We start from the raw sequence: 57,671 nt of genomic DNA, 5'->3' as shown, positions 1-57,671 counted from the left end.
CGCGCCGACCGGCCGGCGGACATCCCAGGAGGTGCCGAGCCGATGACGATCGATGTGCACGGCCACATCACGTCGCCCGAACTCTTCCGCCGCTTCCCCATGCCGCCGAGCCTCGCCGACGTCGACGGCATGGTGGAACTCAAGGCGGCGGCCGGGATCACCATGTCCCTGGTCGGCAGTCCCGTCGGCGCGGGCACCATGGTGCGCACGCCCGGGCTGGACAACTACCGCCAGCCGCTGGACACCCTCGAACGCTTCCACGACTGGCTGGGCGAGCAGGTCCGGGCCCGGCCCGCGGCGCTGCGCGGCTACGTCTACACCAACCCGCTCGGCTCCGACGCCGAACTCGCCGCCGCCGCCAAGCGATTGGAGCAGGACGAGTTCGTCGGGCTGATGGTCAACTCCAGCATCGAGGGGCGGTTCCTGGACACTCCGCAGGCCGACGCCTTCTTCGCGATGGCCGCGCAGTACCGCATCCCGGTGATGTTGCACCCGCCGGCCGAACCGGCCGGGGCCGGGGAGCTCGACGACCTGCGGCTGGTCGAGCAGATCGCCCGGCCGTGCGACGTCACGCTGGGGACGGCCGCGGTGCTGTTCGCCGGGTGGCTGGAGAAGTACCCGGAGCTGCGGATCGTCGCCCCGGTCTGCGGCGGCGGGCTGCCGCTGCTGCTGGAGCGGCTGGAGCTGGCCCGGCGGATGCCGGTCACCTTCGGCCGGCCGGGCGGGATCCCGGGCGGGCCTCCCGGCGGCGCTCCCGGCGGGCCTCCGCCGGGGGTCGGCGGTCCCGGTGCCGGCGGTCCCGGCGGACCGGGGACCAGGCCGGGCGGACCGGGGACCGGAGGGCCGGGTGGACCGGGCGGACCCGGCGGACCCGGCGCCGCGCCGACCGGACCTGCCGTCCCGCCGCTGGCCGAGGCCCTGCGCCGGGTCTACGTCGACACCGCCACGCCCAGCCTGCGGGCCGTGGCCGCCGCCGTCGACGCCTTCGGGGCCGGCAACGTCATGTTCGGCACCGACTCCCCGCCGATGAGCGCACCGCTGGACGCCTCGCTGACCCGGTTGGACGGGCTCGGCCTGGCCCCGGCCGATGTCGCGCGGATCCGGCACGGCAACGCCGCCGGGCTGTTCGGCCTGCCCGGCGCACCCGACGCGACCTGAACCGGTCCCGCCCGCACCGGGCGGGACCGGACCCGACGCCGGCCGAGCGGACCCGGACAGCACCGGGCCCGGACTCATCACCACCCCCGGCGTCCCCCGATCCGACACCCCGTCGGATTCCCCGCACCACCGACACGCGACAGGGAGGTGCTGTCATGACGGCAGCCGCACCGACCCCACCGTCCGGGCCGCCCGGCGGACGCCCGGGCGGCGGACCGCCCCCCGGCGCCGGCGGACCGCCCCCTGGCTTCGGCGGACCACCGCCGGGAGCCGGCGGGCCACCGCCGGGCTTCGGCGGACCGCCCGCCGGTTTCGGGGGACCGCCGCCGGGAGCCGGCGGACCGCCCCCCGGCTTCGCCGCCCCGCCCCGGCCCGCGCCGGAACGCGTCCCCGCCGACCGGGAGTTCCTCGGCAGCCGGGTCCTGCTGGTCGGCGGCTACGGCAGCATCGGCGCCGCCGTCGCCGAGGACCTCGCCGCCCAGGGCGCCCGGGTCGCGGTGGCCGGCCGTTCGCTGAAGAAGGCCGAGGAGACCGCCGAGCGGCTCGCCCCGCTGGCCGCCCGCGGCGGCACCGTGGTGCCGCACGCCGTGGACGTCGCCGACCGCGCCGACGTGGAACGGCTGGTGGCGGCCGTGACCGCCGACTGGGGCGGCATCGACGTCCTGGTGAACTGCGCCAGCGCGCTGGTCACCGTCGGCGCCGAGACCATCTCCGAGGAGGACTGGCGCACCATCGTCGACACCAACCTGCTGGGCGCCTTCTGGCTCTCCCAGTCGGTCGGCCGGACGATGATCGCGGCCGGCGGTGGCCGGATCGTCCACCTCTCCTCGGTACGCGGCAAGTTCGGCGCCCGGCGCGGCTTCAGCGCGTACGGCGCCAGCAAGGCCGGCCTGGACCTGCTGGTCAAGCAGCTGGCCGCGGAATGGGGCCGGCACGGGATCGCGGTCAACGCGGTCGCCCCCGGCTTCGTCCGCACCGACTTCGTCCAGGAGAACGCGAGCAACCCGGAGTTCATGCGGATGGTGCTCGGCCGGATCCCGCTGGGCCGCACCGCCGAACTGCACGAGGTGGCCGACGCGGTCACCTTCCTCGCCTCGCCGCGGGCCGGCTTCATCAGCGGCCAGGTGCTGTACGTGGACGGCGGCGTCACCACCAGCCAGTGAGGCCCCGCCCGCCCCGCCCCACACCCACCGACGGGCCGAGCCCGGCCCGGAGAACCCAGGAGACGACCATGAGCACGTGGCACGCGCTGTACTACCCGCTGCTGCCGGGCAGCGAGGACATCGTCAAGGACCTGTTCCGCAAGAGCGGCCGCCCCGACTTCGACGTCAAGAGCCCCGACGGCACCGTGGTCGGCAAGCTCCTCGGCACCCAGGCCTTCGTCGGCAAGGAACTGGCCGTCCGGGTGATCGAGATCGAGGGCCCGCTGCCGCTGGTAGCCGCGCACATGAGCCAGCAGCCCGCCGTCCGCGAGTTCGAGCGGGAGCTGGAGAAGCACCTCGCCGTCCCGCGCGACATGACCAGCCGCGAGGGCGCGCAGGCGTTCTTCCGGCTGGCCTCGATGGAGAACGTGCTCTCCCGCCGCCACGACCAGCCGCTCGAAGGCGAGTGAACGCGATGAAGATCGGAATCGGACTCCCCACCTCGCTGCCCGGTGCGGCCGGCGCCGACGTGGTCGCCTGGGCCCGGCTCGCCGAGCAGGCCGGCTACTCCACCCTCGGCACCATCGACCGTCTGGTGCACAGCAGTTGGGAACCGCTCACCACGCTGGCCGCGGCCGCCGCGGTGACCGAGCGGATCGGCCTGGCGACGAGCATCCTGATCTCGCCGCTGCGCGCCAACACCGCGCTGCTGGCCAAGCAGGCGGCCACCGTGGACCGGCTCTCCGGCGGCCGGCTCACCCTCGGCATGGCGGTCGGCTCGCGGCCGGACGACTTCGAGGTCGGCCAGGTCGAGAAGGCCGGCCGCGGCGCCCGGACCGGCACCCAGGTGGCCGAGCTGCGGCGGCACTGGGCCGACGCGCAGTCCGGCCGGGAGCCCTCGGTCGGACCGGCCCCGATCCGGCCGAACGGTCCGGAGCTGATCCTCGGCGGGCACTCCCCGGCCGCACTGGCCCGGGCGGCCCGGCTGGGCGACGGGTGGATCGGCGGCGGCACCGGCCCGATCATGTTCGCCCAGGGCGCCCAGGCGCTGCGCGAGCAGTGGGCGGCCGAGGGCCGGGAGGGGGCGCCCCGACTGGTGGCGCTCGCCTACTTCGCGCTCGGCGCGGACGGCACCAAGCACACCGAGGACTACCTGCGGTCGTACTACCGCGACGCCGGGCCGTTCGTCGAGCACATCCTGCGCGGCGCGGCCGACAACCCCGGCAAGCTGCGCGGGCTGGTCGGCAAGTACGCCGAGGCGGGCTGCGACGAGCTGCTGCTGATGCCCTGCGCCGGGGACCTCGGCCAGGTCGAGGCGGCGGCCCAGGTGCTGGGCCTCCAGGGCTGACCACGGCGGGAGCGCGGGGAGGGGCGGGCGGCCACTGGCCACCCGCCCCTCCCCGTTGCCGCCCCTCCGCCCGTCCGCTCGGCACCCGCGTCGTCCGCGCCCCCGCGAGCGCCGCCCGGCAGGAGCGCACCGGCGCCGCCGCGGTCCGGCCGGGTCCGGTCCGGTCCCGTCCGGTCTCGTCCCGTCGCATCCCGTCCCGTCCCGGGCATGCGAAAGCCCGCCGCCCGGCGGTTCTCGCCGGGCGACGGGCAGCTCGCGGTTCAGTGGTCCAGCGGGCCGGCCGTTCAGCGGGCCTTGGCGCGGCCCCGCGCCGGCGCCGCCGCCGACTGCGCCGGGGCCAGGGTCCGCCAGAGCTCCCGGACGAAGGCCTCCGCCTCCCGCAGCGGCTCCGACCCGGTGCCCGGGGCGGCGAACACGCCCCCGTAGGCGGCCAGGTAGCAGGCGCCGAGCAGGAGCTGGGACGCCGCCACCGGATCCGCGTCCCGGCTGACCAGATCGGTCCGCTGGGCCCGGCGCAGGTAGTCGGCCAGCAGTTCGACGGCCCGGTGCGGCCCGGCGTTGTTGGCCTGCATCCACTCCCGGTGGCGGTCGAGCAGCTTGGGCTCGGCGAAGACGGACAGCAGCATCGGCATCGACGCGCGGTAGAAGGCGAGCGCCTCCTCCGCCACCTCCTGGAGGGAGGCCCGTACCTCGCCCTCGCTGCCGATCTCCTCCGGCAGCGCCCGCAGCACCGGCAGCAGTCCGGGCAGCCGCTCGGCGAGGACGGCCAGGAAGACGTCCTCCTTGCTGCGGAAGTGCCGGTAGATGGTGCCCTCCGAGCAGCCCGCCACTTCGGCGATCTCCTTGGTGGTGCAGCGGGCCAGACCGAGGTCACGGATCACCCGCTCGGCGGCGTCGACGATCTGCTCGCGCATACTCATGAAGGCTCCGAAGGAACGGGGCGGCCGGCTTCCGAGCGGGCCGCGGCTGCGGAGGGGCACCCGAAGGATAGCGTGCAGGTGAGTACCCGCTCACCCGTTTCGCCGGGCACCCCGAACGGCGCGCCGGCCCCGCCGCCCACGAGGGGCGCCGGGGCCGGCGAGGCAGGCTTCAGCGGTGGCACCGCTCAGCGCGGCGGCCCGGCGGGACCGCCGACGCCGGGCGGCGGCCCGACCAGCTGCACTCCGAGCGGCGCCAGCTCGCCGAGCAGCCGGGCGAAGTCCGGCGGGCCCTGGAGCGGCGGCGGCAGCTCCAGGCTGGTGGCCGGCTCGCCGGTCCTGAAGAACCACTCCTCGAAGCCGGCCGGGGTGCCGAGCACCAGGAAGCGGGTGCCCTCGGTCTCCACCCGGTACTGGTGCGCGATGCCGCGCGGCGCGAAGACCGTGGCGCCCGGGCCGACCTTGTGCTCGTCGTCGCCGATCCGCAGCACCATCTCACCCTCCTGGACGATGAAGAACTCGTCCTCGCGGGTGTGCAGGTGGACCGGCGAGGCGTAGCCCGCCGGGGAGAGCTGCTCGGCGAGCCAGAACTGCCCGTTGGTCTCGGCGCCGGTCGCCTTGAACTGGAGCAGCGCGCCCACGTGCCAGATGGCGCGGCCCTCGTCGGGCTGCTTCACGAACGGTTGGGACGTCACTCGGTTCCTCCTCGGTCGGCGGGCCCTCGTTCGGGGCCCGGCAGCACAGCGGTACGGAAACGGAAACTGATCGGCCGTCAGAGTGTGCGGACGGCCGCGTCCTTCACCAGGCCGGTGGCGCGCACGGCGGCGGCCACCTGGTCCGGGCCCGGGGCGAAGGCGTCCTCCAGCTCGGGGCTGAACGGCACCGGCGCGTGCGGCCCGGTGACCATCCTGACCGGCCCGCGCAGAGCGGCGAAACGGTCCTGCGCGACCTGCGCGGCGATGTCGGTGGCCAGACTGCAGCGCGGGTGGGCCTCGTCCACCACGACCAGCCGCCCGGTCCGCTCGACGCTGCCGTAGATGGTCGAGGTGTCCAGCGGCGACAGGGTCCGGGGGTCGATCACCTCGATCTGCACGCCCTCGGCGGCCAGCTGCTCGGCGGCGGCGAGCGCGACCGACACCATCCGGCCGATCGCGACCACCGTGCAGTCGGTGCCGGGCCGGACCACCTTGGCCGAGCCGAACGGGATCGCGTACGGCTCCTCGGGCACGCCGCCGGGCACGAAGTAGAGCATCTTGTGCTCCAGGAACAGCACCGGGTCGTCGTCCACCAGCGCCTGCGCCATCAGCCCCTTGGCGTCGTACGGACTGGACGGCGCGACCACCTTGAGGCCGGGCAGGTGGACGAAGAGCGGGTGCAGCGCCTGCGAGTGCTGGGCGCCGCGGCGCAAGCCGGTGCCCCACATCGCGCGCAGCACCAGCGGCGCCGAGACCCGGCCGCCGGACATGTACCGCAGCTTGGCGGCCTGGTTGGCGATCTGGTCGAAGGCGACGGTGGCGAAGTCGACGAACAGCAGGTCGACCACCGGCCGCAGTCCGGTCGCGGCGGCGCCGACCGCGGCGCCGACGAAGGCCGCCTCGGTGATCGGCATGTCGAGCACCCGGTCCGGGAACTCCAGGTGGAGGCCCTTGGTCGGGCCCCAGGCATTGGTGCTGTCCTCGCCCATCAGGACCACCGAGCGATCGAAGCGCATCTGCTGCGCCAGCGCCTCGCCGATGGCCTGCTGGTAGGTGATCGTGCGCATGGGACTCCCTCCTCGGAGCGGGTCAGCGGGTGTAGACGTGGTCGAGCAGGGTGCGCGGGTCGACCGTGAAGGGCTCCGAGGCGGCCGTGACGGCGGCCTCGACCAGGGCGGTCGCGTCCCGGTCGATCCGGTCCAGCTCGAAGGCGGCGGGTCCGCCCACGGTGCCGTCGGCGATCCGGGAGCGGAGCAGCAGCAGCGGGTCGGACTCGGAGCGCAGCCGCTCCGGGTCGGCGTCCGGCCGGTAGGACTGGTCGTCCCAGAGCTCCATGTGGCCGTGGAAGCGCTCGGCCCGGAACTCCAGCACGGTCGGGCCCTCGCCCGCCCGGGCACGCCGGACGGCCTCGGTGGTGGCGGCGTGCACGGCGAGCACGTCGTAGCCGTCCACCACCTCGCCCGGGATCCCGAAGCCGGCCGCGCGCTGGGCCATGTCGGTACCGGAGAAGTGGGCGGCGGCCGGGGTCGCCTGGGCGTAGCCGTTGTTCTCGATCGCGAAGATCACCGGCAGGTCGAGCATCCGGGCCAGCACCAGGCTCTCCAGCACGGCGCCCTGGTTGGCGCCGCCGTCGCCGGTGAAGGCCACCGACACCTGGCCGGTGCCCTGCTGACGTGCCGTCAGGGCGGCCCCGCAGGCGAGCGGGACGCCGCCGCCGGCCAGGCCGTTGGCGCCGAGCATGCCGCGGTCGAAGTCCGCGATGTGCATCGAGCCGCCCTTGCCGCCGCAGATCCCGTCCGGCCGGCCGTACAACTCCTTCATCATCGCCTCGACGTCGCAGCCCTTGGCGATCGCGTGACCGTGGCCGCGGTGGGTGCTGGCGAGGTAGTCGTCCGGGGCGAGGGCCGCGCAGACACCTGCTGCGACGGCCTCCTGCCCGCTGTAGAGGTGGACCGCGCCGGGGAGGCTCTTCGCCAGTCCGTGCAGACGGTCCTCGAAGGCCCGGATCACACTCATCGTTCGGTAGATCTCTGCGATCTGGTCCAGCGTCAGATCGGTGGTGCGGGATGTGCCCATGGGGTCGCCTCCTCGGCTCTCCGGGGGACGGCCGGCGGGGCGCCGCGCGCCTCGTTCGCCGGTCTCGCTCGTGGCCCGACTCCATGAGGGTAAGTGCTCACTCACATGGGTGCAACCAAGTGTCCGAATCCGTCACCGCCCCCTCCCCCACCCGGCCCTCCCACCCTTGCGCCCTGCGCAACCACGCCCCTAAGGTCTTGTCCCGGGTGGATTGGGATCACGGGATGGAAACGAACGACGGACCGATACTTCGAGGTCCGCCGTGCCTGTTTTCGGACATCCCGGTGAATTCCATTTCCCCGCGCCAGGAACGCCCGTGCACAGTGGGTAAGACGCGAGCGACGGGGGGATCTCAGGAACCATGCTGGACCAGATACTCAAATCCTCCGGCAGGGCCGACCGAAGACCGACCAACCTGGCCGTAAGCGGCGTGGGAGCGCTCGCTACGCGCGGTGAACGGAACACCTCCGACCGGATCGGTCGGCTGGTGAACACCCTGCTCGGGCTGGTCACCGGCCTCGGCGCAGCCGGCCTGCCACCGGCGCAGCCACGGCCCCGGCCGGCCGGAGTGCCGGTCGACGAAGCGGAGTCCGGCTGTCCGGCTGCCGCTGCCCGACTCGACGAACGCCGCCGTGTCCGCAGGGAGTTGCACGACTCGCTGGCTCCCAGGCTGGCCGCCCTGCACATGCGCATGGAACTCGCCGGTCTCGACCTGACCGACGACGCCGACCAGGCCCCGGCCCTGCTGGCCCAGGCCCGGGAGGATGTCAGCACCGCGATCGCGGACGTCCGGCAGGTGATCCGGGACCTCGACACCTCCGAGCCCCGGACCGTCGCCGGCACTGGCACGCTGCGCCAGTTCCTGCACCGGCAGGCCCGCGCCTTCGAGGAGGCCGGGGCCGGCCGGCTACGGGTCGTCACCGAGCTCCCGGCCGTCCTGGACGATTTTCCGACACGTGTCCAGAAAGAATTGAAGAACATCTCCGGCGAGGCTGTCGCCAATGTCGTCCGGCATGCCCGGGCATCCTTCTGCCGGATCTCCGCGTCGATCGGCCCCGAGGGCCTCGTCCTTTCCATCGAGGACGATGGGATCGGCATTTCCGGCGACGCGGTCGGCGGAATCGGACTTCCTTCGATGTGCCTGCGCACCAGAGAACTCGGCGGCTTTTTCTCGATCGGCACCAGGGCCCCGCACGGCACCGTGGTCCGGGTCCGCCTGCCGCACTCGGCGCTCGTCGACGGCACCCACCGGCTCGACTGAGCCGGGCCCCCGCCCTCTCTCCCCCGCCCCCGGCGGCCACGGACTCCGTGCCCGACCGACCCGTGCCGTTTCCCTGCGACCCCGTGCGCCCACCGAGTTGACCGTGCTCCCTCACCCTCCCCTTAGGAGCCCCCATGGATCCGGCCGTACCTCGAAACCTCCGCATCCTGGTCGTCGACGACCACGAGCTGTTCCGGGCGGGATTGCGCCAACTCCTCGACCGGATCGATTCTCTGACGGTGGTGGGAGAGGCCTCCAGCGGGGCCGACGTGCTCTCCGCCGTGGAGCGGCTCGCGCCGGACGTGGTGCTGATGGACATCAGCATGCCCGGCACCGACGGCATCGAGGCGACCCGGACCCTGCTCGCCCGCCATCCCCGGGTGGCGGTGGTGATACTGACGGCCGATGACAACGACGACTCCATCGTCTCGGCGGTCCGCGCGGGCGCGCGGGGCTACCTGGTCAAGGGCGCGGGTCTGGACGACGTCCGCCGGGCGATCACCGCGGTCAGCCAGGGCGGCGCGCTGTTCGGGCCGGAGGCCGCCGCCCACCTGCTGGCCCAGGTGCGCCGGCCGGCTCCGGAACGGGAGCCGTTCCCCGACCTGACCCCCCGGGAGATGGCGGTGCTGACCATGCTGGCCGACGGCCGCAACAACGCGCACATCGCGAACGAGTTCGGGCTCTCCACGAAGACGGTGCGCAACTACCTCTCCCGGATCTTCAGCAAGCTCCAGGTGACCGACCGCGCCGAGGCGGCCGTCCGGGCCCGGCGGGCCGGGCTCGGCAATTAGGGTCCGCCCTCGGACCAGCGCACTCGGACCAGCGCCCTCGGACCAGCGCCCGCGGTGCGGCGCCGGGCGGCCGGCCCGGCGATCGCTCCCGGGTCCGGGCCGGTCGACAGGACGGGCCCGTGGCCGGGCCGGGCCGCGGGGGCCCGGTCAGCGCTCCAGCAACTGCGCCCAGAGCTCCTCCTCGCGCCGGCTCAGCGGCTCGGCCGGCGCCGAGGTCCGCTCCGGGTGCCACTCCGGCACCCCCACCGGAGGCAGCACGTCCTCCGGCTTCCGCGCCCCCGGCAGGGCGGAGGGCGAGGTCATCGCCCCCATCGCCAGACCGAGCCAGATCAGCCCGTCCGCCAGGTAGCGGCCGCCGCGCCGCATCCAGCGGCGCAGCAGCAGACGGCGGTGGGCACGGCGCAGGGCGGTTCGCATCGGGGGCCTCCGACGGGACGGCAACGGGGGGAAGCGGTGCTACCGCCATCCTGCGGACCGGCCGTCCCACCGTCATGGGTCGGGAATCCCCAACACGCTGGGAACCTTTCCTGCCCCGTCCCCGGCCGCCGCCCTCCTGATCGGGGACAGGAGTACGGCGGCCCGGGCGCGCCCCGTGCCCGGGGGGCGCGCCCCTTCGGTCAGGCCGCGGCCGGGACGAGCACGATCTTCCCGGTGACCGCGGCGGTCTCCATCGCCCGGTGCGCGTCCGCCGCCTCCTCCAGCGGCATGGTGCGGCCCACCCGCGGCTTGACCAGGCCCTTCTGCAGCAGCTCCAGCACGGTCGCGAGGTCCTGCTGGTACGCGGCCGGGTGGGACTTCTCCAGACTCCAGGCGTTGTAGAACAGGGTCCGCTTGCCGTCCGGGATCAGCTTCGGCAGCACGATGCCGCCCAGGAAGCCCTGGGCGCCGGTCAGCAGGTCCCGCTGGTTGCCGCGCAGCGCGGCGTTCTGGCCGAAGCCGACCATCACGCCGCCGCGCCGCACCGCCTGGTACGAGCGGAGGAAGTGCGGGCCGCCGATCGGGTCGAACACCGCGTCCACCGCGCCGCCCGGCAGGCCGCGCACCACCCGGCGGAAGTCCTCGGTGTCCCGGTCGATCGGGCGGCCGCCGAGCGCCCGCACCTGGTCGGCCCGGGCGGCGGAGCAGGTGCCGTAGACGGTGACCCCGGCGAGCGCGGCCAGTTCCAGGAAGGCGGTGCCGACGCCGCCGGACGCGCCGTGCACCAGCACGGTGCCGCCCTGCCTGACCTCGGCCACCCGGTGCAGCATCTGCTGGGCGATGAAGTAGTTCAGCGCGAGCGCCGAGGCCTCCACCGGGTCGACGCCCTCGGGCAGCGGGACCAGCCGGTTGGCGGCCACCAGTGCGTACTCCGCGTAGCCGCCGCTGCGCACCAACGCGACCACCCGGGTGCCCGGTTCGGGGGCCCTGGTGCCCGGTCCGACCTGGTCCACCACCCCCACCAGGTCGTATCCGGGGGTGAAGGGCCGCTTGGGGCCGCCGGGGATCACGCCGGCACGGAGCAGAATGTCACCGTAGGAGACGCCGGCGGCGAGCACCCGGACCCGGACCTGGCCGCCGGCCGGTGCCGGGAGTTCATCGCTGGACAGCCTCAGGACCTCGGCTCCGCCGAGCCTCGGCACACTCACGTGGCGGTACCTCATCGTGGCCTCCGCAATATGGGGGATGTCGTGACGGGAGTGGCGCCGGTCCTCTGCGGGGGGCGGGCACGGGAGGCGGACGCCGCCGCCCCCGTTCCCTGCCCCCGTATTTTTATATAGACTGAGTGTACAATGAATGTGATAGCACCCGCCTCAGGAGACGTCAACAGCCCATGAGCCCACGCCAGTACCGAGCCGGCCAACGCCAGGTAGCCGCCGAACAGACCCGCACCCGCATTCTGGAGGCGGCCTGCGAGCTGCTCACCGGGGAGAAGGGCCCGGCCTCGTTCAGCATGGACGCCGTCGCCAAGACCGCCGGAGTGGCGCGGATGACCGTCTACTACCAGTTCGACTCGAAGACCGGCCTGCTGGAGGCACTCTTCGACGATCTGGCCCAGCGCGGCGGGATGGCCAGGATGCCCGCGGCGTTCATGGCCCCCAGCGGCCGCGAGGCGCTCACCGCGCTGCTCGACGTGCTGAACGGCTTCTATGCCTCCGGCCGGGTCGCACTGCGCCGGCTGCGCGGCCTGGGAATCCTCGACCCGGAGCTCGACACCGCGCTGCAGAGCCGCAGCGAGCGGCGGCGCGGCGGCCTCCAGGTGGTACTGAACCGCCTGCTCGCCGACCGGGGCGCCGAGGTCGACGAGGCCGGGCTCGACGAACTGGTGGAGATGCTGTTCATGCTGACCAGCTTCGAAACCTTCGACCTGCTGGCCGGCCCGGGCGGCCAGAGCGATCCGGTCGCCCGCCGCGTCGAGGAGCTGATTCTCGCCGTTCTCGACCGCCGTCTCGCGGCGGCCTGACAGCCGGGCGGCTCCCCCGCCCATGACTCACGGGCCCGTCGAGCGGACCCCTTTCACTCGCGTCACTTCCGCACCACGCGCGTCCGCCCCCGGACCGCACCGAGCCGCCGGCCGGCGACCCCCCTCCGGTCGCCGTACGACGGTAGGCGGCGCGGCGGCCTTCCTCCCCAGGACACCGCCGCGCCGCCCTCCCTTTTCCTCACGAGCCCTGCGGCCCGCTCGGTAGCGACCGGTCCGCCGCGCCTCCCGGCGCCGCGCCCCCGCCGCCCGCCCCCAACCGGGACGGCCCCACCCCCGGAGCACCACCAACGGGGGTCCGGGCCGTCACCGCGCCGGAGCAGTCAGAACGCCGGGCGACCCTAGGCCGGGTCGGCCTCGGCACCCGGCGTGCGGCGCGGACGCTGCTTGGGCAGGATCACGCTGGCCGCGATGAGCCAGATCAGGCCGCCGAAGCGGGCGATCGGCAGGAAGAAGCCGAGGCTGGTGGAGAGCAGGGCCAGGGTGCCCAGCACCCCGATCCCGGCGAGCACCAGGCCGGCCCAGGCGAAGCCCTTCGGCCCGAAGCCGAGCAGCAGCATCGGCACGGCCACCCCGGCCAGCATCACGGCGAACGGCACCACGTGCCCGGGGCCGCCGGTGGCGAAGGTGAGGTCGGCCAGCGAGCGGGCCAGCGAGGCGTCGCCGAGGTCCCCGGACCGGGAGGCGGCCCAGACGGTGAGGCCGCACATCGCCATCGCGGCGGAGGCGAGCACTCCGGACACCAGCGCGATGCCGGGGCCGGGGGCGGTGACGCCCAGGCGGCGCAGCCGCTGGTAGACGATCGCAGCCCAGACCGCGAGCGGCAGCGAGGCGCCGAACTGCAGCGTCCCGGACACCTTGGCGGCGGTCGCGTGGTCCTTGTAGTAGGCGAGGGTGTCGGCCGCCGAATCGGTGGGCAGCGGGGTCTGCCGGGCGAGCACGACGGACACCACCATCAGCGCCGCGAACGCCACGGCGGGCAGCAGCAAAGGGGGGCCCGACTGCTGTCGCCGGGCGGAAGCGGCCGGCACCGCGGATGTCGTGGTCATGAGGGGCACTCCAGTCGAGAACGGGTCGATGGGTGGTCCGGAGGCCGACGTCGGACGGATCGGCACCGACGCCAGTAGTTCCTTGTCCAGAATAGTTCACCCGGGGACATCATTGTCCACTGGTATCGTGTTTCCATGACCGAACCTCCCGACCGCGCCCCGTCGCCCCATCCGGGACCGCAGGGAGCCCAAGTCGCATTTCTGCTGTCCCAGTTGGGTGAGCACGCGTCGCAGGCCTTCGCCCGGCGGGTCGCCGAGCTCGATCTCACCCCGGCCCAGGCGGGTCTGCTCCGGGCGGTCAGCCTGGCCCCCGGCCAGCACCAGCAGGAACTCGCCCGGCGGCTCGGCATGTCGCCGAGCCGGTTCGTGGCCTTCATCGACGCCATCGAGGAACGCGGACTCGTCGAGCGCCGCCGCAACCCCAAGGACCGCCGGTTCCAGGACCTCTACCTCGCGCCCAAGGGCGAGGAGGTGATGCGCGGGCTCGCCGAGGCGGCGCTCGCCCACGAGGAGACCCTCTGCACCGGCCTCGACCCGCAGGAACGTATCGCCCTGGCCGGACTGCTGCGCCGGATCGCCGAGGCGCAGCAGCTCACCGCCGGGGTGCACCCCGGCTACCGGCGGCTGAACCCCCGGCGCGACGGCGTCTGAACGAGCCGGTCCGGGCACGCGCAAGCCCCCGGCCGACGACCGGGGGCTTCGTACGACGGGTACCGGAGCGCTCTCAGCCCTTGACGCAGACCACCTGCTTGAGGTGCGCCACGATCTCGACGAGGTCCCGCTGCTGCTCGATCACCTTCTCGATCGGCTTGTAGGCGCCCGGGATCTCGTCCACCACCCCGGCGTCCTTGCGGCACTCCACGCCCGCGGTCTGCTCGGCCAGGTCGCTCGTGGTGAACCGCTTCTTCGCGGCGGAGCGGCTCATCTTCCGGCCGGCGCCGTGCGAGGCCGAGTTGAACGACGCCTCGTTGCCCAGCCCGCGCACGATGTACGACCCGGTGCCCATCGAGCCCGGGATGATCCCGTAGTCACCGGCCCCGGCCCGGATCGCGCCCTTGCGGGTGACCAGCAGGTCGACGCCGTCGTAGCGCTCCTCCGCGACGTAGTTGTGGTGGCAGCTGATCACCTCGTCGAAGGCGACCTTCGCCCGCGGGAACTCGCGCCGGACCACGTCCTGGAACAGCGCCATCATCAGCGCCCGGTTGCGCTTGGCGTACTCCTGCGCCCAGAAGAGGTCCTGCCGGTACGCGGCCATCTGCGGGGTGTCCGCGATGAACACCGCGAGGTCGCGGTCGATCAGGCCCTGGTTGTGCGGCAGCGACCGGGCCACGCCCATGTGGTGCTCCGCCAGCTCCTTGCCGATGTTGCGCGAGCCCGAGTGCAGCATCAGCCAGACCGCGCCGGTGTCGTCGACGCACACCTCGATGAAGTGGTTGCCGCCGCCGAGCGTCGCCATCTGCTGGGCGGCCCGGTCCCGGCGCCACTTCACCTCGGACGCGACCCCGTCGAACCGCTGCCAGAAGTCGTCCCAGCCCCCGGTCGGGGCGCCGCGCAGCTTGCCCGGGTCGACCGGGTCGGTGTGCAGACCCCGCCCGACCGGGATGGTCCGCTCGATCTGCGAGCGCAGCCGCGACAGGTCGTCCGGCAGGTCCTTCGCGGTGAGCGAGGTCTTCACCGCGCTCATCCCGCAGCCGATGTCCACGCCGACCGCGGCCGGGCAGACGGCGCCGCGCATGGCGATCACCGAACCCACGGTCGCCCCCTTGCCCAGGTGGACGTCGGGCATCACGGCGAGCCCGTGCAGCCAGGGCAGCGAGCTGATGTTGCGCAGCTGCTGCATGGCCTGGCCCTCGACGGTGGCCGGGTCGGTCCACATCCGGATCGGAGTCCGGACGCCGGGTACCTCGGTGTACGACATGGTTCAACGACCTCCTGGGGTCGGACGGTTCAAGCGTAGGCGGGTGCCGCGCGAAAGACCCGGCGCGGCCCGGGAACGTCAGTGGTGCGGCGGCGCTCGGCCGACGCGGGAGCGGTGCTCAGACCGCCAGGGGGCATCGGGAGGACAGTCTCGGGGAGCGCCGCCGGGGTTGCTCGACCCGCATCGTGACCGCCTCCTCTCCGTGTGTGCACCGGTTGCCGGGGATATCTAGCCACGCACCGCGCCACCGCGGCAAGGGAATTAACGCCGGCACCGGAACCGGACGCCGGGCGCTGGAACCGGCGCCGGTACGCGAAAGGGCCCGGCGGAGCGTCGTGACGCTCCGCCGGGCCCTCGGGTCCGCTGCCGGACCGGGTGCCGGATCAGGCCCCGATCACGGTCACCTCGCCGATGCCCAGCTCACGCACCTGGTCCGCGAACGCCGAGGCGTCACCGACCAGGACCGTCACCAGCCGGTCCGGCGGGAAGGCGCTCACCACGGCCTCGGTGGCGGCGGCGGTCGACAGCTCGGCCAGCTGCCGGTAGACCTCGGCCTGGAAGTCGTCCGCCAGGTGCTGCTCGACCTGGTCGGCCAGGGTGCCGGCGACCGAGCCCGCCGTCTCGTACTTCAGCGGCGCCACCCCGACCAGGAACTGCACCGCCTCGTCGCGCTCCGCGTCGGTGAGCCCCTCCGCGGCCAGCGTGCGCAGGATGGTCCAGGTGTCGGCCAGCGCCGGGGCGGTGGAAGCGGTGTCCACCGAGCCGCTGATCGCCAGCATGGCGCGCCCGCTGCCGTCGGGGCCCGAGCGCAGCGGCTGCGCGAACGCCCGCACGCCGTAGGTGTAGCCCTTCTCCTCCCGCAGCACCCGGTCCAGCCGGGAGGTGAGGGTGCCGCCCAGGCAGTAGGTGCCGAGGATCTGCGCGGCCCAGGCCGGGTCGTGCCGGTCCGGGCCGATCCGCCCGATCAGCAGCTGGGTCTGCACCGAACCGGGCCGGTCCACGATGATCACCCGGCCGGTGTCGTCAGCGGTGACCGGGGCGTGCGCGGCCGCCGCGGCCGGAGTGCCCTTCCAGCCGCCGAGGGTGGACTCCAGCAGGGCCGGCAGATCGGTGCCGGTGAGGTCGCCGACCACCACCACGGTGGTGGTGGCGGGCCGCACATGCCCCTCGTAGAAGGCCCGGACGGCGGCCCGGTCGATGGTCTTGACCGTCTCGGCGGTGCCGCCGCGCGGGCGGGAGAGCCGGTCGGCGGCGTCGAACAGCGAGGCGTACAGCGCCTTGGCGGCCCGCCGGGCCGGGTTGGCCTGCTCGTGCACGATCTCGTCCAGCCGGTTGGCGACCAGCCGCTCGATCTCGTCCTGCGGCAGCGCCGGGCTGCCCAGCGCGGCGGCCAGCAGGTCCAGGCCGCGGGCCAGCCGGGAGGCCGGGACCTCCAGCGAGACCCGGATGCACGGGTGGTCGGCGTGCGCGTCCAGGGTGGCGCCGGCCCGCTCCAGCTCGGCCGCGAACTCCTCGGCGGTCAGCGTGTCGGTGCCCTCGCTGAGCGCCCGGGCCAGGATCGAGGCGACGCCGTCCAGGCCCTCCGGCTCGGCGGCGAGCGGGGCGTCGAGCAGCACGTCGACGGCCACCAGCTGCTGGCCGGGGCGGTGGCAGTGCAGCACCGTGATGCCGTTGCCGAGGGCGGCGCGCTCCGGCGCCGGGAACGCCCACGGAGTGGGGGTGCCGGGCTGGGGCTGCTCGTGGAAAGTCATGGCGGGGACGTACTCGGTGCTCATACGGCGGCGCCCTCCTCGTCGGTCTCGGCGGTGGCAGCGGTCTCGGCGGCGGTGTCCTCGGCCGTGGTCGGCTCGTACACCAGGACCGCCCGGTTCTGCGGGTGCAGCCGGGCCGCGGCGACGGCCCGCACCTCCTCGGCGGTGACGTCGAGGACCTTCGGCAGGGCGTCGTTCAGCAGCTTCGGGTCGCCGAACAGCACCGCGTAGCGGCAGAGTTCGTCGGCGCGGCCGGCCACCGTGGTGAGCCGGTCCAGCCACTCGCGCTCGATCTGCGCCTGGGCGCGCTCCAGTTCGGCCGGGGTCGGGCCCTCGGCCGCGAACCGGGCCAGCTCCTCGTCGACGGCCGTCTCGATCTGCTCGACGGTGGCGTCGCCGGAGGTCTTGACGTCCAGCCAGCCCAGGCTCGGCGCGCCGGACAGCCGCAGCAGGCCGAAGCCCGCGGCGACGGCGGTGCGGTCCCGGCGGACCAGCCGGTTGTACAGCCGGCTCGACTCGCCGCTGCCGAGGACGGTCAGCGCCAGGTCGGCGGCGTCCGCCTCGCGGGTGCCGTCGTGCGGCAGCCGGTAGGCGGCCATCAGCGCGCGGGAGGGCACGTCCTCGCGGATCAGCTCGCGGATCTCCCGGCCGATGCTCTCCGGCAGGGCGCCGTCGCGCGGCGGCTGCTTGCCGTCGTGCGCGGGGATGCTGCCGAAGTACTTCTCCACCCAGGCGATCGCCTGCTCGGGGTCGATGTCGCCGACCACCGAGAGCACCGCGTTGTTGGGCGCGTAGTACGTGCGGAAGAACGCCCGGGCGTCCTCCAGGGTGGCCGCGTCCAGGTCGGCCATCGAGCCGATCGGGGTGTGGTGGTAGGGGTGGCCGTCCGGGAACGACAGCGCGGTGAGCCGCTCGAACGCGGTGCCGTAGGGCACGTTGTCGTACCGCTGGCGGCGCTCGTTCTTCACCACGTCGCGCTGGTTCTCCATCGACGCGTCGTCGAGGGCGGCCAGCAGCGAGCCCATCCGGTCCGCCTCCAGCCAGAGCGCGAGCTCCAACTGGTGGGCCGGCATGGTCTCGAAGTAGTTGGTGCGCTCGAAGCTCGTGGTGCCGTTGAGCGAGCCGCCGGCGCCCTGGACGAGCTCGAAGTGCCCGTTGTTGGACACGTTGGCGGACCCCTGGAACATGAGGTGCTCGAACAGGTGGGCCAGCCCGGTGCGGCCCTTCACCTCGTGCCGGGAGCCCACGTCGTACCAGAGGCAGACCGCGGCCACCGGGGTCAGGTGGTCCTCGGAGAGGACGACGCGCAGGCCATTGGCCAGGCGGTGCTCGGTGATGGCGATGCCTCGCTGCTGGGAGGCGGGGGCCGGGTTGGCCATGCGCTCGGGTCCTTCCCGTCGTCGACGTCGGGGGGTTTTCGTGTGGCGTCCCCCATTGTGGTGCAACGCGCGAGCGCTGTGGATGTGTCCGCGCGGGCAGGGCGTTCGCCAGGGGCGGAAGAGGGGCGCTGGCCGGGACTGTCGGCGGGAGGGTCCACAATGGGGGCGCCGAGCCCTGTTGACAACACCGCCGACAGCCCGGCGAGACCGCGCCGACGAGACGTGGACGAGAAGCAAGCGAGACGTAAGGGAGCCCCGCCGCGATGGCCCGCCGCAGTTCGCAGACCCCGCCCCCCGGAGACTTCGAGGAGCGCATCCTCGACGTCGACGTCGTGGACGAGATGCAGGGCTCGTTCCTCGAGTACGCCTACTCCGTCATCTACTCCCGGGCCCTTCCGGACGCGCGGGACGGCCTCAAGCCGGTGCACCGCCGCATCCTGTACCAGGCCAACGAGATGGGCCTGCGCCCGGAGCGCGGGCACGTCAAGTGCGCCCGCCTGGTCGGCGAGGTGATGGGCCGGCTGCACCCGCACGGCGACGCCTCCATCTACGACTCGGTCGTCCGCATGGCCCAGCCGTTCTCGATGCGGCTGCCGCTGATCGACGGCCACGGCAACTTCGGCTCGCTCGGCAACGACGACCCGCCGGCCGCGATGCGCTACACCGAGTCGCGGCTCACCGCCGCCTCGATGGCCCTGGTCGAGTCGATCCACGAGGAGACCGTCGACTTCGGCCCCAACTACGACGGCAGCGAGCAGGAACCGCTGGCCCTCCCCGCGGCCTTCCCCAACCTGCTGGTCAACGGCGCCACCGGCATCGCCGTCGGCATGGCCACCAACATGCCGCCGCACAACCTCTCCGAGGTCGTCGCCGCCGCCCGGCACCTGATCAAGCATCCGACCGCCGACCTCGACACCCTGATGCGGTTCGTCCCCGGCCCCGACCTGCCCACCGGCGGACGGATCGTCGGCCTCTCCGGCATCAGGGACGCCTACGAGTCCGGCCGAGGCACCTTCAAGATCCGCGCCACCACGACCGTCGAGGCCGTCAGCGCCCGCCGCAAGGGCATCGTGGTCACCGAGCTGCCGTACAACGTCGGCCCGGAGAAGGTCATCTCCAAGATCAAGGACCTCGTCAACGCGAAGAAGCTCCAGGGCATCGCGGACGTCAAGGACCTCACCGACCGCGCACACGGGCTGCGCCTCGTCATCGAGGTCAAGAACGGCTTCGTGCCCGAGGCCCTGCTGGAGCAGCTCTACAAGCTGACGCCGATGGAGGAGACCTTCGGCATCAACAACGTGGCACTGGTCGACGGCCAGCCGCTCACCCTCGGCCTCAAGGAGCTGCTGGAGGTCTACGTCGACCACCGCTTCGAGGTGGTCCGCCGGCGCAGCGACTTCCGCCGCCGCAAGCGGCAGGAGCGGCTGCACCTGGTCGAGGGCCTGCTGATCGCCCTGATCGACATCGACGAGGTCATCGCCCTCATCCGGTCGAGCGACAACGCGGCCCAGGCCAAGGAGCGCCTGATCGAGCGCTTCTCGCTGAGCGAGACGCAGACCGCGTACATCCTCGACACCCCGCTGCGCCGGCTCACCCGCTTCGACCGGGTCGAGCTGGAGCAGGAGCAGGCCAAGCTCAACTCGGAGATCGCCGAGCTGACCGAGATCCTGGAGTCCGACACCAGGCTGCGCAGCGTGGTCTCCACCGAACTCGGCGCCGTCGCCAAGCAGTTCGGCACCGAGCGGCGGACCGTCCTGCTGGAGGCCGGCGCCGCTCCGGCCACCTCGCTGACCGTTCCGCTGGAGGTCGCGGACGATCCGTGCCGGGTGCTGCTCTCCTCCACCGGCCTGCTCGCCCGCACCGGCGACGGCGAGCCGTTCGAGGTGTCGGAGAAGCGCGCCAAGAACGATGTGATCGTCTCGGCGGTGCCGACCACCGCCCGCGCCGACATCGGTGTGGTCACCTCGGCCGGCCGGGTCCTGCGGCTGCCGGTCATCGACCTGCCGGCACTGCCGCCCACCCCGTCGCCGACACTGGCCGGCGGCGCGCTCGTCACCGAGTTCCTCCGACTGGAGGACGGCGAACGGGTACTCGCGCTGACCACGCTGGACGAGTCCTCCCCCGGCCTGGCGCTGGGCACCGTCCAGGGCGTCGTCAAGCGGGTGGTCCCCGAATGGCCCGCCAACAAGGACGAGTTCGAGGTGATCGGGCTCAAGGAGGGCGACGAGGTGGTCGGCGCCGTCGAACTCCGCACCGGCGAGGAGGACCTCGTCTTCATCACCTCCGACGCCCAGTTGCTGCGCTACCCCGCCGGGCAGGTCCGCCCGCAGGGCCGGCCGGCCGGCGGCATGGCCGGCGTCAAGCTGTCCGACGGCGCCCGGGTGCTCTCCTTCAACGCCGTCGACCCGGCCGTCGACGCGGTGGTCGTCTCGGTGGCCGGCACCGCCGGCACCCTCACCGGCGAGGCCCAGTCCAGTTGGAAGGTCACCCCCTTCGAGCAGTACCCGCGCAAGGGCCGGGCCACCGGCGGGGTGCGCTGCCAGCGCTTCCTGCGCGGCGAGGACGCGCTCGCCTTCGCCTGGGCCGGACCGGCTCCCGCCCGCGCCGCCGGGCCCAAGGGCGCGCCGGTCGACCTGCCGGAGCGCGACCCGCGCCGGGACGGCTCCGGCACCCCGGTGACCAGCCCGATCAGCACCGTGGCCGGCCCCGTCTAGACCGGGCCCGCCACCCCCGGAGGGGCGCCGACCGGCCGGCGGTTTCCAGCGGTCGGCGCCCCTCCGGCGTTCCCTGCACAGGTCTTCCGTCCGTCCTGGGCACCCGATCCACCCGGCCACCGGCCCGGACCGGACCGCCACGCACCGACGCAGCCGGCCGTCCCCCGACCGCCCCGGCCCGACCCGGACCGGCGCACACCCAGGCGGCCGGCCGGGCCGCGGTCGCCCACGCCCCGGCGGCCGGGCCACCGGCGGACGGCAAGGGTAGCCTTACCGACGTGAGCACCTGTGCGACGTTGTCGCGTGAACTGTCGGAGCCGCTGGCTGCCACCGCCGCGACCGCCACCACCTGGCTGCTGGTCGAACAGCCCGGCCCGTGGGGCGCGAAGGCGCTCGGCCAAAGCCACCTGGACCCGGAGGTCGGCCGCGCGCTGGACGCCGCGACCGCGGGCACCGGCGTCCGGGTCGCGCTGATCCGCCGCCCCGGCCGGCACGCGGACTGCCTGCCGACCCCCAAGCACGAAGTGGTCGTGGCACACACCGTGCCGACCCCCGGCCGGAGCTGGGTGCGCCGGAGCGAGGTCGCGGACCCGGCGGAGCTGCTCGCCCTGGACTTCGCCGCGCTGGGCGCCGGCGACCACGGCGGCTTCGGGACTCCCCACATCGGCGGCCCGATCGCCCTGGTGTGCACCAACGGCCGCCGCGACCGCTGCTGCGCCCTGCTGGGCCGCCCCCTCGCGGCCGATCTGGCCGCCGCCGGGCACAGCGAGGTGTGGGAGGTGACGCATCTGGGCGGACACCGCTTCTCCCCCACGATGCTGGTCCTGCCGTACGGCTACACCTACGGACGGCTGACCGCCGAATCGGCCAAGGAGGTACTGGCGGCGACGGCGGCCGGCCACATGGCGCCCGAGTGGTCGCGCGGCTGTTCCGGCTGGGACCGGCCGGGCCAGGCCGCCGACCAGGCCGTACGGCTGGTCACCGGCGAGACCCGGGCGGAGGCGCTGACCGTGGCCCAGCGGGCGGACGGCGCGGGCCGCTGGCGGGTCGGCGTCCGGCACGAGGACGGCCGGTCCTGGGAGGTCGAGGTGGCCGAGGGCGTCAGCGAGCCCGCCCGGCCCGAGAGCTGCGGCAAGGCGGCGGGCACGCCGTCCCGGATGGAGGTCACCTCCCTGCGCGAGCTCTGAGCGCCCCGGGGCGGAGGAACGGCACGACCCCCGGCGGAAGTCCGCCGGGGGTCGTGGAAGTCGGCCGCCCCACCGTCAGGCGGCCCCGGCCCCGGTCAGGGACCGGACCTCCAGCTCGGCGTACCGGTCCGGATCGGCCGGCTCGGGCGAGGTGAGGGTGCCGATCCACCCGGCCAGGAAGCCGAGCGGGATGGAGACGATGCCCGGGTTCTCCAGCGGGAACCAGTGGAAGTCCACGCCGGGGAAGAGCGCCACCTTGGTACCGGACACCACCGGCGAGAAGGCCACCAGCACCACCGCCGGAATCAGCCCGCCGTACACCGAGCAGACCGCGCCGCGCGGGGTGAACCGCCGCCAGAACAGGCTGTAGAGCAGCACCGGAAGGTTCGCGGAGGCGGCCACGGCGAAGGCCAGGCCGACCAGGAAGGCGACGTTCAGCTGCTGCGCGAAGAGGCTCAGCACGATGGCCACCGCGCCGATCCCGACCGCCGCGATCCGGGCGACCAGCACCTCCTGGCGCTCCGTGGTCGCCGGCGCGCCCTCCGCCGTCACCTCCGCCGCCGCTCCGGTCGCGGCGTCCGCGCCGCCGCGCGCCCGCCGGGAGGCCGGGACGAGCGCCCGTCGTCCGCGCGCCCCCCGCACCCCGCGGCCGCCCCGCGACCGGCGGGGGCGCCCCCGCCAGGCGCCCGCCCAGATGTCGTGGGCGAAGGCCGCCGAGGAGGCCAGGGTGAGCCCGGCGACCACGGCGAGGATGGTGGCGAAGGCGATCGCCGAGATCGCCGCGAACAGCACCACCCCGCCGGTGGAGCCGTTGCCGCCGCCGAGCACCAGGGCGAGCAGCGGGACGGCGGTGTTGCCCGCCGCGTTGGCGTGCCGGACCTCCGCCGAGCCGACCAGCGCGGTGGCGCCGAGGCCCAGCGCGATGGCCATCAGGTAGAAGCCGCCGACCAGCCCGATCGCCCACATCGTCGAGCGCCGGGCGGCCCGGGCGGTGGGCACGGTGTAGAAGCGGGACAGGATGTGCGGCAGGCCCGCGGTGCCGAGCACCAGCGCGAGGCCGAGGCTGAAGAAGTCCAGCCGGCTGGTGAAGCTCTTGCCGTACTTCAGCCCGGGCTCCAGGTACCGCTGGCCGGCGCCGCTGTGCTGGGCCGCCTGCCGCATCAGCTCGGCGACGTCGCCGTGGAAGCGCACCATCAGCAGCACGGTCAGCAGCACCGAGCCGGCGACCAGCAGGAACGCCTTGACGATCTGGATCCAGGTGGTGGCCCGCATCCCGCCGACCGTGACGTAGACGACCATCAGACCGCCCACCGCCACGATGGTCCAGGTCCTGGCCTCGGCGCTGTTGGTGCCCAGCAGCAGGGCGACCAGGCTGCCCGCGCCGACCATCTGGGCGACCAGGTAGAACAGCGTGACCACGACGCTGGCGCCGCCGGCCGCGGCCCGGACCTTGCGCCGGCGCAGCCGTAGGGCCAGCACATCGGCCAGGGTGTACCGGCCGGCGTTCCTGACCAGCTCCGCGACCAGCATCAGGACCACCAGCCAGGCCACCAGGAAGCCGATGCTGTAGAGCACGCCGTCGTACCCGAACAGCGCGATCAGCCCGGCGACACCGAGGAAGGAGGCGGCGGAGAGGTAGTCGCCGGAGAGCGCGAAGCCGTTCTGCAGCGGCGTGAAGTCGCGGCCGCCGGCGTAGAAGTCGTCGGCGCCTCCGCCTCGGCGGCGGCCCACCCAGAAGGTGATCCCGAGGGTGACCAGGACGATGACGGCGAACAGCACCACGGCCAGGTCGTGGTGGTCGCCGGCGGGGGCGACGGGGGGCGGGGTGGCGGTCCTCATCGCAACTGGTCCTGGGTGTCCCAGCGCAGCGACAGGGCGGCCCGGTCGCGCTGGGTGCGGGCGTTGCGGGCGTAGAGCCAGGTCAGCAGGAAGGTCGTGGCGAACTGCAGCAGGCCGAGCAGCCAGGCCACGTTGACCGGGCCGGCCACCGGGGTGCGCATCAGCCCGGGGGCGGCGGCCTGGGCCGCCACGTACAGCAGGTACCAGGCGAGGAACACACCGCTGACCGGGAAGACGAAGGACCGGTAGCTGTGGCGGATCCGCTGGAAGGCCAGGCTGTTCTGGACGGAGCGGTAGACCTCGGTGCTGGCCTCGTCCGAGGGGCCGGCCCCGGGCTCGGCCCCGGCCGGCGGCGCGGGCGGTACCGGGGGCGTCGGGGCCGGCACCGAAACCGGCACCGCTACCGGTGGTGATGCCGGTGCCGAGGCCCACCAGTCCAGTTGTCCGCCCGGCTCTGGACTTCTCGTCTGCGGTTGTGGCACGGCTGCTCCTGGACCGGGGGGGTTGTGACCCGAACCATCATGGCGTCGCCCCAACTCCCCAAACTCCCAACGCAGATACGTTCACTCGATGAGGTGATCGATGATCCGACAGACGCTCATCCGACTACTGCGGCGACCCGGTGATTCCGTGTCGGAAGGCGTACGCGACCGCTTGCGCCCGGTCCCGCACGCCGGTCTTGGCGGACAGGTTGTCGACGTGGGTCTTCACGGTCGCCGGACCGACGTACGGCCGACGGGCGATCTCGGTGTCGGAGAGGCCCTCCGCGATCAGCCCCAGCACCTCCGCCTCCCGCGCGGTCAGCCCGGCCGCGGCGCCGCGGCCGGCGCCGCGGCTTCGTCCCTCACCTACGGCGCCACCTCCTCGGGCAGGTGGCGCAGTTCGACCGTGCAGCGCGCGCCGGGGGCGTGTTCGCGCACATCGGTCGGTGCCTCCTGTGCCGTGCGCCGGAGTGCGAGCCCCGCCCCGGCGGCCCGCGCGGCCCGCTCCTGGACGAGCAGCCGCCGCACCGTCCCGCGCGCCTCGACGTCCAGCCGCAGCAGGTGGCCGAGCAGCAGCCGACGGCGGGTGGAACCGACGCGAAGGGGCCCTCCACCCACGGGTGGAGGGCCCCGGTCGACGGGGTCGCTCAGGCGTCGATGCGCGAACGGTCCAGGGTGGCCGCCGAGTCCACGATGAACTCCTTGCGCGGCGCCACGTCGTTGCCCATCAGCAGGTCGAAGACCTTCTCCGCCTGGTCCAGGTCGCCCAGGTTGATCCGGCGCAGCGTGCGGTGGCGCGGGTCCATGGTGGTCTCGGCCAGCTGGTCGGCGTCCATCTCGCCGAGGCCCTTGTACCGCTGGACCGGGTCCTTCCAGCGCAGGTTCTTGCGCTGGAACTCCAGCAGGGTGGAGCGCAGCTCGGAGTCCGAGTAGGTGTAGTGGTACTTCTCCTGGCCGCGCTTGGGGTTGGTGAGCTCGATCCGGTGCAGCGGCGGCACGGCCGCGAAGACCCGGCCCTGCTCGACCATGGGCCGCATGTACCGCTGGAACAGGGTCAGCAGCAGGCAGCGGATGTGCGAGCCGTCGACATCGGCGTCGGCCATGAAGATGACCCGGCCGTAGCGGGCCTGGTCGATGTCGAAGGTACGGCCCGAACCGGCCCCTATCACCTGGATGATCGCCGCGCACTCGGTGTTCTTGAGCATGTCGCTCACGGACGCCTTCTGCACGTTGAGGATCTTGCCGCGGATCGGCAGCAGGGCCTGGAACTCGGAGTTGCGGGCCAGCTTGGCGGTGCCGAGCGCGGAGTCGCCCTCGACGATGAAGAGTTCGCTGCGCTCGACGTCGTCGCTGCGGCAGTCGGCCAGCTTCGCCGGCAGCGAGCTGGTCTCCAGCGCGGTCTTCCGGCGCTGGGCCTCCTTGTGCTGGCGGGCGGCGACCCGGGTGCGGGCGGCGGCCACGACCTTCTCCAGCACCGCCCGGGCCTGGACCTTCTCGTCCCGCTTGCCGGAGGTGAGGAAGGTCTTGAGCTCCTTGGCGACGACGGCCGCGACGATCCGGTTGGCCGCCGAGGTGCCGAGCACCTCCTTGGTCTGGCCCTCGAACTGCGGCTCGGCCAGCCGGACGGTGACCACGGCGGTGAGTCCCTCGGTGGTGTCGTCCTTGGTGACGTCGTCCTCGGCGACCCGCAGCAGCTTGGTGGCCCGCAGTACCTCGTTGACGGTCTTCGCCAGCGAGCGTTCGAAGCCCGTGACGTGGGTACCGCCCTTGGGAGTGGCGATGATGTTGACGAAGGAGCGCAGCGTGGTGTCGTAGCCGGTGCCCCAGCGGAGCGCGATGTCCACCCCGAGCTGCCGGGTGACCTCGGTCGGCGTCATGTGCCCGAGCTCGTCCAGGACGGGCACGGTCTCCTTGAACGTGCCCTCGCCGTGCAGCCGCAGCACGTCGCTGATCGGCTTGTCCGGCGCCAGGAACTCGCAGAACTCGGCGATGCCGCCGTCGAAGTGGAAGGTGCTCTCGTCGACGCTGTCGCTCTCGGTGAGCCGCTCGTCACGCACGAGGATGGTCAGGCCGGGGACCAGGAAGGCGGTCTGGCGGGCCCGGTTGTGCAGGTGCTCCAGCGAGAGCTTGGCGTCCTTGAGGAAGATCTGCCGGTCCGCCCAGTAGCGGATGCGGGTGCCGGTGCGGGCCTTGGGCACCTTGCGGGCCCGGCTGAGGCCGTTGGCCGCCTCGAACGGGGCGTCCGGGCCGGCCTCGGTGAAGATGCCGGGGGTGCCGCGCCGGAAGCTGATCGCGTGGGTGTGGCCGCTGCGGTCGACCTCGACGTCCAGCCGGGCCGAGAGCGCGTTGACCACGGAGGCGCCGACGCCGTGCAGACCGCCGGAGGCCGCGTAGGAGCCGCCGCCGAACTTGCCGCCGGCGTGCAGCTTGGTCATCACGACCTCGACGCCGGACAGCCCGGTCTTGGGCTCGATGTCCACCGGGATGCCGCGCCCGTTGTCGCGGACCTCGACCGAGGAGTCCTCGTGCAGGACGACCTCGATCCGGTCGCAGTGGCCGCCCAGCGCCTCGTCCACCGAGTTGTCGATGATCTCCCAGAGGCAGTGCATCAGACCGCGGCTGTCGGTCGAGCCGATGTACATGCCGGGACGCTTGCGGACCGCCTCCAGGCCCTCCAGGACGAGCAGGTGCCGAGCGGTGTAGTTGGAACCGTCGTCGCCGGCCAGCAGAGCGGACGGCACGGTCGTTTCGGCACTCACGCGGCACTCTCCTCGGTGAAGTTCTGTCTCATCGGTCACATTCGGGCGCATCCGGACAGGTCCGGAGCGTCCGCCAGTGCAGCACACCACACCGACAGCCGTTCCCCTCCGTGTGCACCCCTCTCCGCTGGGTGCGCAGCACGGCAGGCCGGTCCCGCGCAGCTTGTACGCGCTCCGCGAACAAGAGCCGTGCCGGATTCGGGACGCCGGGGCGCCATCTCCTCCCGGTACCACTGCTCCTGGCGGACCGTGGGACCGGGCACAGGCTCCGGAACTGCCGTTATGCAGGCTACCGGGGCCTGGGACGGGGCTTATGCTCCAACCCAGCAGAGGATTATGCTACGCGGACTCCCGCACCCGGTTCCGATCGGGCGTTCGAGCCGCGGGCGGATCCTGGGATCCGGTACGCATGAACCACCGGCCCCCGGGGCACGTCCTCATCAACACAGCAGAATCCTCAGAGAAGAAAAGCCACGAGCGGGAACGTTTTCGGCCTGGTTGGATGTTGACCCTGGTACGACAGCTCGTCGAGCTAGAGAAGAGGCGACGTGACTACTGTTCTGACCCCTGCGAGCCCGCTGACCGCGGCTGACCGCTGCGACCGCTGCGGCGCCCAGGCTTATCTGCGCGTCGTACTCGCCAGCGGTGGAGAGCTGCTCTTCTGTGCCCACCACGGCCGGAAGTTCGAGCCGGAGCTCAAGAAGATCGCCGTGGAGATACAGGACGAGAGCAACCGCCTCGGCACCCCTGCCGCCACGGCTGACAACGACGAACGCTGATCCCGGGCGTCGACAGCAGCAGACCCACGTCGAGCTGTGTCCGGTCACACACCGCGCGTGACCGGTTGAGCCGGGCGACCGCCCCTTCCGAGGGCCGGCCGCCCGGCTTCGTCGTTCCCGGACCCTCTCGTTCCCGGACCTCTCGGTCCCGGACCGCTCATTGCCGGAGCCCTTGTTCCAGGAGCCCTCGTTCCAGGAGCCCTGGCGCCGGAAGCGGCCCGATCGGGCGGCGGCCCGTGCCCGTTCGGTTACAGAAGGGAGCGGACCACGTCGGAGACCGAGGCGATCCTGGTGTAGACACCCGGGTGGGCGGCCTCGGCGCAGCCCGTCCCCCAGGACACCAGCCCCGCGAGCCGGCCCGCGACCACCAGCGGCCCGCCGCTGTCGCCCTGGCAGGCGTCCTTCCCGCCCCGCTCCTCGCCCGCGCACACCATGCCCCGGGCGTCGAAACGCCCGTCCTGGCCGCCGGGGTAGGCCTGTGCGCAGGTCTGGTCCGCGATGATCGGCACATCCACGCCCCGCAGCTGGGGCGAGTAGTCGCCGTGGCCGGTGGTGTCCCCCCAGCCGTAGACCCGGGCCGGGGTCCCCGCGCGGTACGGCTCGGTCTCGCCCTGGCCGACCAGGCCGATCACCGGCCTGCTCCCCTGGGACTCGGCGAGGGTGACCACCGCCACATCGTTCATGTTGGTGGTGAAGGAGTAGTCGGGGTGGATCCGGACCTCCCGCACCTCCACCTCCCGGCCGACCGTGCCGCGCAGGTCGTCCCGGCCGACCACGACCCGCAGCCCGGGCCGGTCCACCTGGTGCCCGCCGGACTCGTTGTAGAAGCAGTGCGCCGCCGTCACCACCTTGGTCGGGGTGACCAGCGCTCCCCCGCAGAACTGGCCCGAGCGGCCGGAGCCGAACTGCTGCCGGCTGGCCAGGGCCACCACCCACGGATGGTCACCCGTGGTCTCGGTCGTTCCGCCGACGATCCGCCCCTGGGGCCGGGCCTGCGCGGCGGCGGTGGCCGGACCGAGGACCAGCAGCGGCGCGGGCAGCGCGGCCAGCAGCGTCAGCACGGCGGCCCGGCGGTACCGGGGCGCCCGGGCGGGAACGGGCCGGGCCGCGCGCGCGGCGGGGCGTGCGGCGCGGGGCGCTTCGGTCGGGGGGTCGGCGCGGTCCGGACGGTCCGGGGTGGGCGGCACCGTGTCTCCAGGTGGCTCGGCAACGGGCAGGCAACCGCCACAGCGTAGGTGACCGGACACGGTCCGCGACCGCTCGGCGCCGCACCGCCACCCGGACGAGCGACAACGGCCACCCGGACGGTGACGCCCACCCCTCCGGAACAGCCGGAAGGCCCGGAGCGCGGAGCTCCGGGCCTTCCGGTCGGACCGTTCGTGCCGAACCGTCGATCAGTCCAGGTAGTCGCGCAGCACCTGGGAACGCGACGGGTGACGCAGCTTGGACATGGTCTTCGACTCGATCTGGCGGATGCGCTCACGGGTGACCCCGTACACCTTGCCGATCTCGTCGAGCGTCTTCGGCTGACCGTCCGTCAGGCCGAAGCGCATCGAGACCACGCCCGCCTCGCGCTCGGACAGGGTGTCCAGGACCGAGTGCAGCTGCTCCTGGAGCAGGGTGAAGGAGACCGCGTCGGCCGGGACGACGGCCTCGGAGTCCTCGATGAGGTCACCGAACTCGCTGTCGCCGTCCTCGCCGAGCGGGGTGTGCAGCGAGATGGGCTCGCGACCGTACTTCTGGACCTCGATGACCTTCTCGGGGGTCATGTCGAGTTCCTTGGCCAGCTCCTCCGGGGTGGGCTCGCGGCCCAGGTCCTGGAGCATCTGGCGCTGGACGCGGGCCAGCTTGTTGATGACCTCGACCATGTGCACCGGGATACGGATGGTGCGGGCCTGGTCGGCCATCGCGCGGGTGATCGCCTGGCGGATCCACCAGGTCGCGTAGGTGGAGAACTTGTAGCCCTTGGTGTAGTCGAACTTCTCGACCGCACGGATCAGACCGAGGTTGCCCTCCTGGATGAGGTCCAGGAAGAGCATGCCGCGACCGGTGTAGCGCTTGGCCAGCGAGACCACCAGGCGGAGGTTGGCCTCCAGCAGGTGGTTCTTGGCCCGACGGCCGTCCTCGGCGATGATCTCCAGCTCGCGCTTGAGCTTGGGGGCGAGCTTGTCGGCGGCCGAGAGCTTGTCCTCGGCGAACAGGCCGGCCTCGATCCGCTTGGCGAGCTCGACCTCCTGCTCGGCGTTGAGCAGCGGGACCTTGCCGATCTGCTTCAGGTAGTCCTTGACCGGGTCGGCGGTGGCACCGGCGACGGCCACCTGCTGGGCCGGGGCGTCGTCCTCGTCGTCGTCGGAGAGGACGAAGCCCTCCGACTCCTCCTCCGGGGCGTCGCCCTCGGCGGCGGGCTTGTCGCCGGGCAGGGCCACGTCCTCGAGGGTCTCCTCCTCGCCGTGGGCCTCCTCCTCGCCGCCCTTGCCCGCGGTCTTGGCGGTGGTCTTCTTGGCGGCGGCCTTCTTGGCCGGCGCGGCGGCCTTCTTGGCGACGGCCTTCTTGGCCACGGCCTTCTTGGCGACGCCCGCCTTCGCCTCGGTGCCGACGGTCGCCCCCTCGGCGGTGATCTCGGCGGACACGGTGCTGACCGGCGCGGCGGCGGCCGCGACCGTCGGAGTGGAGACGGGCGCACCGGGCGCGATGCGCACGGGCGGCTTGGTCGGGGCCGACGGAGCGGCCGGGTTCCGAGTGGTGACCGCCTTGGTCGCGGTGCGCTTGGCGGGGCTCTTGGCAGCAACGCTCTTGCGCTTGGCGCCGGCCGGTTCGGCCGCGCTGACCATGAGGTCCACCCCCTCCTCAATCAGAACCTGGTTGAGGCTGCGCATGACGTTCTTCCACTTGGTGACCGGGATCTGGTCCGCCTCGAACGCCTGGCGTACGTCGTCACCGGCGATCTGCCCCTGGGCCTTGCCCCGCTCGATGAGCGCCAGCAGAGCCGCGGACTCGGCGATCTCGGGGGGAAGTGAACGGGATGTGCTGGCCGACACGAACAACCTCTCGGACGATGAGTGGACTCGAACCCGTACCGGCCGCCCGAGCGGGCGGGGAAGGAGATCGCGCATCGGGCACGCGGTGTCGATTCCGACCGACTCGGGTTTGAGGTCTGGGTTTGCAGGACGGCAGCAGCGCCGCGGACCAACACAGCATTCTGACACGTTGGGTTATTCCGGAGCCGCTCCCGCTCAGGAGACATCGCTGCTGCTCGTCAAGTGTTACGCATGGCCTTCGTGTCGCGGGTCACACCGGTCGGCGGCCGCGGCCCGGGGCCGACCTCCATCATCCCCCACCCGCGAGCGAACCATTCACCATGGACACGCCATTCCACTGTCCGGCGGGTACGGGCGGTTCCGAACGGCCGTCGAACCGCTACCGGGACACCCCTTCCGCCCCCTCCGCCCCTCTGTTTCCGGTTTCGGTTTCTGTTTCGCACGGCCCCGGACATACGAAGACCCCCCGGGCCGCACCGTGGCGGCAGCCGGGGGGCCGGGGTCGCGAGGGGGACTGCGGGAGGGCCGCGGAAGAATCGCGGACGTCGGATCACGACGGGGCGGGTCGGGTAGCAGGTCGCGGGGCGGGACGGCGGTGTCCGGTCGCCGAACGTCCGCTCAGTGCTCCCGGGGCGCCGGGACGGACGGCTCGATCTCGGCGTGGACGGTGAGCAGCGCCCGCATGGTGTTCTCGGCGGCACTGCCGTCGCCGGAGCCGAGCGCCTCCACCAGTCGGGCATGCAGCCCGACCGAGGACTCCGAGGGCCGCTCGCAGACGGTGGCCGGCCCGCCGGACACCTGGAGCGCGCAGGCGACGATCCCGGAGAGGTGCTCCAGCATCCGGTTCCCGGCCAGCTGCAGGATGAGCACGTGCAGCTCGGCGTCGGCCCGGGAGTAGGTGGCGAGGTCCGCCTGGGCGCAGGCGTGGCCCATGATCTCGATCAGCTCGGCCAGCCGCTGCTGGATGTCCTCCCGGCCGTGGCCGGAGGCCAGCCGGGAGGCCATCGGCTCGATCGTCCAGCGCAGCTCGAACAGCTCCCGGCGCTGCTCGTCGCGCTGCGGGCCGAAGGCGCGCCACTCGATGATGTCCGGGTCCAGGAGGTTCCAGTCGCTGACCGGGCGGACCCGGGTGCCGACGTTGGGGCGGGCGCTGACCAGGCCCTTGGCCTCCAGCACGCGCAGCGACTCGCGGACGACGGTGCGGGAGACCTCGAACCGCTGGCCGATCTCCTCCGGGACGAGCGGCCGGTCGGCGCCGAGGTCGCCGGAGACGATCATCTGGCCCAACTGCTGGACGAGCTGGCCGTGCAGGCCTCGGCCCCGGCTGCTGGTGGTCTTGCGGCCGACCCGGCCGAGGTCCGACTCGGCGCCCTCCCAGCGGGGCGCCGGCGGGACGGGCCGGTCGGCGTAGGAGTAGCGGTCCAGGTCGGCGGAGCCGGAGACGGCCCCATCGGCGGAACGGGCGGGGGTCATGGTGGGGTGCGCAAGGGTACTCACAGCTCCTTTGTCGGCGATCGGCGGGCACAGCTTGAGAATTCTCGTGAAAAGCACACGAAAGGGTGATCGCCCGTGACTGGATAATTGACTTCTTATCAGGGTGAACAGCTCATTACGGTCACCCTTGGTCGATCTTGGCGAACCGCCCCGGCCCGCCGCGGACTCAGAGCGCCCGGCGCCGGGCCTGCACCACCAGGGTGACCAGCAGCAACACCAGCACCGGCGTCACCACGGCGACCAGCAGCGCCGGATCGGTCAGGGCCGGAGCCGCCGACACCACGCCGCCTCCCGCAACCCGGCCGTCCCCGCCGTACACCCATCCGTACGCCCACTCGATCCCCGACGGGAACGGCAGCAGTTCCGCCGCCCGGGCCGGCCACGGCGTCCCGCTCTGCCGCAGCACCAGCGCCACCACGGACTCCAGCAGCGGCGGCAGCGCGCAGAGCAGCAGGACCCCGGCGGTGGCGCTCCGGGTCAGGGCGGCGGTCAGCACCCCGGTCCAGCCCGCCAGAACCACCAGCAGCACGAAGGCCAGCAGCGCGGCCGGCGCCCCCTGGCCGGCCACCAGGGCCAGCGGCGCCGCCACCGGCGGCAGCACGTCGAGTCCGCCAGGACCGGACGGGGCCAGCGCCCCCGCGACCCGGGCGGACAGCGCGGCCGGGTCCGACCAGGCCGCCACCGCCACCCCGGCGGGCAGGGCGAAGTGCACGGTCACCGCGTCGACCAGCACCGTGACCAGGGCGAGCAGCGCCGCCAGGGCACCGGTCACCGCCAGCTTCGCCGTCAACAGCCGGACCCGGCGCGGGTAGGACACCTGGGAGGCGACCAGGCCCCGGTGGCGCACCTCGTGGCCGTACGCCAGCGCGCCCAGCACGCCGGCGCCCAGTGCCGCGAACGGCAGCGGCACCAGCGGCACCGCCGCCGTCAGCAGCCGCACCGCGGCCGCGCCTCCGAGGGTCCGGTCCGTCACCTGGTCCGCCAGCATGCCGGCGACCACCGCGTCGCAGACCACCACGAGCCCGAGCAGCAGCCAGGTCGAACGCAGGCCGCGCACCCGGCGCAGCTCATAAGCCAGAACACGCACGGTTCACTCGCTCCGAAGGTCAGAGGTGACGGGAACAACGGGCCCGGCCGGAAGCGCCCCGGCCGGATGCGCCCCGGCCGGAAGCGCTCCCGGTGAGGCCGACCGGTCCGGCGCGGGCCGGTGGGGCCGCTCGGGCTGCGGGCGGGTGACGCGGCCCAGGCGGACGGTGTCGTCGCCCAGCAGTCCGTCGGCCGCCTCCCCCGGGCGCTCGTCGGCGCCGGCCTTCGGCGGGGCCGCGGGGGCCTGCGCCGAGGGCGCCAGGCCGGTCAGTCCGTCCCGGAAGAGCCGGTCCACCGCGACGACCGGAGAAGTCTCGTCCTCCCGCCGCCCGCCGCTGCGGCGCCCGGTCCACGCGGTCCGGGCGCCGCGGCGGGGCCCCGGAGCGGCCGGAGCGGCCGGAGCGGCCACGGCCGACGAGCCACCGGCCGGGGACGGCGCGACCGGCAGGGCAAGGGTGGGGGCGGGCTCCGGATCCCGGGCGGCGGCGGCCATCACCCGGGGCCGCGCCACCGGCATCGCCATCGTCCGGTCGGCCTGTCCGGGCTGTCCGGGCTGTCCGGGCTGTCCGGGCTGTTCTGTCCGGTGAGCCTGACCGGCCCTTTCTGTCGGCCCGGCCGTCACCGCCACCGCGTCCTCCGGCAGCGCCGCGGCCGTCGCCGTCGGAGCCACCGGCGCAGCTGCGGCTTCGGGCGTCCGGGGGCGCCCCGGGCCGCTCGCGACCACCCGCAGGTCCGCCCTGGGCGCCGGCCGCTCGACGACCCGGTCGGCGAGTTCGTGCAGCAGGATGCCGTGGCGGTAGGCGAGCTCGCCGATCTCGGTCCGACCGACCCCGGACACCGCGAGTTCGGTCCCGCCGTCCCGCCGGACCTGCGCGCCCTGACCGGCCAGCAGATCGGCGAGCCGGGCCATCTGGGGGCCCCGCACCGCGACCTCCGGGCTGAGCCGGGTCCGCCGGAACTCCGTCACCGACTGGTCCGCCGCCATCCGCCCCCGGTCCAGGGTCACCACCCGGTCGGCGAGCTGAGAGGCCTCCTGCGGGGTGCGGGTGGTGACCAGGACCGTCCCCCCGTCCGCGGCGAAGGACCGCAGGAAGGCGTGGAACCACTCCACGTTGCGCGGCGAGAGGCCTTCGGTGGGCGTGTCCAGGAGCAGCGTGCCGGGCTCGCCGAGCAGGGCGGCCGCGAGGGCCAGCCGCCGGTGCATGCCCGGCGAGTAGGTGCGCAGACGCTGCTCGGCGACGGCCGCGAGCCTGGTCCGCTCCAGGAGTTCGTCCGCCCGCCGGGCGGGCACGCCGACCGCGGCCGCCAGCATCCTGAGGTGCCCCCGGGCCTTCCGGCCGGGGTGTCCGGCGAGGTCGGCCGCCCCGGGGATGTCGCCGGATCCGGACAGGACCACGCCGACCTCGCGCTCCGGCCGGCGCAGCCGGCGGTAGGTGCGGCCGGCGAAGAGGGTGACGCCCCGGCCCCGTTCGAGTTCCAGCATCAGCCGCAGCGCGGTCGACTTGCCCGCCCCCTCGGGACCGAGCAGGGCCGTCACCGCGCCCGGTCGGGCCTCGAAGGTCAGGTCCGACAGCACCGGGGGGCCTCCCCCACGGTGCACCTTGGTCAGTCCGGTGATCTGGATCATCGCTGGCTGCTCCCATGCCCTCGGCCGACCTGGTCCGCGGCGCGCCGGGTCGCACCCGCACGGTTCCGCGCCAGCACATTAGGGGCCCGCGGCGGAGATTCCGGGCATTACGGGAACGCCACGGGCCGACCGCCCGCACACCTCACCCGATCAGGGGAAAATCCGATCCTGCGACCGAGACGCGTGGGCCGGGGCGTGTGGACCGCGACGGGTCGGGGTACCGGCCCGCCGGGGGCCCAGGCCGGACCCGTGAGAACGGACGGCTCAGGACTCCGGACGCAGCATCGGCGGGTTGAGCACGTTGGCCCCGCCCGAGGTGAACAGCTGCGCGGGACGCCCGCCCTGACGGGTCGTCGTACCGCCCGAGGGCAGCAGGAAGCCCGGGGTGCCGGTGACTTTGCGGTGGAAGTTCCGCGGGTCGAGGACCACGCCCCACACCGCCTCGTAGACGCGGCGCAGCTCGCCGACGGTGAACTCGGTGGCGCAGAACGCCGTCGCCAGCGAGGAGTACTCGATCTTGGAACGGGCGCGCTCCACACCGTCCGCCAGGATCAGCCCGTGGTCGAAGGCGAGCGGGACACCGTCGGCCCGCTCCGGGCCGAGGAGCTCGGTGACCGGGGCCCACCGGGCGCCGCTCGCGTCGCCGCCCGCGCGGGGGGTCGGCAGGTCGGGTGCGAGCACCAGATGGGCGACGCTGACCACCCGCATCCGCGGGTCGCGCTGGGGGTGGCCGTAGGTGGCGAGCTGTTCCAGGTGGGCGCCGGCGGCGCCGGGCCCGGCCGCGTCGTGCCCGGGGGCGGAGGGGGCCCGCAGGCCGGTCTCCTCGGCCAGCTCCCGCGAGGCCGCCTCGGCGAGGCCCTCGTCGGGGCGGACGAAGCCGCCGGGAAGTGCCCAGTAGCCCTGGTAGGGCGGCTCGCCCCGGCGGACCAGCAGGGCACAGAGCGCGTGCTCGCGCACCGTCAGCACGACCAGGTCGACCGTGACTGCGAACGGGGGGAAGGCCGACGGGTCATAACGCGACATGGCGACGATCATAGTCGTCTCTCTGACGATAAGCACAGGCCCGCGTACGGACCGTGCTGGGACGGCCCTCCCGGGCGTACTGGCCCTCCCGGCCGTGCCGACGGTCCGCCGCGCCCGGGCCGGGCGCGGGCGGCGGTGGACGGCCGTGTCAGCGGGCCACCAGCTGGAGTTCCGCGGACGCCTCCTCGACCATCGCCACGCCGATCCGGCTGACCCGCACCGAGAAGGGCTCGCCGGCGACCCGCAGCCCGGTCAGCTCCAGCTCCCCGAGCGGCGCGGTGCTGGCCGGGCGGACCAGCACCCGACCACCGGGGACGTCCGGTCGGACCCCGGCGAGCGCGAACACCGCGTGCGCGGCCCCGGCGGACGAGACCGCGGCCGGCCGGCAGGCACCCGGGTGCGGGACCGGCGGGGAACCGGGCGTCCACTGCTCCCCCGCGTACATCTCGGGCAGCCGGCCCTCGAAGTGGGCCGCCGCCGCGAGCAGCCCCTCCAGCAGGGCCCCCGCCTCGTTCTCGTGGCCGGCCTCGGCGAGCCCGGCGATGGCGAGCGCGGTCTCGTGGACCCGCACCGCCCCGCTGCGGTGGCCGAGCGGGTTGAACCGGGGGGACTTGGCGCTGAGCGTGCGCAGCCCCCAGCCGCTGTCCAGCTCGGGCGCCGCCAGCCGTTGGGCGAGCAGCCTGGTCTGCTCCCGGTCCAGCAGGGTCTCGTGGCGGCCGCCGTCGGCGGCGAGGCCGGGGTCGAGCAGGTGGACCAGGGCGGCTGCCACGGCGGGCAGCGGCTGCCCGCCCGGGGCGAGCGCGGCGGCCGGGCGCCCGCCGGAGAGGTCGTCCACCCAGAACCGCTCGCGGAACCGGCCGCGCAGGGCGGCCGCCCAGCCCCGCCACTCCTCGGCGCCGGGCCGGCCGAAGGCCGCCAGCAGGTCGGCTCCGTGCAGGGCGGCCCGGTGCGCCTGGGCCTGGACCTCGGCCCTGGCCGGCACCGGGTGGGCGGCGCGCTCCTCGATCGGGCGGCTCAGGTCCGTGACGAACCCCTCCACCAGGCCCTCGCGCAGCGCGCCGAGCGCCCGCTCGGCGGCCGGGAGGAGTTCGGCGACCTCCGCCCGGGGCAGGCCCCACCGCCAGGCCTCGGCCAGCACGGTGACGAACAGCAGGGTGGCCTCGGTGGCGGTGCAGGTCGGCGGCAGCTCGGGGCCGCCGTGCCGCAGCGCGCCCGGCAGCAGCCCCTCCTGGCGGCGGCCGCCCTGACCGGGCCCGCCCGCCCCGGCGGCGGCCTGCTGCTGACGCCGGGCCAGAGCGCGCAGGGTGCCGGCGGCGAGCCGGGTGCCGAGCGGCAGGGTCAGCCGGGCCGCCCAGAGCGCGTCGGCCGGGGCGAGGCCGAACCGCCAAGGCGCGCCGGACGCCAGGTACAGGTCGGTCGGCCGGTCCGGGTCGGCGAAGAGCAGACCCCCGAGGGAGTCCAGCGAGCGCGACACCACCAGGGCCACCCGCGGGTCGTCGCAGCGCACCTCGGGCTCGGCCCAGGGCAGCGGGACACCGGGGCCGCGGCCGCCGGGCGGGCGCGGGGCGGGCACCGTGCTCTCCAGCTCGACCCGGAGCTCCACCGACCAGCGCGCGCCCGGCTGGACGTCGAGGTCCCAGCGCAGCACACCGGCACCGGCCAGCACGGCGTGCGGCGAGGGCTGGGCGCTGACCGTGGCACTGTGCGTGGGCCCGGCCCAGCGCAGCCCCGCGGACTGGACCTGGCCGGGCAGGTCCGGGGAACGGTGGCCGGCGGCGATCTCGGCGACCGGGCCGAGGTCGGTGGAGAGCGCGATCTCCAGCGGCAGCCGGGCCGGGCGGCCGCCGGCGTTGCGCACCGTGACGGTCTCCACGCCGTCGGCGTGCCGCAGCCGCTCCACGGTGAGCGCCGGGTCCGGGTCGAGGTCGCCGGGGAGGCGGACGGCCCCCAGGAACCGGGCCTGGGCCGCCGTGGTCAGGGTGCCCTGGAGCGGGAGTGGTTCGATCCCGCCGAGCCGCAGCTCCATCCGGGCCACCACCCGGACGCCGGATCGGTAGAACCCGTGCAGGCCGTGCCCGCGCAACTGGCCGTCGGGGTCCGAGGCGGCCATCGCCGGCGCCTTCACGCACAGCACCGCCTGGTGCACCGCGGCCGGCTGCGGGCGCGGCGGCGCGGACCTGGCCGGACCACCGGCGCCGGCCGGGTGGGCCTGGTCCGGCCGGCCCGCCGGTCTCGGCGCGCCGACCACACTCTCGGCCGGTGCGGCCTGTGGCGGCCTCATCGCGGTCACCGGACTCTCCTCCCCTCGGCGGTCCGGTGGCCGGTCAGGCCGATGGGCCGCGAGCATGCTCGATCGCGTTCTGGTTCCGGACCGGCGGGTTCGCCCGCCGGTCTCTGTGCCGTGTCTGGCCGTACCCGGTGCCGGGCCGTGCCATGCGGTGCCGGGTACCCGGTCGGTACCCGCCCCGCGCCGTCGGTCCCCGGGCGTTCTCGCGCCCGGAGGCCCCGCTTCCCCGTTGCCCGTTCGGGCCCGACGGTCCGGCCCCGCCGTGGCGACCGCCGGGCGGCGGCCCGTTCCGCGCCCCGGCCGACGGCGCCGTCACCGGTGCCGGGTCGGGGCCCGGTCCGCCCCGCCCGAGGCGGTGGCGCCCGGGCGCAGGGCCCCCGGGGTCAACGCCGGAGACCGGCCACAGGTCACGCCCGCCGGGCGTCCGAGGCCCGCCCGGTGCACCGCGACCGCGCACTGCCCGCCGGGGCTGCCGATCCGTGATCCAGGCCCGGCCGCACCGGCCGCCGAGTGGGCGGTCGCGGGCGGCTGCCGCCGGAGGCGGCCTCGGGCCGCGGCCAGGATACGGTGCGGAGGTCGCGGGCCCGCCACCGGCAACCCCGGGCGGAGCCGACACGACCGCTGTGACCAGCAGAGACCGAGGAGTTGTATGTCGACCGCCAGCCGGCTGCCCGGGATTGCCTTCACCGACCACGTCTTCCAGGTGCCGCTCGACCACGCCGCCCCGCAGGGTGAGCAGATCGAGGTGTACGCCCGCGAGGTGGTGGCCTCGGGCCGGACCGGGGACACCGACCTGCCCTGGCTGCTGTTCCTCCAGGGCGGACCGGGAGGCAAGGCCGGCCGGCCGCTCGGCCGGGACGGCTGGCTGGAGCGCGCGCTCGACGACCACCGGGTGCTCCTGCTCGACCAGCGCGGCACCGGGCGGTCCACACCCGCCACCCGGCAGACGCTGGCCCGGCGGGGCGGGGCCAAGGAGCAGGCGGAGTACCTGGCGCACTTCCGGGCCGACTCGATCGTGCGGGACGCCGAACTGATCCGCCGCCGGCTGCTGGGCGGGGACCGCCGCTGGAGCGTGCTCGGTCAGAGCTTCGGCGGCTTCTGCACCCTCACCTACCTCTCGATCGCTCCCGAGGGACTGGACCGGGCCTTCGTCACCGGCGGCCTGGCCGGTCTGCGCAGCTCCGCCGACGACGTCTACCGGGCCGCGTACCCGCGGGTCGTCGGCAAGAACGAGGGCCACTACGCGCGGTTCCCGCAGGACGTCGACGCGGTGCGGCGGATCGCCGGGCACCTCGCCGGGACCCCGGCCACCCTGCCCGACGGCGGGCTGCTCACCGTCGAGGCGTTCCAGGCCCTCGGGATGCTGCTCGGCACCGGCAGCGGCTCCGGGACCCTCCACTACCTGCTGGAGGAGGCCTGGGTGGAGGGTGTGGAGGGCCCCGAACTCTCCGACACCTTCCTCGCCGGCGCCCAGGCGCAGCTCTCCTTCGCCCAGGGCCCGCTCTACGCCGTCCTGCACGAGTCGATCTACGGCCAGCACTCGGTGGACCCGGCCGGGACCGCCTGGTCCGCCGAGCGGGTGCGCGCGGAGTTCCCGGAGTTCGACGCCCGCGCCGCGCTGGAGTCGGGCGCGCCGGTGCTGTTCACCGGGGAGATGATCTACCCCTCGATGTTCGACACCGATCCGGCGCTGCGCCCGCTGAAGGAGACCGCGGAACTGCTCGCCGCCCGCACCGATTGGCCGGACCTGTACGACCCGGCCGTGCTCGCCGCCAACGAGGTGCCGGTGTTCGCGGCGGTCTACCACGACGACATGTACGTCGACACCGCCGACTCGCTGGAGACCGCGCGAGCCGTACGGGGGGTGCGGATCTGGGTCACCAACGAGTGGGAGCACGACGGCCTCCGGGTCAGCGGGGGCAAGGTACTGGACCGGCTGATCGCGATGGCGCGCGGCGAGGTGTAGCGCGCCCGGGCCCCGGCCCGGCGGCCGGCCGGTGGTGCGGCACCGGAGGAGGCGTGCCACGGACCCGGCCGGGCCGCCCGGGAGGTCACCGCGCACGGCGCTGTCCCCGCTCCGCCCCGCACGCGCCCCGGCGCCGGCGGACGCCCGGCAGGACGGCCGCCCGCACCGACGGCGGCGGCGGGGTGCTCCCGCCCCCGGCGCTCCGAGTGGTCCCGGGAGGCCTGGCGGCCCTGCCGACACCGTCGTGCTCGACGCCGTCGTGCTCGATACCGTCCGGCCCGGCCGGTTGACCGGAGGACTCCGCGGTGTCGGTGGGATCGGTGCTGTCGGTGGGGTCGGTGGGGTCGATGCTGTCGGCAGTGCGGGAGGCGGGCCCGGGCGGGGTGTCGGCGGGCGGCGAGCCCGCCACCGGGCGACCGCGCCGCCGTCGGCCCCGGCGGGCCTTCCCCCGCGCCGGAGGTCCGGCCTCCGCGCCACCGGGCCCGGGCTCCACAGCTCCTCCCCCGGCCGGGTCGTTGCCGGGACCGGGCGCACCATCGAGGTCCGGCCCGGGGGGCGGGTCCGGAGCCGCCTCCGGCTCGGCCGCCGCCTCACCCTCCGCCCGCTCCCGCTCGGTGCGGCGCCGCCGCTCCTCCTCGATGCTCGTCAGCAGCGCCTCCGGCGCGAACCCGCCGTTCATCGACTCGTAGAGCAGCTGCGCCAGCAGGTAGCCGGGGGTGCGGCGGAGCGTGTGGCCGAGCACCACCCGCGCGGTCGCGGCGTCCCCCGCGACCCACGACACCCAGGCCAGCAGGGTGAGCGGCGGGGCGGCGAGGCGCTCGTGGGGTGCGACGCAGCGGGTGGCCAGGAACGTCCAGAGCCGCCGGGTGGGCGCGAGCTCGCCCGGCCGGGCGTACTCGGCAGCGCGGTCCCGCAGGACCCGGTCCTGGAGCGCCAGCAGCAGCCGGGCCGCACGGTCGTCGTCGAGCGAGACGGCCCCGGCCAGGAACTCCGCGACGGCCGTGTCGAGCAGCCGGGCACCCTCCCGCCGGTCGAGCGGCCGCCGTCCGCCCGGGAGGGCGCCCGGTCCGGCCCCGGCCCGGGCGAGGGCCGCCCGCGCGGACTCCGCCCCGGGCGGGCCGATCGGGGCCAGCCCGGCCAGGATCTCCTTGCGGCTGCCGCGCGGCGCCAGGCCGGCGACGGTGGCCGCCACCGCGACCGGGCCGGGCCCGGGCTCGCGCCGGATCGGGTGTCCCCCCGGATCGCAGCAGCCCTCCCGGGTGCAGAGGTAGGACCACCAGCGGCCCGCCGAGACGCAGAGCGACTCCTTGACCCGCACGCCCCGGCTCTCGAAGGACTCCCGCAAGCGCTCGGCGAGCGGCCGCAGCCGCTCCGCCACCGGCGGGCCGTGCTCCCGGCCCGGCCCCCGCACGGCCGGATCCTGGCAGAGGTAGAGGAGCACCTGGACCGGTCGCCGCGCCTGCCGCTCGGAGAGCTGGACCATGAGCGCGGCCGTCTCCTCCGCGGCGGACGGCCACTCGGCCGTGGCCTCGGGGATGTCCAGCCGGATCACCCCGCCCTGGTGCAGGCCCGGCGGCTGCAGCCCGACGGCGACGATGCTGTCGTCCGGGAAGAAGCCGAGGAGGTAGGGCAGCGCCTCGGCCATGTCGGCCGGGCCCCGCATGGTGAGCGAACGGCCTCCGGGACCGTCGCCGAAGGGAAGCGCGATGTGTTCGTTGGTCATGGCCCGAAGGCTGTCCCAATTTCCGGAGACCCTCGGAAAATTCTTCGGAAGCTGTGGATAAACCCGGCCTGTGAATAACTCCTCCCTCGTTCGGCGTATGGCCGCCCCACTCTCCCGGGGGAAAAATGGCGGCCGTTCAGCAGAAGAACGGATGAAATACCTCCGGACTTCGCCCGCTCCTCGCCCACCGCCGTTCGCCCGCTGTCGGTCCCTCGGGGTTTCATGGACGCCATGGAGCAGCCGAACACCCACACCACCGCCACCACCGCCGACCGGGCCGAGGTCCGGACCCGGGCCGAGGCCGTCCTGCGCGAGCTGGCCGGCCCCGGCGCGACCCTGCGCGAGGACCAGTGGACGGCCATCGAGGCCCTGGTCGTCGACCACCGCCGGGCCCTGGTGGTGCAGCGCACCGGCTGGGGCAAGTCCGCCGTCTACTTCATCGCCACCTCCCTGCTGCGCGCCCGGGGCGCCGGCCCGACGGTGATCGTCTCGCCACTGCTCGCCCTGATGCGCAACCAGGTGGACTCGGCCGCCAAGGCAGGCATCCACGCCCGCACCATCAACTCCGCCAACACCGACGAGTGGGACGCCGTCCAGGCCGAGGTCGCCGCCGGGGCCGTCGACGTCCTGCTGGTCAGCCCCGAGCGGCTGAACAACCCCGACTTCCGCGACCACGTACTGCCCAAGCTCGCCGCCTCCACCGGCCTGCTGGTGGTCGACGAGGCCCACTGCATCTCCGACTGGGGCCACGACTTCCGCCCCGACTACCGCCGGCTGCGCACCATGCTCGCCGAGCTGACCCCCGGGGTCCCGGTGCTGGCCACCACCGCCACGGCCAACGCCCGGGTCACCGCCGACGTCGCCGAGCAGCTCGGCACGGGCGCCGGCGACGAGCACGCCCTGGTGCTGCGCGGCCCGCTCGACCGCGAGAGCCTCACCCTCGGGGTGCTCACCCTGCCCGACCCGGCGCACCGGCTGGCCTGGCTCGCCGACCACCTCGACCGGCTGCCCGGCTCCGGCATCGTCTACACCCTCACGGTCGCCGCCGCCGACGAGGTGACGGCCTTCCTGCGCGAGCGCGGCTTCGCGGTGGCCTCCTACTCCGGCCGCACCGAGGACGCCGAGCGCCGCACCGCCGAGGCCGACCTGCTGGCCAACCGGGTCAAGGCGCTGGTCGCCACCTCCGCCCTCGGGATGGGCTTCGACAAGCCCGACCTCGGCTTCGTGGTCCACCTCGGCTCGCCCAGCTCCCCGATCGCCTACTACCAGCAGGTCGGCCGGGCGGGGCGCGGGGTCGACCGGGCCGAGGTACTGCTGCTGCCCGGTCGCGAGGACGAGGCGATCTGGCGCTACTTCGCCTCGCTCGCCTTCCCGCCCGAGGAGCAGGTCCGCCGCACCATCGACGCGCTGGCCGAGGCCGGCCGGCCGCTGTCCACCGCCGCGCTGGAGCCCCGGGTGGACCTCCGCCGCGCCCGGCTGGAGACCATGCTCAAGGTGCTCGACGTGGACGGCGCCGTCCGCCGGGTCAAGGGCGGCTGGACGGCCACCGGCCGGAGCTGGGAGTACGACAGCGCCCGCTACGCCAAGGTCGCCGCCTCCCGGGAGGCCGAGCAGCGGGCGATGCGCGAGTACGCGACCGGCAGCGGCTGCCGGATGGAGTTCCTGCGCCGCCAGCTGGACGACGAGGAGGCCGTGCCGTGCGGGCGGTGCGACAACTGCGCCGGGCCGCTGCACGGACCCGAGGTCTCGGCCCAGGCCCTGGAGGCGGCCCGGGCCTCGCTCGGCCGCCCCGGCGTGGGCTTCGAGCCGCGACGGCTCTGGCCCACCGGCATGGACGCCCTGGGCGTCCCGCTCAAGGGCCGTATCCCGGCCGGGGAGCAGGCCGAGACGGGCCGCGCGCTCGGCCGCCTCTCGGACATCGGCTGGGGCACCCGGCTGCGGTCCCTGCTCGCCGACCAGACCCCGGACGGGCCGGTCCCCGGCGAGGCGGTGGACGCGCTGGTCACCGTGCTGGCCGACTGGGCGCGCGGGCCGGGCGGCTGGGCCGGCCCGGCGGCGGCCGACGGCGCCCGGCTGGACCGACCGGTCGGCGTGGTCACCATGGCCTCCTCGTCCAGGCCCCAGCTGGTCGACAGCCTCGGGGCCAGGATCGCCGAGATCGGGCGGATGCCGGTGCTCGGGCGGATCGAGTACGCGACCGGGCAGCCGCCGCACGGCTCGCGCAGCAACAGCGCCCAGCGGCTGAACTCGGTGGCGGGCGCGCTCACCCTGCCGCCGGAGCTGGCCTCGGCACTGGCGGCCGCCGGCGGACCGGTGCTGCTGGTGGACGACCTGGTCGACTCGGGGTGGACGGTCACCGTGGCCGCCCGGCTGCTGCGCCGGGCCGGGGCGAGCGCGGTCCTGCCGCTCGTCCTGGCGGTCCAGGGCTGACGGAGGGCGTCGTCCCCGCGCCGGCGAGGGTCCGGCGCGGGCACCGGAACGGCTGGGGAGGAGGAACGGCGGGAGGGCGGAAACAGCACAAGGAGGGACCGGCGGCAGCGCCGGGAGCGGCGGGATCCGCCGGCCAGGCCAACGGGAAACGATCACGGGAAAGGAGGGGCGGAGATGTCGGAGATGCTCCGCAGTGCGCTGCGACGCGGCCGGATCGCGGTCCGGAGGCGTCCTGGCCGGTTTCGCGCGGCCGTGGAATATATCCGGCAGAACGTTGGCTTTCGGGCGGCGTTCATCATTTCATCATTGCCGCTCCACCCCTCCTACCCTGAGAATTGGACCGTACCCGGAGCCCAGTCCCATGGACGGTGCCTTCGGCGTACGCATGCGCCCGCGCACCCGTGGGTCGGGAAGGAGGATCGTGATCAGCGGCATCGACCGAGGTCAGTATCCCCTCGCCCGGAGCTCGTCGCCCAGACGGATGCTCGACCTGGAGTCCTGGGCGGAATCGGGGATCCCGCTGCTCCGCGATCCTCGCGACTTCGTACTGGAGCTGCACCAGCGGCACCTGCCGCAGCCGGGCACGGTCGTGGTCGCCGTCCTGGACCCGGAACACCGGGTGACCGCCTCGGCCTCCTTCGCCCCCTGGCCGCACGATGCGGACGGCTGGCAGCACCGCAACGCGATCCTCTCCCATCTGCGCCAGGTCATCCCGCACGACCTGCGCCTGCCCAGCCCGGTCCGGACGGCCGTGATGCTGCGCTGCCGCGAGGGCGTGGCCGGCTGGACGGAGCAGGACGGCGCGTGGATGTGGGCGCTCCGGGATGCCGCCACCCTGCACGGGCTGCGCTGCGGAGCGTACGTGGCACTGACCCCGGCCGGCTGGCAGATCCTCGGGGACGGGCGGAGCGGCCGCAATCCACACGCGGGTTCGTGGGCGGAAGGTCCGGTCCACACCGTGACGGAACTGCCACCGCGCACGTCGCTGGAGGGTTCGCACGGCCAGCGGCCGCCGCGGCCGGCGCCCGAGCGACCGCAGCGCGGCGAACGACCCCAGTCCCGCCAGGGCGACCGCCCGTGGACGCCCGCCCGGGCCACGGCGATCGAACCGACCCGGCGCACCGGCACCCGCTGACCGGACGGCCTCCCGTCCGGTCCGTGACGGCGGCCGGGAGGCCGTCCGGCCCGGCGCGCCCCGGCTCAGCACGTGTGGGCTCGGCCGCGCCTCGGCCCCGCCACCCGTGGGTCCGGCGTGCGCCGACGCCCCGCCGGTCGACCGGCTCGCACCCCTGCTTCCCGCCCCCGCCCCCGCCCCCGCCCCTTCACAGCGTCCGCCCCATCATCCGCGCCGCCCCGGGCATGCCGAAGCCCGGCACCCACGGGGCACCGGGCCAGACGGAAAGGGGACGGGGAGGAGGGGACCGAACAGGACTGGGCCGGGCGGCCGGAGCCGCGAGGGCCGGAGAGCCCTCGCGGTTCGCGGGTCGCGGATCCGGTCGCGAGCCTCAGGCGGGCAGGGCGCGCGGAGCGGGTGCGCCGGCGGCGGCGAGCGGCACACCGGCGACCGCCGGGTCGGTGCCGCCGCAGACCACCAGCAGCTCCTCCGCGTGCCGCAGCGCCTCGGCGTACGCCGCCGCGGCACGCTCGGCCGAACCGCCGTTGACCACCAGCACGACCACCGGTCGGCGGACCGGGCGGGTCAGCTTCGCGTCGGCGTAGAAGACGTCGCCGCCCTCGGTGAGTTGCGCCCAGTAGCGCTCCTCGCCGAAGGAGAGTTCGTGCTGCTGCCACGGGTGCGCCGCGCCGACGGTCAGCACCAGGACGGCGCCGGGCTCGCGACCGTCGTCCAGCAGCAGGTCGACGGTCTCGTCGCCGCGGTCCAGCGCCGCCGCCCGGGTGGCGGGGACGTGCCGTACCTCGACCGGCGCCGGTTGCGGCGCGGGTCGGGGACCGGGCTTGGGGATCGGGCTCGGCCGCGGCGACGGTCCCGGGCGGTCCGCACGCGCGCTCGTCGAACGCGGCCGCGCCGCCCGCGGCGGTGCGGGGCGGGGCCCCGGCACCTGGACCGGCGCGGAGCCGGCGGCCGACGGTACGACGGGAGTCGCGCCGCCGGTGGCTGGCGCGTGGAGGGCTTGTGCGTCCGACTCGCGGGGACTGGGAACGCCGGGGCCCGGGAGGCTCTCGTTGATCTCCGGCTCCTCGGGGAAGACAGGCATACCCGGATATCTATCAAATGCCGGTCGAACGCGCACGGGCGCCCCACCCATTGGACACCGCGAGCCCTACGGTCCGCGGTCGAAATATCCCGACGTAGTGTCAGAAACCGAGCGCGAGCTGCTCCCCGGCGGACTCCGCGGAGATCGTCCCGGCCGGGCCGGGCACCATCCGGATCCGCTTCAGGTGACGCCACTTGGGCAGCGCGTCCAGATAGGACCAGGAGAGGCGGTGGTGCCCGGTCGGCCCGAGCTCCTCCAGTGCGGCCCGGTGGACCGGGGAGGGGTAGCCGGCGTTGTCGGCGAAGGCGTACTCGGGGTGCTCCTCGCCGAGTTCGGCCATCATGCCGTCGCGGTGGACCTTGGCGAGCACGGAGGCGGCGGCCACGCAGACACACGACTGGTCGCCCTTGATCACCGTGCGCACCCGCCAGGGGCCGCCGAGGTAGTCGTGCTTGCCGTCCAGGATCACCGCGTCCGGCTCCACCGGCAGCGCCTCCAGCGCGCGGACGGCGGCCAGCCGCAGCGCGGCCGTCATCCCCAGCTCGTCGCACTCCGAGGCGGAGGCGTGACCGAGGGCGTACCCGGTGACCCAGTCGGCGAGGACGGGCGCGAGTGCCTCACGGCGGAGCTGGGTGAGCAGCTTGGAGTCGGTCAGCCCCTCGGGGGGCCGGCGCAGACCGGTGACGGCCGCACCCACGGTGACCGGACCGGCCCAGGCACCGCGCCCGACCTCGTCGAGGCCGACCACGATCTTGGCGCCGGCCCGGCGCAGCGAGCGCTCGACGGAGTGCGTCGGCGGGACGATGGGCATGAGGGGGTCCGTTCAGCTGGTCGGATTCCAGCCTAAGCCACCCGCCCGCACCCCCCACCCGACCCTGCCCCGGCCCGGGCCACGACCCGACGGGAAGGACGGGCGCCCCACCGGAAGACCGGACGGGAGACCGGACAGAAGACCGACCGGAGGACCGGGCGGGAGACCCGGCAGGAGACCGGGCCGCCCTCCCCGTTACGTCCGGATCAGCGGGACGAGGACCTCGTCCACCAGCTGGTCGACGAACTCGGGCCCGACCTGTCGGCCGCAGACCTTCACCCGGTACAGCAGCATCGCCGGGACGACGTCCGCGACCAGCGGGGTGGCCGCGTCCGGCCGGACGTCGCCGCGCTCGGCGCCCCGGCGGAGGATGTCCAGGATCACGCCCTTGGTCGGCTCGATCATCCGCTGGGCGATGAACTCCTTGAACAACTGGGCCTGTTCGTGATCCAGCTCGGCCATCACCGCGGTCACGGCACCTCCCGCGCGGGAGCGGGCCACCGAGGCGAAACTTTCGACCAGGTGCCGCAGTTCCTCGCGGGCGGACCCGAAGTCCGGGGTGTCGGTGGGGCGTGGGAGAGTGGAGTCCAGGGCGTCGATGACCAGTTCCACCTTGGACGCCCACCGCCGGTACAGCGCGGCCTTTCCGGTGCGCGCGGCACCGGCGACCCCCTCCATCGTCAGCCGCGCGAACCCGCCGGAGGTGAGCTGATCGAGCGTCGCTTCGAAGATCGCCGCCTCCAGCTCCCGCCCGCGCCGCCGCGCCGGCCTGGCCAGCGCCTCGGCCACGGCCTGGACCGGGCAGGGGCCCCGCGTGGGTTCGGGCGCCCGTTCCACCTCGATCCGGGGGGCCTGCGCCTCGACCCGGAGGGCCTGCGGCCCGGCCGAGCGTTCCTTCGCCTGGCGTCGCACCAACTGATCCACCATCACCAACCCTAAGGAACGCTTGCGTTCACAATCTCGCCGACGCTATCGTCCACAGTAGTGAACGATACCGTTCCTTCATAGCCCGCGGGACGCCGTCGGGCGAGCCGGACCTCCGGGTCCGCAGCATACGAAGCAGTAGCCAGCAGGGGGCATCAACTTGGCTATCTCCGACACACTCAGCAAGAACTCTCCGACGCGGAGCGGGCAGGGCCCGAACAAGAGCATCACCCTCGCCGTCATCGCGGCCACCCAGCTCATGGTGGTGCTCGACGCCACCATCGTGAACATCGCCCTGCCGCAGATCAGGGATGCGCTGGACTTCTCCACCACCAATCTCTCGTGGGTGATCAACGCCTACACGCTCACCTTCGGCGGCCTGCTGCTGCTCGGCGGACGCGCGGGCGACATCCTCGGCCGGCGCCGGGTCTTCATCGCCGGCACGCTGCTGTTCGGGCTGGCCTCGCTGCTCGGCGGCTTCGCGCAGGACGGCGGCATGCTGCTGGCCGCCCGCGCGCTGCAGGGCATCGGCGGCGCGATCTGCTCGCCCACCGCCTTCGCCCTGATCGCCACCAACTTCGACGAGGGGCCCGAACGCAACCGGGCCTTCGGCGTGTTCTCCGCGGTGGCCGGTTCGGGCGCCGCGATCGGCCTGTTGGCCGGCGGCCTGCTCACCGAGTACCTCGACTGGCGCTGGGTCTTCTTCGTGAACGTGCCGATCGCCGTCCTGATCGCCTTCGCCGCGCCGCGCTACATCGCCGAGTCGGAGCGCCACCCGGGCAAGTTCGACCTGCCGGGCGCACTCACCTCGACGCTCGGCCTGATCGGCCTGGTGTACGGCTTCATCCGCGCCGCGTCCGACGGCTGGACGGACCCGGTGACGCTCGGCTCCTTCGCCGGCGGCGTCGTGCTGGTGGCCGCGTTCGTGATCATCGAGACCCGCACCGCGCAGCCGATCACCCCGTTGAAGCTGTTCGCGAACCGGAACCGCACCGGCGGTCTGGTGATGATGCTCTGCCTGGCCGCCGCCATGTTCGGCATCTTCTTCTACATCACGCTGTTCGTGCAGGGCCCGCTGGACTACAGCCCGCTCAAGGCCGGCTTCGCCTTCATGCCGATCAGCGCCTCGATCATCGTGGCCGCCCAACTGGCCTCCACCTTCCAGGCCAAGTACGGCCCCAAGCCGTTCATGGCGGGCGGTGCGCTGCTGGTCACCGTCGGGCTCACCTGGCTGACGTTCATGAACGCGGACAGCGGCTATGTGGACGGCATCCTCGGCCCCACCGTGATCTTCGGCTTCGGCATGGGCCTGGTCTTCGTCCCGGTCATGCTGCTCGCTGTCGCGGGCGTCTCCGGCCAGGAGACCGGCGCCGCCTCCGGCCTGCTGAACTCGATGCAGCAGATCGGCGGCTCGCTCGGCCTGTCGATCCTGACCACGGTGTTCGCGCACTACGCCACCGCCGAGGCCAAGGTCCAGCTGCCCGGCTTCATGGCCACGGCCACCCCGGAGCAGAAGGCCTCGCTGCTGGAGAAGCAGGAGTTCCCGAAGGGCACCGGCGCGGCCAACGAGGTGCTCGCGCAGGGCATCTCGCACGGCTTCATCGTGGGCGCCGTGATGGCGGGCCTGGCCTTCGTGATCGCCGTCGTCGCCATCAAGGCGAAGGCGTCCGACCTGCCGTCGGACACCGCCGGCGTCGCCGTGCACTGACCCGGTCGCCCAGCCCACCCCGGTGGGCCGCACCGGACGCGACCGGACGCGACCGGACACGGTGGCACCCACCTTGGTGGACCCGGTCGGACGCGACACGACACGGGGCCGGTCGGGAGCAGCGCGCTCCCGACCGGCCCTTCGTGCGTGCCCCGGCGCCTCGGACCGACCGGGACCGGCGCCGACGCTCAGCCCTCGAAGGCGTAGTCCCGGCTCATCCCCACCCGGTCGCAGGCGTCGTCGTTGTCCGACAGCCGGTCGGCCAACGGCCGCTCGGCGAGGATCGCGCGGGCCCGCGACTCGGCCAGGCTGGTGGCGTACCAGGGCGCGGGGCCGTCCGCCCGGAGATTGAACGCCACCAGGCTCAGGGCGCACCTCCGGTAGTCGCCGGGCAGCCGGTCCAGCGCGGGCACGGCGTCCGCCGAGAGGTAGCGGACGTTACGAAGGTCGATCTGCCCGGTCCGCTCGAAGCGGGCCACATTGTGCTCCGCGACCATCGCGTCCGGCCCCGTCAGCCCGTAGACGGCGGCGGCCGCCACCGCGCTGAGCACCGCCGCGCGCGGCAGCCAGCCGGCCGACGGGGTCAGGCCCGCCACGATCAGCAGCACGAACACCACGCCCAGCCAGATCTCGACCGTCAGCACCCAGAGCCGGAGGGCGGTCAGTCCGGAGGCGTCCACGTAGAACCACATCCGCCCGAGCGCCGCGGCCACCACCACCAGGGTCAGCAGACAGAGTGCGCCGAGCAGCAGCCGCACCAGCCGGCGGTCGGCCTCCGTCCCGCGCGGCGCCCAGCGCTTGGCGAGCGCGACGACCACCAGGGTCAGCACGGTGACCACCAGCAGCTGCCAGAAGCCCTGCCGGGCGTACTGGGAGCGGCTCATCCCGGTGCGCTCCAGGATCGCCCCGGCGCCGCCGAGCACCACCACCGCCTGGAGCACCACGAAGGCGCCGAACATGAGGTTCAGTGCGGCCAGCGGCAGAGCCCACTCCAGTCGACCCCGGGCCCGGCCCGGCCGGACCACCGTGCGGTCCCAGCGCCGCGGGCCCGCCGCGATGTGGGCGAAGCCCAGCGCGGTCGCCAGGCCGACTGCGAACAGGGCCGCGCGGGCCGGGAGTTCGCCGAGGTCCAGGCTGGGCACGAGGCTCTCCAGGACATTCGCCATGGCCGCGTCGGCCCCGGCGAACAGGGCGCCGAAGACGGTCAGCAGCACCACTGCCACCAGGGCGCCCTTGAGTACCGGCACCACCTGGCCCCGGTGGCCCGCGCGACGGCCGCGCAGGGCCCGGCCGGCCCACACCAGTCCGGGCACGAGCTGCCAGAGCAGGCCCGGCAGCGCGAGCAGGACGCCGCTCCAGCGCCGTCCGCCGTGCAGCGCCAGCGAGGTCAGGCCCACCGCCGTCACGGTGCTCAGCAGCACCGGCCAGCCCGCCTCGTACAGCGCCGGGACGGCGAGCAGGGCGAGCGCGAGCGCACTCCACAGCACGGTCCAGACCCTCGGCCGGCGACCGGCGACCCTGGCGGCGGCCCCGGCGCCCACGGTGACGACCGCGGCGCAGAGCAGCAGATCGACGCCGAGTCCGTCGATCAGCAGCCAGGAGCTGAGCAGACCGGCGAGCACCGCCGCCAGCACCGTCCGGCCGGTGGCCGGGGCCCTCCGCTCCGGGTCGCTGGGCCGCAGCCACTGGAACGGCTGCGGCGCGGGGGTGCCGGGTGCCCGGTACGGGCCGGAGTCGGGAGCACCACCGGGGCCGCGACCACCGGCACCCACTCCCGCCCCCACCCCGGCACCCACTCCCGCCCCTGCCCCTGCCCCTGCCCCTGCGTCCGCACCGGCACCAGTACCGCCGGCACCGCGCGCGGGCGGCTCTCCGCCCGCGGCGGGCATGCTGAATCCGGACATGGGATCCCCCTCAATAGTCGGGCGGGAACGCGGAATCCACCCTCCGGGCGGTCCGCCGACGAGCGCGCGGAACCACACCGGTGAGGACACCGGGCGCCGCGGCCGAAGCCGACTGTAGACCATTCTGAACAGGTTCAAAAATACCGGGCCGGGCCCTGTCACACCCCTGTGACAGAGCCCGGCCCGAAGCCGGAAGCAGAAGCGGCGGCGGCGAGCGGCGTCAGTACGTCCCGTAGAGGGAGTACCGGAAGGCGTCCTTCACCGCCGGCCCGAAGTCCGCCGGCCACGTCCCGAACGGCACCACCGTGTTGCTGTACGCCCCCTGCCCGGCCGAGCCGGTCGAGTAGTTCATGTTGTTCACCGTGGTGCTCGTGCCGTTGGTGTTGTAGACGAACCAGTACGAGGTGTTGGCGCTCAGGGTGAGGTTCACCGGCAGCGAGTTCCACGCGTTGGCGGTCAGCGTGCCCGAGCCGGTGGCGGCCACCAGCGTGCCCGGCGAGCCCCCCGCGTCGGTGTAGACGGCCAGCTGGTACCGGTTGCCGGGCGCCGCGGCGACCGGTCCGACGTGCACGCTCAACGCGGTGAGCGCCGCCGGATCGGCGCCGGTGGTCACCCGGCTGCCGTTCAGATGGTTGGAGTCGGTGTCGTCGACCAGCGACCCCACCGCCGTGTTCCCGATCGTCCGCGGCTCCGCTCCCCCGGTGGCGAAGGAGAACGCGTAGGGGGCGGCCAGGGCGTTCCCGGAACGGTCCCGGACGCCCTGGACGGTCGCGGTGTACCCGGTCGTGAGTGCCAGCGGGGCGGCCGGTGTGAACACCACGCCGTTCGCCGCCGCGTCATGGGCCACCGCCCCCGCGACCGCCGAGCCGCCGGCCGTGGCCCGGAGGGTGACGGACCCGCCGGTGACGCTCGCCGGGTCCAGCGGCTCGTTGAAGGAGAACCGCACCGCCGCGCCCGGGGCGACCCCGTCGGCGCCGCCGGCCGGGGTGGTGCCGATCACCGTGGGCGCGGTGGTGTCCTGCCCGTAGCTCGCGCTGTACGAGCCGACGGCGCCGTCGAAGAACGCGTAGGCGACGCCCTTGACCGTCTCGACCCGGTAGGGCACCGGGCGACCGCCGGAGGTGATCCCGGTCAGCGTGCCGGCGGCCGCGTCGACCGGCAGCATGGCGCGCAGTCCGTTGGCCCCGCCGGTGATGCCGAAGGTCAGCGCGTTCCCGTTCCAGGCCAGCCCGGTGAAGGCCGAGGCGTTGCGCCCGTCCAGCCAGGTGAGCATCTGCCGGCCGGACACCACCGGGGCGCCGTGGGCCTTGGCGGCGGCGACGACCGCGTCCGAGGCGGCGGAGGCGGCGAAGTCGGTGTGGATGTTGGCGGTCAGGGCCGCGTAGTAGCCCCTGGCGCCGTAGGCCGCGTCGAGCAGGGTGTCGACGGTGCCCGGGTAGGACTGGCCGGACTCGTCGGTGAGCTGGGTGGTCGCCTGGTACTCGTCGATCACGCCGCCGTCGGTGTCGGCGAAGCGCATGATCTGCGCCGTGCCGTTGAAGTAGCCGGGCCGGTCCTGGGTGAAGTTCGAGGGGTAGAAGTAGTAGTCGGTGTCCAGCCGGATCCCGTTGGCGAGCTTGGTCCTCGCCTGGGTGGCCCAGTCGTCCCACTCCACGCAGTGGGTGCGGCTGCTCGACGGGTTCGGCAGGTTCGGGTACTTGGCCCGCCAGGCCGCCAACTGGTCCCGGTAGTAGCCCTGGAGGACCGAGGTGCTGCCCCAGGGGCGGCAGTTGGTGCTGACGTGCACGCCGACCTCGAAGCCCTGGTCGCTGTACGCCTTCGCCTGGGCCGGGGTGAGCGGGTCGTCGGTGTAGATGTAGGAGGAGCCGCGGACGCACTCCCAGTCGGCGACCGAGCACCCGGGCGGGCTCTGCGCGATGTAGCCGTCCCAGCGGCCGGCCGTGCCGCCCACGCCGTGGTCGTCCCCGGTCATCACCACGACGGCCTTGACGTCGCGCGGGAAGTACCAGAACCGCGGCAGCGGCCGGGCGGTGGAGGCGAGTTGGGTGAGCAGGTTGGCGAGCAGCCGCTGCTGCTCGTCGGCGATCGGGATCAGCGCCTTGTCGAGGTCGTTCCAGTCGGGCCGGCCGCCGGTGCCGAAGAACATCTCGGCGGCCTCGTAGCCGTCGACGCCGTCGCGCTGCTGGCCGGCCCAGGCGGCGTTGCCCTGCCGGGTCTGCACCACGGATCTCGCGAGGTCGTAGCTGAACGCGGCGGCGCGGCCGCTGCCGGCCGTGCGCAGGCTGACCGCCGGGTTGGCGGTCGCGGTCGCCGCGTCGCTGTACAGCGTGGCGACGGCCGTGGCGCCGTTCAGCGTGTAGAGATCGGCGGGACCGTGGTAGCCCATGGTGTCACCGGTGATCCCCGCGCCGGGCGCGGCGCCGGTGTTCACCTTGAGGTAGGCGTCGGCGCGGGTGCCGGTGGCCGGGGTGAGCCCGAACAGCGGCGCGAGCTGCCGGTCCGGGCGCATCGCGACCAGTTCGCCACCGCCGTTGGTCCAGGTGGTGAACAGCGCGGCCTGGGCGGCGGTGAGCGGCATCTCGCCGAGCAGCACCACCTCGGCGGAGGCGAGCACCGACGCGGTCACGGCCGAGACGTCGACCTGGCGGTAGGCGTTCAGGCCCTCCGCCTTGAGGATCTCGGCCAGGTACCGGGTGTACGGGTTGGCCTGGCTGGTGACCAGCAGGATCGGCCCCTCGGTTCCCGGGCCCGCGCCGGGCGGCGGGGGCGGCGGGGCCGCGTCGGCGGTGTACGTGGCGTAGATCGAGAAACTCAGCCCGCTGCCGGTGACCGCGCCCGCGGTGGCCGGCCAGGTGCCGAACGGCAGGCCGCCGTTGCCGTACACGCTGGTGCCGCCCGGACTGTAGCGCAGGTTGTTGACCGTCGGACCGGAGCCGTTGGTGTTGTAGGCCAGCCAGTACGGCGTACTGGCGGTCAGGGTGGCCGTCAGCGGGACGGTGTTCCAGCCGGACCCGGTGAGGGTGGCGGTGGCACTGCTCGCCAGCAGGGACCCCGGGCTGCCGCCGTTGTCCTGGTAGATCGCGGCCTGGAAGCGGTTGTCGGGCGCGGCGTCCACACCGTCCACGTACACCGAGACGCTGCTGACCGTGCCGCCGGCCGAGCCGGTCACATACCGCGAGGCGTTGAGGTGGTTGGAGTCGGCGGTATCGGCGGCGGTGCCGACCGCCGTGGTTCCGAGCGTCGCCGTGACGGCCGCCGCCGGAGGCGCGCCCGGGCCGGCCACCAGTGCCGCCGCAGTGGTCAGGGCCGCCAGCAGGACCCCGGCCCGCCACCACCACCGCCCTCCCGCGCGGCCGCCACCCCGACCACCGCCACCCCGACCGCCACCGCGTCTCTCCGTACGCCCGCCCGGGCGGGCGCCCCTGTCTGCCATGACCGTCCCCCTGTGTCATCTCGGCCGACCAGCCCCTAACGGTGTACCGGCAACCCGCCGACCGTGTCCACGAAACCGTCACATTCGCCCCGGAACGGCCTGAACCCTGACGTTCTCCCGCAGGACCGGTCAGCCCACGACCGAACCGGCAGGACCCTGCGGATTCAACCCGGCCTCAGCCCTTGACCGAACCGGCCAGCAGCCCCCGCACGAAGTAGCGCTGGAGCGCGAAGAACACCGCCAGCGGAATCACGATCGACAGGAACGCCCCCGCCGTCAGCAGCTCCCACCGTCCGCCGAAGGAGCCGGACAACTGCGCCAACCGGACCGTCATCGGCGCCACCTCCGGGGTGCCGCCGGCGAAGGTGAGCGCCACCAGCAGGTCGTTCCAGACCCAGAGGAACTGGAAGATCGCGAACGAGGCCAGCGCGGGGGTGCAGAGCGGCAGCACGATCGAGCGGAAGATCTTGAAGTGCGAGGCACCGTCCACCACCGCCGCCTCCATCAGGTCACGGGGCAGCTGGGCGATGAAGTTGTGCAGCAGGAAGATCGCCAGCGGCAGCGCGAACATGGTGTGCGCCAGCCACACCGGCGCGTAGGTGCCCTTGAGGTCCAGCGCCGGCAGCAGCGTCAGGGAGCCCAGGTGCGCGCCGCCCGAGAACAGCTGGAGCAGGGGGATCAGCGCCATCTGCAGCGGCACCACCTGGAGCGCGAAGACCACGAAGAACAGGGTGTCGCTGCCCCGGAACCGCACCCAGGCCAGCGCGTAGGCGGCCATCGCCGCCAGCACCAGCGGGAAGAGCGTGGCCGGCACGCTGATCGCCAGCGAGTTCACCAGGAAGGGCATCAGACCGGTGGAGACTCCGGAGCCGCCCTCGAACAGCACCGTGTGGTAGTTGCCCAGCCCCAGGTCCGGATGGAGCAGGGCGTTCCACCAGCCGTCCGCGGTGACGTCCCGTTTGGGGCGCAGCGAGGTGACCAGCAGGCCGAGGGTGGGGACGGTCCACAGCACTGTCACCGCGATCACGAAGACCGAGGCCAGCGGTGCGGAGAAGGCCTTCCGGACGGCGCCGCCGTCCCGCCGTACGCTCATCGGACCGCACGCTCCTTGCGCAGCTGGAGGATGTTGTAGGCGACCAGTGGCAGCACCGCGAGGAAGAGGATCACCGCCAGCGCGCTGCCCCGTCCGGTGTTGAACTGGACGAAGGACTGCGAGTACATCTCGTTCGCCAGGACCTGGGTACCGAAGTTGCCGCCGGTCATGGTGCGGACGATGTCGAACGCCTTGAGCGTGGTGATCATCACCGTGGTCAGCACCACCACCACCGTGGTGCGGATCATCGGCACGGTGACGTGCCGGAACAGCCGCAGCCCCTGGGCGCCGTCCAGCCGGGCCGCCTCGGTGACCTCGTCCGGGATCGCCTTGATCGCCGCCGACAGCACGACCATGGCGAAGCCGGTCTGCACCCACACCATGACGGCCATCAGCAGGAAGGTGTTGAGCGGCTGGGCGAGCATCCAGTTCGGCGGGTCGTCCCAGCCCAGCGAGATCGCCAGCTGGCTGAGCAGCCCGATCTGCCGCTGCGAGTGGTCGCGCGACTCGTAGACGAACTTGAAGATGATCGAGGCGCCGACCAGGGAGATCGCCATCGGCATGAAGATCAGCGACTTGTAGACCGCCTGGCCGCGCATCCGGTCCACGAGCAGTGCCAGCACGAGCCCCAGCCCGGTCGCCGCCAGCGGCGCGATCACCAGCCAGAGCAGGGTGTTGACCAGTACCTCGCGCACCGAGCCGGTGGTGAAGGCCCAGCCGAAGTTCTCACCGCCGACGAAGCGGCTGCTGTCGTCGCTGTAGAGGCTCAGATAGACGGTGCGGACCAGCGGCGCGACCAGGCCGAGCAGCAGCAGGACCAGTGCCGGGCCGAGCAGCACCAGTACGGCCAGCGGGCGGGCGATCCGGCCGGAGGCGCGGCCGGCGGCCAGGAAGACCAGCAACAGGATGCCGACGAAGCCGGCGATCGCACCGAGGCCGTTGCCGAACTTGACCATCGCGTCGCCCCAGGCACCGGCGGCGAGGGACATGGCGTCACGTCCTTTCCCAACGGGAGGCGGAACGGGGGGTACCGGGACCGGGCGGAACGGGAGGAGAGGGCGCCGTCGCCGGGCAGGGCGGAGCGCGACCGCGAATGCGCGGGGCCGGCGGAAGCGGGGGCAGGGAAAGCAGGGAACGGAGAAGGAACGGAGAAGGAAGGGGGGAGCGGAGGGGCGGGGGGGGGGGGGGGGGGGGGCCCCCCCCCC

General features: G+C 74.0%; 45 protein-coding genes. 15 read left to right on the top strand and 30 right to left on the bottom strand.

Annotated features, from left to right (window positions below):
- The first annotated feature begins 42 nt into the window (after positions 1 to 42).
- The 4 genes from SM793_RS17485 (at position 43) to SM793_RS17470 (ending at position 3,648) form a co-directional block, all read left to right on the top strand.
- Complete coding sequence (locus tag SM793_RS17485) at positions 43 to 1,158, top strand: amidohydrolase family protein (protein WP_320439118.1); 1,116 nt, start codon at positions 43 to 45, stop codon at positions 1,156 to 1,158.
- Positions 1,159 to 1,313: 155 nt separating this feature from the next.
- Positions 1,314 to 2,321, top strand: a complete 1,008-nt coding sequence (locus SM793_RS17480) for an SDR family NAD(P)-dependent oxidoreductase (RefSeq protein WP_320439117.1) — start codon at positions 1,314 to 1,316, stop codon at positions 2,319 to 2,321.
- Positions 2,322 to 2,389: 68 nt separating this feature from the next.
- Positions 2,390 to 2,770: a SchA/CurD-like domain-containing protein gene (locus SM793_RS17475; RefSeq protein WP_030396597.1), complete on the top strand. Its 381-nt coding sequence runs from the start codon at positions 2,390 to 2,392 to the stop codon at positions 2,768 to 2,770.
- 5 nt (positions 2,771 to 2,775) lie between these two features.
- On the top strand, positions 2,776 to 3,648 hold the full coding sequence (locus SM793_RS17470) for an LLM class flavin-dependent oxidoreductase (protein ID WP_320439116.1): 873 nt from the start codon (positions 2,776 to 2,778) through the stop codon (positions 3,646 to 3,648).
- A 284-nt stretch (positions 3,649 to 3,932) separates the two neighbouring features.
- Here the strand turns inward: SM793_RS17470 and SM793_RS17465 are convergent, their stop codons facing one another.
- The 4 genes from SM793_RS17465 to SM793_RS17450 form a co-directional block, all read right to left on the bottom strand.
- Positions 3,933 to 4,568 (bottom strand): helix-turn-helix domain-containing protein, encoded by a 636-nt coding sequence (locus SM793_RS17465; RefSeq protein ID WP_320439115.1) that lies wholly within the window; start codon positions 4,566 to 4,568, stop codon positions 3,933 to 3,935.
- A gap of 185 nt (positions 4,569 to 4,753) precedes the next feature.
- The gene (locus tag SM793_RS17460; RefSeq protein ID WP_231978554.1) at positions 4,754 to 5,260 is read right to left on the bottom strand and encodes a quercetin 2,3-dioxygenase; all 507 of its coding nucleotides are present in this window, start codon (positions 5,258 to 5,260) and stop codon (positions 4,754 to 4,756) included.
- A 77-nt stretch (positions 5,261 to 5,337) separates the two neighbouring features.
- Entirely contained in the window at positions 5,338 to 6,327 is a 990-nt protein-coding gene (locus SM793_RS17455) for an alpha-ketoacid dehydrogenase subunit beta (protein WP_320439114.1), read from the bottom strand.
- A 22-nt stretch (positions 6,328 to 6,349) separates the two neighbouring features.
- Positions 6,350 to 7,336: a thiamine pyrophosphate-dependent dehydrogenase E1 component subunit alpha gene (locus tag SM793_RS17450; protein WP_320439113.1), complete on the bottom strand. Its 987-nt coding sequence runs from the start codon at positions 7,334 to 7,336 to the stop codon at positions 6,350 to 6,352.
- 361 nt (positions 7,337 to 7,697) lie between these two features.
- Here SM793_RS17450 and SM793_RS17445 point away from each other — a divergent pair, with 361 nt between their 5' ends.
- Both SM793_RS17445 and SM793_RS17440 read left to right on the top strand, forming a co-directional pair.
- Entirely contained in the window at positions 7,698 to 8,597 is a 900-nt protein-coding gene (locus SM793_RS17445; protein ID WP_320439112.1) for a sensor histidine kinase, read from the top strand.
- Between the two features lie 134 nt (positions 8,598 to 8,731).
- Positions 8,732 to 9,388 (top strand): response regulator transcription factor, encoded by a 657-nt coding sequence (locus tag SM793_RS17440; RefSeq protein ID WP_320439111.1) that lies wholly within the window; start codon positions 8,732 to 8,734, stop codon positions 9,386 to 9,388.
- A gap of 147 nt (positions 9,389 to 9,535) precedes the next feature.
- On the opposite strand, the gene SM793_RS17435 is transcribed toward SM793_RS17440, so the two are convergent.
- Entirely contained in the window at positions 9,536 to 9,805 is a 270-nt protein-coding gene (locus SM793_RS17435; RefSeq protein ID WP_045943131.1) for a DUF6059 family protein, read from the bottom strand.
- A gap of 200 nt (positions 9,806 to 10,005) precedes the next feature.
- On the bottom strand, positions 10,006 to 11,028 hold the full coding sequence (locus tag SM793_RS17430) for a medium chain dehydrogenase/reductase family protein (RefSeq protein WP_320439110.1): 1,023 nt from the start codon (positions 11,026 to 11,028) through the stop codon (positions 10,006 to 10,008).
- 170 nt (positions 11,029 to 11,198) lie between these two features.
- Here SM793_RS17430 and SM793_RS17425 point away from each other — a divergent pair, with 170 nt between their 5' ends.
- Complete coding sequence (locus SM793_RS17425) at positions 11,199 to 11,828, top strand: helix-turn-helix domain-containing protein (RefSeq protein ID WP_320439109.1); 630 nt, start codon at positions 11,199 to 11,201, stop codon at positions 11,826 to 11,828.
- Positions 11,829 to 12,187: 359 nt separating this feature from the next.
- On the opposite strand, the gene SM793_RS17420 is transcribed toward SM793_RS17425, so the two are convergent.
- Positions 12,188 to 12,895, bottom strand: a complete 708-nt coding sequence (locus tag SM793_RS17420; RefSeq protein ID WP_320439108.1) for a DUF4386 domain-containing protein — start codon at positions 12,893 to 12,895, stop codon at positions 12,188 to 12,190.
- Between the two features lie 213 nt (positions 12,896 to 13,108).
- Between SM793_RS17420 and SM793_RS17415 the strand changes: the two genes are divergently transcribed.
- The gene (locus tag SM793_RS17415) at positions 13,109 to 13,546 is read left to right on the top strand and encodes a MarR family winged helix-turn-helix transcriptional regulator (protein ID WP_320439107.1); all 438 of its coding nucleotides are present in this window, start codon (positions 13,109 to 13,111) and stop codon (positions 13,544 to 13,546) included.
- Positions 13,547 to 13,619: 73 nt separating this feature from the next.
- On the opposite strand, the gene SM793_RS17410 is transcribed toward SM793_RS17415, so the two are convergent.
- The 3 genes from SM793_RS17410 to SM793_RS17400 form a co-directional block, all read right to left on the bottom strand.
- Complete coding sequence (locus tag SM793_RS17410) at positions 13,620 to 14,813, bottom strand: RtcB family protein (RefSeq protein ID WP_320439106.1); 1,194 nt, start codon at positions 14,811 to 14,813, stop codon at positions 13,620 to 13,622.
- A 383-nt stretch (positions 14,814 to 15,196) separates the two neighbouring features.
- The gene (locus SM793_RS17405; RefSeq protein ID WP_320439148.1) at positions 15,197 to 16,564 is read right to left on the bottom strand and encodes a pitrilysin family protein; all 1,368 of its coding nucleotides are present in this window, start codon (positions 16,562 to 16,564) and stop codon (positions 15,197 to 15,199) included.
- A gap of 20 nt (positions 16,565 to 16,584) precedes the next feature.
- Complete coding sequence (locus SM793_RS17400; RefSeq protein WP_320439105.1) at positions 16,585 to 17,943, bottom strand: pitrilysin family protein; 1,359 nt, start codon at positions 17,941 to 17,943, stop codon at positions 16,585 to 16,587.
- A gap of 263 nt (positions 17,944 to 18,206) precedes the next feature.
- On the opposite strand from SM793_RS17400, the gene SM793_RS17395 reads away from it, so the two are divergent.
- Together SM793_RS17395 and SM793_RS17390 are read left to right on the top strand one after the other, a co-directional pair.
- Positions 18,207 to 20,657 (top strand): DNA topoisomerase IV subunit A, encoded by a 2,451-nt coding sequence (locus SM793_RS17395; protein WP_320439104.1) that lies wholly within the window; start codon positions 18,207 to 18,209, stop codon positions 20,655 to 20,657.
- Positions 20,658 to 20,935: 278 nt separating this feature from the next.
- Positions 20,936 to 21,844 (top strand): sucrase ferredoxin, encoded by a 909-nt coding sequence (locus SM793_RS17390; protein ID WP_320439103.1) that lies wholly within the window; start codon positions 20,936 to 20,938, stop codon positions 21,842 to 21,844.
- Positions 21,845 to 21,919: 75 nt separating this feature from the next.
- Here the strand turns inward: SM793_RS17390 and SM793_RS17385 are convergent, their stop codons facing one another.
- The 5 genes from SM793_RS17385 to SM793_RS17365 all read right to left on the bottom strand — a co-directional run bounded on the left by SM793_RS17385 (position 21,920) and on the right by SM793_RS17365 (position 26,924).
- On the bottom strand, positions 21,920 to 23,683 hold the full coding sequence (locus SM793_RS17385; protein ID WP_320439102.1) for a cation acetate symporter: 1,764 nt from the start codon (positions 23,681 to 23,683) through the stop codon (positions 21,920 to 21,922).
- Positions 23,680 to 24,069, bottom strand: a complete 390-nt coding sequence (locus SM793_RS17380; protein ID WP_320439101.1) for a DUF485 domain-containing protein — start codon at positions 24,067 to 24,069, stop codon at positions 23,680 to 23,682. Before SM793_RS17380 ends, SM793_RS17385 begins: the two co-directional genes overlap by 4 nt.
- A gap of 220 nt (positions 24,070 to 24,289) precedes the next feature.
- A complete protein-coding gene (locus tag SM793_RS17375) occupies positions 24,290 to 24,487 on the bottom strand; it encodes a response regulator transcription factor (RefSeq protein WP_413815982.1) in 198 nt (65 codons plus the stop codon).
- Positions 24,488 to 24,531: 44 nt separating this feature from the next.
- Positions 24,532 to 24,783, bottom strand: a complete 252-nt coding sequence (locus SM793_RS17370) for a hypothetical protein (RefSeq protein WP_320439100.1) — start codon at positions 24,781 to 24,783, stop codon at positions 24,532 to 24,534.
- A gap of 29 nt (positions 24,784 to 24,812) precedes the next feature.
- Positions 24,813 to 26,924, bottom strand: coding sequence for a DNA topoisomerase IV subunit B (locus tag SM793_RS17365; protein ID WP_320439099.1), 2,112 nt, complete (start codon positions 26,922 to 26,924; stop codon positions 24,813 to 24,815).
- 548 nt (positions 26,925 to 27,472) lie between these two features.
- On the opposite strand from SM793_RS17365, the gene SM793_RS17360 reads away from it, so the two are divergent.
- Positions 27,473 to 27,703, top strand: coding sequence for a hypothetical protein (locus SM793_RS17360; RefSeq protein ID WP_320439098.1), 231 nt, complete (start codon positions 27,473 to 27,475; stop codon positions 27,701 to 27,703).
- A gap of 248 nt (positions 27,704 to 27,951) precedes the next feature.
- On the opposite strand, the gene SM793_RS17355 is transcribed toward SM793_RS17360, so the two are convergent.
- The 7 genes from SM793_RS17355 to SM793_RS17325 all read right to left on the bottom strand — a co-directional run bounded on the left by SM793_RS17355 (position 27,952) and on the right by SM793_RS17325 (position 38,252).
- A complete protein-coding gene (locus SM793_RS17355; RefSeq protein WP_320439097.1) occupies positions 27,952 to 28,890 on the bottom strand; it encodes a serine protease in 939 nt (312 codons plus the stop codon).
- Positions 28,891 to 29,097: 207 nt separating this feature from the next.
- Positions 29,098 to 30,747: an RNA polymerase sigma factor gene (locus SM793_RS17350; RefSeq protein WP_320439096.1), complete on the bottom strand. Its 1,650-nt coding sequence runs from the start codon at positions 30,745 to 30,747 to the stop codon at positions 29,098 to 29,100.
- 612 nt (positions 30,748 to 31,359) lie between these two features.
- On the bottom strand, positions 31,360 to 32,292 hold the full coding sequence (locus tag SM793_RS17345; protein ID WP_320439095.1) for a FadR/GntR family transcriptional regulator: 933 nt from the start codon (positions 32,290 to 32,292) through the stop codon (positions 31,360 to 31,362).
- Positions 32,293 to 32,401: 109 nt separating this feature from the next.
- The gene (locus SM793_RS17340) at positions 32,402 to 33,322 is read right to left on the bottom strand and encodes a hypothetical protein (RefSeq protein ID WP_320439094.1); all 921 of its coding nucleotides are present in this window, start codon (positions 33,320 to 33,322) and stop codon (positions 32,402 to 32,404) included.
- Positions 33,323 to 33,325: 3 nt separating this feature from the next.
- Entirely contained in the window at positions 33,326 to 34,948 is a 1,623-nt protein-coding gene (locus SM793_RS17335; protein WP_320439093.1) for an ATP-binding cassette domain-containing protein, read from the bottom strand.
- A gap of 264 nt (positions 34,949 to 35,212) precedes the next feature.
- Complete coding sequence (locus tag SM793_RS17330; protein WP_320439092.1) at positions 35,213 to 35,971, bottom strand: NUDIX hydrolase; 759 nt, start codon at positions 35,969 to 35,971, stop codon at positions 35,213 to 35,215.
- A gap of 148 nt (positions 35,972 to 36,119) precedes the next feature.
- A complete protein-coding gene (locus SM793_RS17325; protein ID WP_320439147.1) occupies positions 36,120 to 38,252 on the bottom strand; it encodes a glycogen debranching N-terminal domain-containing protein in 2,133 nt (710 codons plus the stop codon).
- 655 nt (positions 38,253 to 38,907) lie between these two features.
- Between SM793_RS17325 and SM793_RS17320 the strand changes: the two genes are divergently transcribed.
- Positions 38,908 to 40,224, top strand: coding sequence for an alpha/beta fold hydrolase (locus SM793_RS17320; RefSeq protein WP_320439091.1), 1,317 nt, complete (start codon positions 38,908 to 38,910; stop codon positions 40,222 to 40,224).
- Positions 40,225 to 40,309: 85 nt separating this feature from the next.
- Here SM793_RS17320 and SM793_RS17315 read toward each other — a convergent pair whose 3' ends face one another.
- Positions 40,310 to 41,947, bottom strand: a complete 1,638-nt coding sequence (locus SM793_RS17315) for a DUF4192 domain-containing protein (protein ID WP_320439090.1) — start codon at positions 41,945 to 41,947, stop codon at positions 40,310 to 40,312.
- Between the two features lie 231 nt (positions 41,948 to 42,178).
- Here SM793_RS17315 and SM793_RS17310 point away from each other — a divergent pair, with 231 nt between their 5' ends.
- Positions 42,179 to 44,377 (top strand): RecQ family ATP-dependent DNA helicase, encoded by a 2,199-nt coding sequence (locus tag SM793_RS17310; protein ID WP_320439089.1) that lies wholly within the window; start codon positions 42,179 to 42,181, stop codon positions 44,375 to 44,377.
- Between the two features lie 481 nt (positions 44,378 to 44,858).
- On the top strand, positions 44,859 to 45,512 hold the full coding sequence (locus SM793_RS17305) for a hypothetical protein (RefSeq protein WP_320439088.1): 654 nt from the start codon (positions 44,859 to 44,861) through the stop codon (positions 45,510 to 45,512).
- A 370-nt stretch (positions 45,513 to 45,882) separates the two neighbouring features.
- Here the strand turns inward: SM793_RS17305 and SM793_RS17300 are convergent, their stop codons facing one another.
- The 3 genes from SM793_RS17300 to SM793_RS17290 form a co-directional block, all read right to left on the bottom strand.
- Positions 45,883 to 46,593 carry a hypothetical protein gene (locus SM793_RS17300; protein ID WP_320439087.1) on the bottom strand — a complete coding sequence of 237 codons (711 nt, stop codon included), beginning with the start codon at positions 46,591 to 46,593 and terminating at the stop codon, positions 45,883 to 45,885.
- A gap of 100 nt (positions 46,594 to 46,693) precedes the next feature.
- Positions 46,694 to 47,404: a ribonuclease HII gene (locus SM793_RS17295; RefSeq protein ID WP_320439086.1), complete on the bottom strand. Its 711-nt coding sequence runs from the start codon at positions 47,402 to 47,404 to the stop codon at positions 46,694 to 46,696.
- Positions 47,405 to 47,599: 195 nt separating this feature from the next.
- The gene (locus tag SM793_RS17290; protein WP_320439085.1) at positions 47,600 to 48,331 is read right to left on the bottom strand and encodes a TetR/AcrR family transcriptional regulator; all 732 of its coding nucleotides are present in this window, start codon (positions 48,329 to 48,331) and stop codon (positions 47,600 to 47,602) included.
- Between the two features lie 163 nt (positions 48,332 to 48,494).
- On the opposite strand from SM793_RS17290, the gene SM793_RS17285 reads away from it, so the two are divergent.
- Complete coding sequence (locus tag SM793_RS17285) at positions 48,495 to 50,036, top strand: MFS transporter (RefSeq protein WP_413815981.1); 1,542 nt, start codon at positions 48,495 to 48,497, stop codon at positions 50,034 to 50,036.
- Between the two features lie 188 nt (positions 50,037 to 50,224).
- On the opposite strand, the gene SM793_RS17280 is transcribed toward SM793_RS17285, so the two are convergent.
- From SM793_RS17280 to SM793_RS17265, 4 genes are all read right to left on the bottom strand, one after another.
- Complete coding sequence (locus tag SM793_RS17280) at positions 50,225 to 51,808, bottom strand: DUF4173 domain-containing protein (protein WP_320439084.1); 1,584 nt, start codon at positions 51,806 to 51,808, stop codon at positions 50,225 to 50,227.
- Positions 51,809 to 52,160: 352 nt separating this feature from the next.
- Positions 52,161 to 55,373 (bottom strand): Ig-like domain-containing protein, encoded by a 3,213-nt coding sequence (locus SM793_RS17275; RefSeq protein WP_320439083.1) that lies wholly within the window; start codon positions 55,371 to 55,373, stop codon positions 52,161 to 52,163.
- Between the two features lie 175 nt (positions 55,374 to 55,548).
- A complete protein-coding gene (locus SM793_RS17270; RefSeq protein WP_320439082.1) occupies positions 55,549 to 56,466 on the bottom strand; it encodes a carbohydrate ABC transporter permease in 918 nt (305 codons plus the stop codon).
- Entirely contained in the window at positions 56,463 to 57,455 is a 993-nt protein-coding gene (locus tag SM793_RS17265; RefSeq protein ID WP_320439081.1) for a sugar ABC transporter permease, read from the bottom strand. The genes SM793_RS17270 and SM793_RS17265 overlap by 4 nt, the downstream gene beginning before the upstream one ends.
- Positions 57,456 to 57,671 lie beyond the last annotated feature (216 nt).

Source organism: Kitasatospora purpeofusca (genome assembly GCF_034043715.1).
GTDB lineage: Bacteria > Actinomycetota > Actinomycetes > Streptomycetales > Streptomycetaceae > Kitasatospora > Kitasatospora purpeofusca_A.
The sequence above is the reverse complement of the archived record's forward strand: the minus strand, read 5'-3'. Positions and strand labels throughout refer to the sequence as shown.

What these genes read in the sequence shown, in the direction of transcription:
- SM793_RS17425 (WP_320439109.1), top strand. Translation starts at nt 11,199, where the DNA reads ATGAGCCCACGCCAGTACCGAGCCGGCCAACGCCAGGTAGCCGCCGAA.
- SM793_RS17385 (WP_320439102.1), bottom strand. Translation starts at nt 23,683, where the DNA reads ATGAGGACCGCCACCCCGCCCCCCGTCGCCCCCGCCGGCGACCACCAC.
- SM793_RS17320 (WP_320439091.1), top strand. Translation starts at nt 38,908, where the DNA reads ATGTCGACCGCCAGCCGGCTGCCCGGGATTGCCTTCACCGACCACGTC.
- SM793_RS17450 (WP_320439113.1), bottom strand. Translation starts at nt 7,336, where the DNA reads ATGGGCACATCCCGCACCACCGATCTGACGCTGGACCAGATCGCAGAG.
- SM793_RS17445 (WP_320439112.1), top strand. Translation starts at nt 7,698, where the DNA reads ATGCTGGACCAGATACTCAAATCCTCCGGCAGGGCCGACCGAAGACCG.
- SM793_RS17465 (WP_320439115.1), bottom strand. Translation starts at nt 4,568, where the DNA reads ATGAGTATGCGCGAGCAGATCGTCGACGCCGCCGAGCGGGTGATCCGT.
- SM793_RS17430 (WP_320439110.1), bottom strand. Translation starts at nt 11,028, where the DNA reads ATGAGGTACCGCCACGTGAGTGTGCCGAGGCTCGGCGGAGCCGAGGTC.
- SM793_RS17330 (WP_320439092.1), bottom strand. Translation starts at nt 35,971, where the DNA reads ATGTCGCGTTATGACCCGTCGGCCTTCCCCCCGTTCGCAGTCACGGTC.
- SM793_RS17310 (WP_320439089.1), top strand. Translation starts at nt 42,179, where the DNA reads ATGGAGCAGCCGAACACCCACACCACCGCCACCACCGCCGACCGGGCC.
- SM793_RS17305 (WP_320439088.1), top strand. Translation starts at nt 44,859, where the DNA reads ATGCTCGACCTGGAGTCCTGGGCGGAATCGGGGATCCCGCTGCTCCGC.
- SM793_RS17470 (WP_320439116.1), top strand. Translation starts at nt 2,776, where the DNA reads ATGAAGATCGGAATCGGACTCCCCACCTCGCTGCCCGGTGCGGCCGGC.
- SM793_RS17270 (WP_320439082.1), bottom strand. Translation starts at nt 56,466, where the DNA reads ATGAGCGTACGGCGGGACGGCGGCGCCGTCCGGAAGGCCTTCTCCGCA.
- SM793_RS17290 (WP_320439085.1), bottom strand. Translation starts at nt 48,331, where the DNA reads ATGGTGGATCAGTTGGTGCGACGCCAGGCGAAGGAACGCTCGGCCGGG.
- SM793_RS17325 (WP_320439147.1), bottom strand. Translation starts at nt 38,252, where the DNA reads ATGAGGCCGCCACAGGCCGCACCGGCCGAGAGTGTGGTCGGCGCGCCG.
- SM793_RS17440 (WP_320439111.1), top strand. Translation starts at nt 8,732, where the DNA reads ATGGATCCGGCCGTACCTCGAAACCTCCGCATCCTGGTCGTCGACGAC.
- SM793_RS17405 (WP_320439148.1), bottom strand. Translation starts at nt 16,564, where the DNA reads ATGACTTTCCACGAGCAGCCCCAGCCCGGCACCCCCACTCCGTGGGCG.
- SM793_RS17275 (WP_320439083.1), bottom strand. Translation starts at nt 55,373, where the DNA reads ATGGCAGACAGGGGCGCCCGCCCGGGCGGGCGTACGGAGAGACGCGGT.
- SM793_RS17455 (WP_320439114.1), bottom strand. Translation starts at nt 6,327, where the DNA reads ATGCGCACGATCACCTACCAGCAGGCCATCGGCGAGGCGCTGGCGCAG.
- SM793_RS17475 (WP_030396597.1), top strand. Translation starts at nt 2,390, where the DNA reads ATGAGCACGTGGCACGCGCTGTACTACCCGCTGCTGCCGGGCAGCGAG.
- SM793_RS17420 (WP_320439108.1), bottom strand. Translation starts at nt 12,895, where the DNA reads ATGACCACGACATCCGCGGTGCCGGCCGCTTCCGCCCGGCGACAGCAG.
- SM793_RS17315 (WP_320439090.1), bottom strand. Translation starts at nt 41,947, where the DNA reads ATGACCAACGAACACATCGCGCTTCCCTTCGGCGACGGTCCCGGAGGC.
- SM793_RS17480 (WP_320439117.1), top strand. Translation starts at nt 1,314, where the DNA reads ATGACGGCAGCCGCACCGACCCCACCGTCCGGGCCGCCCGGCGGACGC.
- SM793_RS17295 (WP_320439086.1), bottom strand. Translation starts at nt 47,404, where the DNA reads ATGCCCATCGTCCCGCCGACGCACTCCGTCGAGCGCTCGCTGCGCCGG.
- SM793_RS17395 (WP_320439104.1), top strand. Translation starts at nt 18,207, where the DNA reads ATGGCCCGCCGCAGTTCGCAGACCCCGCCCCCCGGAGACTTCGAGGAG.
- SM793_RS17300 (WP_320439087.1), bottom strand. Translation starts at nt 46,593, where the DNA reads ATGCCTGTCTTCCCCGAGGAGCCGGAGATCAACGAGAGCCTCCCGGGC.
- SM793_RS17335 (WP_320439093.1), bottom strand. Translation starts at nt 34,948, where the DNA reads ATGATCCAGATCACCGGACTGACCAAGGTGCACCGTGGGGGAGGCCCC.
- SM793_RS17485 (WP_320439118.1), top strand. Translation starts at nt 43, where the DNA reads ATGACGATCGATGTGCACGGCCACATCACGTCGCCCGAACTCTTCCGC.
- SM793_RS17265 (WP_320439081.1), bottom strand. Translation starts at nt 57,455, where the DNA reads ATGTCCCTCGCCGCCGGTGCCTGGGGCGACGCGATGGTCAAGTTCGGC.
- SM793_RS17410 (WP_320439106.1), bottom strand. Translation starts at nt 14,813, where the DNA reads ATGTCGTACACCGAGGTACCCGGCGTCCGGACTCCGATCCGGATGTGG.
- SM793_RS17400 (WP_320439105.1), bottom strand. Translation starts at nt 17,943, where the DNA reads ATGGCCAACCCGGCCCCCGCCTCCCAGCAGCGAGGCATCGCCATCACC.
- SM793_RS17435 (WP_045943131.1), bottom strand. Translation starts at nt 9,805, where the DNA reads ATGCGAACCGCCCTGCGCCGTGCCCACCGCCGTCTGCTGCTGCGCCGC.